Here is a 57,671-nt window from a genome sequence, read left to right on the forward strand (position 1 = left end):
TCGGAATCGTTCAACTGGTCTGCAGCCATGGAGGCATTTGTATCTTGGCCGGTAGCCACGTTGTCTTCAGCAAATGCGGGAACGAGACAAATTCCCAACAGAAGCACGATAAACACCGAAGCAAACATAGCTTTTCGATTGCCCATGTCTGTCCCCTTTCATACGGTTGCTTACACTCTATGCCAAGAAGCGCGCCCCCATCGTCGAGAGATTCGTGAGCAGCAGCAGCTTAACCCCGAAAGGCTAATCAGGTTAAAAGCATGTTGCTATGGCACAATCGCGAAATCTCTGCTGCAAAGTCACCATGGATCGGCGCCCAACCAAGCTCGCGACGAAGCTTGCTAGCGTCTATGGCGTACCGTCGATCATGGCCGGGACGGTCCTTAACCCAGTCAATAAAGTCCCCGTCTTTGCCCATTGCTTTAAGAATGAATTTGAGAACTTCGAGATTGTTGCGCTCGCAATTGGCTCCGACAAGATAGGTCTCCCCGATCTTCCCTTTAGTCAAAATGAGCCAAACAGCACGAGCGTGGTCATCGACATGAATCCAATCGCGTACGTTCAGACCGTCCCCGTACAATTTAGGACGCTCCCCGCGCCGGACGCATGTAATCGAATGCGGAATGAACTTCTCGGGGTTCTGATATGGACCATAGTTATTACAGCAATTAGAAATTGTTGCCTGCAGACCATAGGTGCGAATCCAAGCTCTCACAAGCATGTCAGATGCCGCCTTGGAGCTTGAATAGGGACTACTCGGTCGATAAGGAGACTCCTCGGTAAATCTACGCGGATCATCAAGCACCAGGTCTCCAAACACCTCATCGGTCGAAATGTGATGAAACCTGACATGGTGTCTACGAGCAGCTTCCAGGAGTTGGTATGTGCCCTCGACATTAGTTTTAATAAACGGGCTAGGATCGACAATCGAGTTGTCATTATGGGACTCCGCGGCATAGTGAATAATTGCATCGTGCCCGGGAACCAATCGATCAAGCAGATCCGAATCGCAAATGTCGCCTACAACGAGCTCAACCCTGTCCTCCGGAAGCCCAGCAATGCTGTCAGGATTAGCGGCATAGGTCAGCTTATCCAAGATGGTGACGCGCACATTCGGAACGTTGTTCACAACATAGCGGACAAACGCCGAACCGCAAAAACCACAACCGCCCGTAACCAAGATATTGGTGTACTTTTGCTCCACGTTCGTTACCCCTCCTCTAGCCACTGAGTGCCCCATTTCCCCTTTATCTAATATCAAAGATTGAAACAGTCCTTTTCAGGCTAAACCAATGTCCCCACGAGAAATTAACTTAGATACTTGTAACTACAAATATTTAGATAACTACAGCCAAACGGAGAACCAATGAAAAACCTGTCTACTGCAAAAGCACAACCCGGAAAAACCGACCGAAGCAGATACCGTCCTGTCCATGGGACTGAACTACACAAGGGGTTCTATTGCGATAACAATAATTATGCGAATCTCAAAGAGATTGACTACGATGGTCACCTGGCTCAAATTGACGACGATGAGGAACACCTAACATCAGCGGGCTGTCTTCTCGAAGGGTCATGCCAGGCATTTGCAATGCAAGTCGAAGAGATTCTCGGATACGAGGCATTCATAATCAAAGAATGCAACGGAAAGGGTCACCATGTATTTTGCCAAGCTACCTTGGAAGGCAAAATTGCGTTAATTGATGCCCGAGGAGTAACAACAAGTTTCGACGAATTCATGGAGGTGGCCGGGGAGTTTGTCAAAGGACCTTTTGTCATAAGGCGCATAAATGAAAATGACATTGCCGGATGGCAAAGTTCGAGCGACAATTCGCACGAAGAGCACCTCGCACTTGCCGAAGCGGTAATTAAAGCAAACATTGAGTGCTACAAAATCGATTGATTTGCACGCATAATAACCCATGCAATCAAAGCGAGCACATATAGGCACTCAAAACCGCTCCACAAGGAGACATGTCTAGGATTGTGGCGGGAATGCTCGGGTACCACCCGAGAGGGCAAGCCTTGCAGCAATTACTTGGAACGGTCATCCCCGCTTGCGCCCACCGCGATATGGGAAATCATGGTCATAATCCATCCTTTCGTTGGCTGCTCAAGTAGAAGTGCCAATACTGATAAGGTTGGTTCAACTATTCCAAGCAATGCGCTCGCAAGCTTGATTAATTATAATCAGAAATCGATTAACGGACTTCTCTCCAGGAACCAATTATTTACTTACTATTATTAATTCTGTTAGCGTCGGATTATTTTAGACAAATATAGTCGGCCGAGATTGACCAATCCCGGCCGACCCATTTTAGCCAACACGCCCGCATCTATGACTTTCCTATCGCATTCCTACATCCCCTCGGGCTGGATCCCCCTCACCTTCACCGCCTGGGGGACGGCCTCCACCGAGTAGGTGTCAAGCCCCCTGCCGCGGTAGCTCGGGCCCCGCATCACGAACACCGACGCCTTGTCGAACAGCCTGTCGAGGGCGCAGAGGAGCGTGTCGTCGCCCGTGAAGAACTCATCCCACCCGCTCGGGGCGATGTTGCTCGTGAGGACCATCGCGTTCGGCCCCTCCTTCTCGTAGCGCCTGTCGACGACATCGAAGAACAGGTCGGTGCACGGCCTGTCGTAGACGCATCTTCCCACCTCGTCAACGATGAGGCACGACGGCTTGACGAGCGAGGAGACGACCCGCGAGGTGTTTCCCCGCTGGACGGCCTTCTGGAACCTGTCCCTGAGCTCGGTCGCCTTTATGTAGTAGGTCTTGAGCCCCCGCATGCAGCACTCGCGCCCGTAGGCCTGCGCGAGGTGCGTCTTCCCTATGCCGCCGGGCCCGACGAAGGCGACGTTGCGGTGCGCGTAGAGGTCGGCCAGCGACGGGAGCTTGCCCAGCGCGGCCGCGTCCCGGCCCTGGATCCTGGAGAAGTCGAAGCCCTCGAAGGTCTTGGGCTCGCGCCTGGGCAGCCTGCTCAGCCTCAGCAGCGTCTCGATGGAGGCGAGCCTCCTCTTCTCCGCGAGGTAGGAGAAGGTGGCTGCCACGGCGGCCATCTCCCCGTCGCCGAGGTCGAGGTTCCTGAAGGGGGCGGTCGCCGATGGCCGCTAGCGAGGAGCTGGCCCGCAGGGTCGTGGAGGCCGGGCGGTCGTGCTCGCTCACCACCGCCGTCCTGGAGGAGTGGTCGAGGCTGGGCACCCCGAAACAGGTGGAGTACCTGGCGGGCTACCTCGAGGCGGAGAGGTCCAGCCGCGAGGCCTCGAAGCGCGCGACGCTGCTCAGGCGCTGCGCGCTGCCGGCGCCCAAGACCTTCGACGGCTACGACTGGTCGGCCGTGTCGTGGCCGGAGGGCATGGGGCGCGAGTCGCTGCTCGCGCTCGACTTCGTCGAGCGCAGGGAGGACCTCGTGCTCATGGGCGACGTCGGCACCGGCAAGACGCACATGGCGTCGGCCCTCTGCGCGCTGGCGTGCGAGAGGAGGCTCGAGGCGCGCTTCTTCACGGCGTCCTCGCTCGTGATGCGACTGAGGCGCGCCCGCGACGACGGGAGGCTCGACCGGGAGGCCGCGCTCATCGGCAAGGCCCGCCTGCTCGTCATCGACGAGCTCGGGTTTCTCCCGCTCGACGCGGACGGGGCGAGGCTGCTCTTCCAGATCTTCGCGGACGCATACGAGAGGCAGTCGGTGGTAATCACCACGAACCTGGAGTTCAGCAGGTGGGGGTCGGTGTTCGGGGACGACCAGATGGCCGCCGCCGTGATCGACCGCATCGTCCACCACGGGAGGCTCGTCCAGTTCCGCGGCGAGTCCTACCGCGTCCGCCATGCCCTCATGCAGGAGGGCTAGCCGCTCAAAAAGCGTGCGCGCTTCCGATGCTGCGACTGCTCAATTTCCGATGCTCTTTTTGCTCAAATCCTCTTGACGAAACACAGCGGCCATCTCCCGGAGCGCGGCGTCTATAATCTCCTGTAGGTCATCGTGTCTCTCGTTCACCTCAATGGTCCTCCTAACGCCGGCGTGTTGGCACCACCAGCGTAGTGGCGGCGGGGAGGCACGGTGGCCATTATTCGGTGACCGGGATTGGTCAAAATAGTTTGACTATTAGCGGCTAAAATCGCCCGGCGCTAACAATTCCAACATCGTCAAGAGATTTGTGAGCAGCAACGGCTAAACCCCGAAAGGCTAGTCTCAGTCAAATTTAGAGCCAAGCTTTCTAGCCACGAAAAGCTTGGCTCCCAAATACTCGTCCTTCATGTTCGTTTGGCTTTCAAATTGCTTAAGGATTTTCAGACAAACCGACTTCTTAGCGCTGCGATTGTTCTCAATCCCCCTACGCCTGAATGTGCTGGTCACAACCTTTTCAATTGCCCCCATGGACTCAAAGCGATTGGCACAAAGGTTGGTACGAGCATTATTGAGACCAAGTGTTGTTTGTATGTCGTGCTGAATGGACTCGTCCGTAGCATCGATGCGTCCGTCGCGGTGGTAATAAATAGTTTCAAGTGTATGGCTCTTGGTAGGGTCAACCGTCAAAGGTGCATTACCTCGGCTCTTGTCGCACGTCGCCCCACCCCTACCGTCGCAGACAGCAACCAGATTGCGGTACGCAAGGCTCAACTCTCCGTTCGCCGCAGAGTCGGTAGGGTGCTGAGGGATTAGATGCTCGATCGTAGCCGGATGCCCATCCGTACCGATCCTGCACATACAGTAGGCGCAAAGATGCCCCTGTTCGGCAAGCAACGCCTCAAGAAGCTTGCGCTTTGACTCCCCTCGAAGTGATTCGTAACAAAAAGTTGCATCCGGAGTATTGCGGATGATCCTCTTCGCCTCAGCAAGTGCCGCAGGCTCGCATCCCTTTACGATTGGAATCACGATAGCAGCTCCTCAAGTTCAAGGGTTGTCCTTGCTGCAACCACATCCGGGTCATCCGCCCCAATGAATGACTCAAGTTTCTCGAGCTCTACCCTAGCGTCGGCGTGGCGCCCTTCGTCTACGGCACGATTAAATGCATCGAACAACTGGACCGCTTCCTCGGGACGCGAGGACGCATCTAAAACAGTGTTGAGAATGTCTCCAGCATCACGTCCGCGCGTCTCCGTTACAGGAACTACGGCTTTCTCGCCGTCAAGGATGCGAATGTTGCCACGAGGCACGGATGCCACAACGACCGGCGAATGCGTGGTCACAATAAACTGCACGTTGGGAAAGATGCGAACGAGGTCCTCCAGAATTCGTGCCTGCCAACGAGGGTGCAAATGAAGATCGATCTCGTCAATCATTACCACGCCCGGCGTCTCGAGCACACGATCTCCTAGTGCGGGATTCAGCATCGCCATGCGATATGCGATGTCAGCAAAAAGGCTCAACGTTCCACGATATCCATCGCTCATTGAATGAATCCTATCGCGATGGTAACTACCATCGGCAGTGCTATATGTAAACACCAGTTGGCCGAGTTCGGCATCAAAATCGACCATCGCGTCCACGGTAGAAGCAGCGGCATCAAAACATGAGGCCAGTGCCTTTTTAACCGCTGAGAACAGTGCGCTGTCACGCCTATTCTGCCACTCCCAAATGGATTGAGATTTAAACCATGCATTCATACGCGCATCGTTCGAAGATGCCTGTAGGGCACCTTCGTACCCACGCGTCCTGTTGGGCAACGATTGGTCTTTAGGTTCAGTCCGCGTCCACAATCGATCGGTCCCATAACGAGCAAGAATGGGAAGGACAACCGTCTCGCCACTGCGGACAAGCTTTTGCAGCCGAGCGCCGGCATCCACTACAGTCGCAGCATCAGCAATAGTAGTGCGGCCCTTGGCAGTATTAAGCGAACGCGACCAGTGCGCGTTCTCGCCACGAACAATTCCGTCAGCACCTATCGTCACCGGGTACCGCGACTGAACGTCAAACATGTCTCCTTGCTTAATAACGGCACCGCGGGCATCGTCAGGCGTAATGCCAGGCGCTTTCGCATTCTCAATCTTTTGGAATAAAGTGCCAAGAGCAATGCTTGCGGCATCAATAAGAGTACTTTTTCCCACACCGTTATCGCCAATCAAAACCGTTAGCTGGCGCTCAAAACTAACTGAGATTGATTCAAACTTGCGAAAGTTGCAAACTTCGAGCTTGTTAATCAAGTAGCTATTATTAGCAAACCCCACAACAGTCTCCTCAAATTGCATATCAACAGGAAAATCGATACGTTTATTACCTTATAAAGAATTCTATTCCGATGCAATCAAATCAAGTTGGACGAATAACCCGCTAAGCCGTAACACAGCCGTTAGGACTCTTCCAAGAAATCATCATGCAATGATTAGCAACCCTTACCGTTGTCTTCACCCAAACGCAACTAAAACTGTTGCAAACGCAATTAGGTATAATTCTTCCAAATCGCCTAGAGAAAGTGTTTGAATGCTGACCGTAATCGTGCCTACTTACAATGCCGAGCCGTATCTTTCTCAGGCTATAGGCAGCCTATTAAACGAAAAGAATATCGAACTGGAAATCCTCGCCATCAACGATGGATCCACCGACAACTCGCTCGCCATTATGCAAGATTTCGCTGCGCGCGACTCACGCATCAGAGTGATCGATAAGGCAAACCAGGGTTACGGCGCAACCTGCAATCTGGGCATTCGCGAGGCAAAGGGCGACTGGATCGCCATCCTCGAACCCGATGACTGGATCGAGCCCGGAATGTACTCCGACATGCTTGCCTTTGCCAAGCGCGAATATGGCGATCCTAACAAGCTCGATATTATTGAGACCCCGTATTGGATCATTCGCAACCCCGATACCCCCCAAGAGGTCAAACTACATTGCGCATATCGCGGTCGCATTAAACCGCCTCGGCAACCGTTCACCATTCACGACGCTCCACACCTGCTGGCCCATCATCCGTCCATTTGGTCGGCAATCTATCGTCGCGACTTCCTGATGCAAAACAATATATGGTTTAAGGAAATCCCCGGTGCGGGCTGGGCCGACAATCCATTCCTTGTCGAAACGCTCTGCCAGGCAAAGGCCATCGTTTACTGGCCCAAGCCGTATTACTGCTACCGGGAGGAAACACCCGAAAAGGCGGCTGCTCTGGCCAAGCGTGACCCCTTGATGCCGTTTAATCGCTGGAACGACATGGTCGATATTCTTGAGCGGCTCAACGTCACCGACCCCGCCGTCTGGACACCGCAAATCACACGCGGCTTCACCTATATGGGCATCATGATTGAGCACACTGGAATCGACGCGCATCCCGAAATCGAGCAGGCCATCCACAGGATGTTCGAACGCATGCCGCAAGAGCTGGTATTTTCCAATCCGCGCGTTACCCCCGCGGCCAAAAAGCTCTATGCCGAGTATATGGGCATCGCAAACCCAAAGATCAGCTACTGTGCTTACGCTAAGGACCTCGTGGGCGAGGGCCTGTATAACGTATGGAACAAGGGGCCCAAGCAAACTCTAAAAATGATTACATCGCACTTTGGTTCATACAATGCGCGCGCTGGAAAATAGTCGGATGAGCAGCAAAGCAAGCAGAAATACCTCCATCGAAGCGCTGCGCTTAGTCGCGGTCGCCGGGATTGCCATATTTCACACGTTTCAGTGGACCTTCCAGGCCGTCTGCACCGGTCTACCGGAATACGCGCCGCTCGCCGTCTTCCCTTACTCCGGCGCGCTCGGCTTCATCAACCTGCTGGGCTGTTGGGCCAACGAGGTCTTCTTTATGATCTCGGGCTACTTCCTTATTCCCTCGGCGGTACGCGCCCTCCAAAACGGTTCATCCGCGCAGGGCCTCACTCGTAAATCGTTTGCGCGGTTAAAGAAGATCGTCTTACCCACGCTCTTTTATTGCGCCGTGTGCCTGTTTGTTTCGATGTATGTCTATCCCCTACCCGAAATCTCACTACAAGAGATCGGCTGGCTCACGTTGGGCATCGAGTTTATCTGGGTCTACGCCACCACGGTCTGCATGGCGCCGTTGTTTGGGCTGACTAAAAACCAGCTCAGCAAGAAAAGTTACACAATAGCAGTCGTCGCCGTCGGTGTCCTCGTTTTTATTATCAATGGTTATCTAGCGGCGCAGAGCTCGGTAAACAGCGGTGAGTTTTCTTGGCTCCAAAAGATCATGAGCGCCGTCACCTACGTTATAGCGTTTTTGATGGGCGGGCTGCTCCGTGACTACACCGGGACGACAAAGCCGCGCAAAGCGCGCATCGTAGCCAAACGATCGCTTGCAGCAGTTTTAATTATCGCAATCGACCTGGAAGCAGCACTCTCCGCAACCGGAAATCTGTCGACAATGACAACGCTTTCCTATAAGTCGACCTCGATTGTCTCGTTTGCCCTCGCCGCCGCGTCCCTGCTCTTTGCGGCAACCCGCGACAATAAAACGAACCATCCTCGCGTCGAAAACGCAATCGTCACCCTATCTGCCGCCACGCTTGGCTTCTACGTGATGCAATCGCTCACCAGCAGCCTTTGGCGTCCGGTATTCAACACGACGCTTGCAAACATACTGGCCAGCGCAAACAATCCGGCAGCCATATACATCGTCACCGGTACGGCCATCAGCATCGCCTTTGCGCCGACGCTACTCATCATCGATGCAGCTAGAAGCCTTATCGCTCGTAGCCTCAAGCAGCAATCAACGCATCAACGTTAAGTAACACAGCCACCACGCCCGTGGCAGGTTCCTGCGTTTTATCCAAACCCTGCCAACATGGCGCAGCGACCCTTTACAATAGGTGCCGTCCAATGGACGTATTCGATAGCTTCCGTGCGGCGCATGTCTGCCGCGCGTGAAAGGATATATTGCCCCATGACTTCCACCCTCCCCGCTCCCATCGACAAGCTCGCCATCGTTGTCGTTACGTACAAGCGCCAGGAGCTCTTGGCCAACCTGTTCGACTCTATAACCGAGCTCACGGCCACGCCTTGGCGCATCGTGGTTGTCGATAACGAGAATTCGCGTGAGACCAAGACCATGTGCGCGGCGTTTAACGAGCGCTTGGCCAACCTGTGGGGCATCGACACCGAGCATCCCGACGCGCAGGGCGGCACCGACCGTGTCATCTACGCCCCGCAGCTCGAAAACGGTGGCGGTGCGGGTGGCTTCTCCGCTGGAACCAAGTGCGCCTACGATCTGGGCGCCCAGTGGTTCTGGGTCATGGACGACGACGTGCTCGTCATCCCGGAGGGCATTGAGCGCTTGGCCAAGTGGACCGACCGATACGACGTCATCCAGGGTTCGCGCCTGGACTTCGACGGCGGCGCCTTCTTTTGGCAGTATCAGCTCATCCTTTCGCTCGGCATCCCTAACCCCATCGCCAAGTGGGACTTGGGCCCCGAGGGCTACCGCCCCATGAACCAGCTGTGCTTTGAAGGCGGCCTGTTCTCGCGCCGCGTAGTCGACAAGATCGGCCTGCCCGACGCGCGCTTTTTCATCTATGGCGACGACGCCTGTTACGGCTACGTTGCGAGCCAGCACTTTCCCGCCGCCGTGGTCGCCGACGTGGTGCTCAAGCGCGCCCGAGCCGTCTCCAACTGGGACATCGCCGGCAAGCGCCAGCTCAACTCCACGAGCGACACCAACCGCTACTACATCATGCGCAACCGCGGTTATCTGGCCCGGTACATGCAGATTTACGGCGACTATCACCCCGTTCTGTTCCGTCTGGGCAACGCCGCGACCTTCTGCAAAGAGTTCATCCGCTTGGCTGCGGTCGACAAATGCTTTAAGACCGGTATCCCAGCGCTGCGCCGCGGCATGAAAGACGCCCGCAAGATCATCAAGGATCCCGACTGGAAGCCCGTGCCGCCCATGAAGGACGCGGAGTAGCGGGCACACTTAAGTATCGCACGCCCCTACAGCCGCTGGCACACCGCTGCCACACGCTGCCCGTCAAAGCCAAATCCCCAGCGCATGCGGCCCACACCGGGTCGCGGCACGCGAATCTTGTCGATGCCGTCGCGCTCTATGTCGAGCAGCGCCTGGACGGCTAGCAGCTCCAGACCAAGCGCGTCCACACCGGGGTCATACATCATGTTCATAGTGACAAGTGGACGTTCGTCGAGCATGCCGAGGGTATCGGCCACATCGAGCATCCTTCCCGTAGGGAACACCTGGATATCCCAGCGATCCGCCCCGCGCTTTCGATTGGATGACGGATTGGCATACCCCGGCATACCAAAGCAGAGCCCTTGCAACAGCAGGTGGTATGGCAACGGCGAATCCATCTCGACTGCGCCGATTCCCGCATCTACCAGGATGCGGTCTAGTGCCTGTCTCACCGCATCCTCGTTCCCGCGACACAACCCGTCACGAAACGCATCGACGTCCCGCACATCCTCGGCGGCGCACTCAAACCATTCAATAATCACGAGACGCAACGCCTGACGAAGTTCACCATTGGGCAGACGCAGAGCACGGGAGCGAGCGCTGTTTCCCGGCTCCTCAACCATATCCGTCGTGAGGAAGCCGGACAGGTATAACGCGGTCCAAACATCATCGACGCAAGCATCATTCGACTCGACGGCGCCCAGACAAAGCGGAGCCTCAACGCATCCATGCGGTTCAAGTAAATCGAACAGAGTCGAAAGCCTCTCGAGATTCCAATCGCCAACCGCCCTGCTCAGGCTATCAGCGTATCCATACAAATCGGCCCGCACCGGCGGTGTGCAACCGCGGTTCAAGAAATCGATCACGCGCGCCGGACTCGAGCAATGGGTCCTGCCAAACCGATACCCCTCGAGCCATTCACGCGCATCATCCAGGTATTCTTCGCATCCAGCATGGCCTAGTAGAGTCTGAACCTCGTCATCTGAAAAGCCATACCATCGGTCGCACCGTCCCGAAAGCGGCGTCGACATGCAGTACGAACACCCGCGCAAAGAAAGTGCCGCTTCGGCAGGACCGGGACGCTCCCCCATCAGACACGTCAACCGTAGCGAATGGCCCGCAGCGGCGATGGCATCAAACAGTACGCGCTCGAGCAACTCTGCCGGACAGGAGCCAGAAGCGTCCCTCATAGCAAAACGACTCAACCACGCCGCGTCGTATCCATCAACGAGCAGCACAACCTGTTCATCGCAAGCCATCTCCAGCATCTCAATGAGCGTGCCGAGCACCGAGTTGACCTCGTCCGCGTTCGCTACGCCACGCGCAACGCGCTCGATGTGGCGCATCTTATCTCGCGGTAAATCCGGAGCCTCCAAAAGCGCCAACAAGCGAGCGCACTCACCCGAAAGAACGTCGCGCACGATGCCGACAACGTTGGCACCGCACCTCGCGGCGCCAGAAAAGTCCAGCGATATCACAGGGTAGCAGGCGGACTCATTCCGATAGCGCTCGCGACCCGCATCCCAAATCTGGGAACCAGCAAACAGGCCCCGATCGACCTGCTCGACGGTGGATCGCTCGAGAAAAGCCTTAAGCATCGACAGGTTCATGCTCTTGCCAAAGCCTTCGGGCCGGCAACACGCCACAACGGAGGCTTCAGCATCCAAGACATCGGCAATAAACATGGTCTTGTCGACCAGCACGCATCGATCCATGGCCTCGGCAAAGTCATGTTCGCCGACCGGTAGCGCCCCGTTACCCGAGCGGTTGATCAGCCTTACGCCATAGCAGGCAGCATCGCCATAAATCGCCTGTTCAGACACCGTAACTTCTCCCTAAAACGCAGCACGATATCAATTGTAAAGACCGGTGTATACGAAATGTTTTCGTTATGCAAGCGTTTCGGGCAACGGCAGCAATAAGAACCCCCAATGGGGCATAACGAATCGTTGCACAACAAAACAGGGCCCGATACAGCCGCACCGGACCCCGTCCTAGTTCTTAGATTATCAGGCGACCAGGAACTTACTCCTCGAATCCGTCCTCGCCAGCGGACTTCTTCTGCTGATCAAGCTTGCGGTTGCCACTCACAATGGACGTGGCACCCAGCGTCGCCAAGCTTGCGCTGGCGAGGCTCGCCATCACGATGAGGTCACCCGTCTTGGGCATATTGCCACCCGAGACCTTGGTCGTGGTTGTGGTGGTAGTCGTCGTGGCGGTTGTAGTGCTGCCCTTGTCACCGGGCTTCTGCGCATCGGTGTCGGACTGTTTCGCACCCGGACCGGCAGAAGCATCGGCAGCACCGTCAGCATGGGAGCCGGAGCCCTGCCCAGACGTTCCCTCATCAGAAGAAGAGGCGCCGTTAATGCCCGCCATCAAAGACGACCCCAGCATGGAGCCAAGCTGCTCGCCGGCAGAAGGCTTGCTTTCCGTCGAGGAATTGCCAGCATCGGAGCCCTCGTTCGAACCGTCCTCGGAAGCATCGGAGCCAGAACTATTAGAGGAATCAGAACCGTTAGAGGTCCCAGTATCAGCAGAGGAATCGCCAGCGCCGTTGGAAGCGCCCGCATCGGTAGAGCCAGATGTCGTGCCATCCGTAGAGCCGTCGGAACCAGAAGTCGACGAATCGCCAGAAGCAGCGCCGCCAGACGCGGCCCCGCCGTTACCGGCATCATCGCTGCCCGCACCAGTCGAAGGCGCACCCGTCTCGCCGCCATTGTCCGCATCGCCATCGGTACCAGGCGTCGGCGCAGCGGGAGCAGCGGGCGCCATGCTCGGACCGGGCGCCGGCGCAGGCGCGGGCTCCACAGGCGTTACCGCGGCAGCCTCGTCCTCGGCAATATAGACCAGACAATCCTTGAGCTCGTTCTTATAGCGGTTCTTCCAGCCCTCGTGGTACTGGGGCTGGCTTGCATACTTGGTCGCCACGTTATTGACAACGCTGCTGGAAAGCGCCGTCACAAACTCGCGGTCGGTCATGTTGTTGGAAAGATTTGCCCAGCGGAAAAAGTCCTGGCAGCCACCGGTGCCGCACATATTGGTAATGCTCCAAACCATGCCCTTGACGCAATCGGCGCGGCCGGAGATGTCAATGCCAAGAGCGCTCTTGAGCCATGCCTCGGTCACCGCATAGTAGGAGTTATACGCATAGGCATCCTGCAGCGCCGAGAACTCCGCCGGATCGGTGTTGTAAGCACCCAAGAAGGCATCCTGCGCGATGCGGCCCAGCTCGGTGAGCTGGCCGTTCGCATACATGGGGTTGTTTGCGTTGGAAATCTCGCTGCCGCGATCGATTGCAGCCTTAAGCATGCCGTACTTAGCAGAATCGTAGTTATAGACCTGCTTCATAAACGGAATAAGCGACCAACGGCGGTCGAACTGGTAATAACCCAGCGCATTGTATCCGTCGCCATACGAAAAACCCTGGTTGTAATTGCCGTGGCTCTCGTACTTGGTAAAGTACTTCATCTCGTCAGTCACGTTGACAAACGAAACGCCCTGAACCGACCTCAGCACGCCCGAGAAGGACTGCTGGATGTACAGGCCCTTATCGATATCGGTGGCATCCGAGGCAACGCCCGGAGTGGGCTCCTCGGCTATAGCGGTTGCGGGTGCGGCAACGGCGCCAAACGAAAGCGCCAGCGTCAGGCCCGCAACAATCGCGGAATGCTTGGGTTGCATACATCCTCCCTGCATTGGTATGGTTAAAGTGCAGTTTGCAAAGATAGTTTCAGTATTACAGCTCCCCGTTTATTGCACAATCACCCATCGGTAAACGGCAACAACCCTCCGCGAAATCTTAAGGAATTAAACAAACTGGTCGTCGGGCGCCAGCAAAAGCTCGCCGTAACGCTCCATCAGCCCGTCTCTCAACTGAGAGAAAGCGGGGATATAGACGTTCAAGATGCGCTGAATCAAATCTTGAGCGAGCTTGTTGTCATAAATATGAACGTTCGTGTTACGGTCTCTGAGCATATCTAGCCAGGCCGCCTCATCAATAAAGTCGTAGAATCGGTAGGACTCCTTCAAGATGGCACGAGGAGACCCCGACGCGGCAAGCGTGGCGCCCTCATACTCGAGTAGACGCTTAAGGAGCGTAATTGAGATACCGAAAACCTGCTCATAGATATACGCACATCCGGAGACAACATAGTCGTTGTCGAGATCTTGGAATCGAGCTGTCTCTAGCAGTGCCAGACGCGAATCAAAGGCTTCGTACGACTTCACGAAAGCCAGTCCCTACAGCTTAATGTCAAAGCTGATCTCGGGGACGGCGGCTAGGTCGGCCAGCGTCACGCCGTCGACGTACTTTTCGATCACGTCGTCCAGGCCGCGCCAAAACTTAACGGTGGAGCACAGATCACTGCGGGTGCAGCTGTTGTCAATGCCATCGCACGCCACCGGAGCCGTGCTGCCCTCGACGGCACGCAGGATGTCGCCGGCACGCACTTCGGCCGGGTCCTTGGCCATCATGTAGCCGCCGCCCTTGCCGCGCACGCTCTTGAGCAGGCCAGCCTTCATAAGCGGACGCACCAGCTGCTCCAAATACTTTTGTGAGATATGCTCGCGGGCGGCGACCTCGCGCAGGGCAATCTTGCCCTCGGCGTCACCGAGCGCTGCAATATAAATCATCAAACGGAGGGCATAGCGGCCCTTAGAAGAGATGAGCATTCCTACCCTTCCATCGCACCTGGGACAAAATAACCTGGAGTGCTTGTCCCAAATCTAAAGTAAGTGGGACAAACAAACCTGGTTATTTTGTCCCACAATCTGAAAAGTCGAGTGGATTAGTCGGGTTTTCCCTTGACTAACGCCGAACCCATAGTAACTTTATTCCGAGAAGATTCCTAGGGTTTAACACACCTATGAGTACACCATATACAGAGAGGGACAGCATGAGTGCAAGTTCGCTGCTTTCCATCGAAGGTCTGACCGCCTCCGTGGACGAGAAGACCATTCTCCACAACGTCAACCTCAACGTCGCCGCCGGCGAGACCCACGTGCTGATGGGGCCCAACGGCGCCGGCAAGTCCACCCTTGGACACCTGGTCATGGGCGACCCCGTCTACACCGTGCAGGACGGCCGCATTGTCTTTGACGGCCAGGACATCACCGAGCTCACCACCGACAAGCGCTCACGCGCCGGCCTGTACCTGAGCTTCCAGGCCCCGGTCGAGATCCCCGGCGTGCCGCTGTCGAGCTTTTTACGCGCCAGCATCGCCGGCCGCCCCGGCCTGGAGATGAAGGGCAAGGAGTTCCGCCGTCGCGTAAAGGAGCTCGCGGCCGAGCTCAACATGGATACCGCCTACCTCAACCGCGAGCTGGGCGTGGGCTTCTCGGGCGGCGAGAAAAAGAAGGTCGAGATGCTCCAGCTTCTGCTGCTGCAGCCCAAGCTCGCCATCCTGGACGAAACCGACTCCGGCCTGGACGTCGACGCGCTTTCCACCGTCAGCCACGGCATGGACGCCTACCGCAAGAGCTGCGACGGCTCCATGCTCATCATCACGCACAACACGCGCATCCTGGAGCACCTGGATGTCGACCGCGTCCACGTTATGGTCAAGGGCCATATCGTGCGCGAGGACGACTCCTCGCTGATTCCTTGGATCGACAAGAATGGCTTTGAGAGCTTCGAGCGCGAGGCCGCTGGGCAGCGCGCCCAGGCCGAGGCCGCCGCTGCCGAGCAACAGGCGTAAAGGGGCGACGCAATGACCAAGAACCGCACCGAGGTCGCGGACATCGACCGCAGCCTCTACGACTTCACCTATGGCGAGGAGGGTTTCGAGCGCCTCGACGCCGGCATCACGCCCGACATCGTGCGCGAGATCAGCGCCAAGAAGGACGAGCCGCAGTGGATGCTCGACCTGCGCCTCAAGTCCCTCGAGATCTTCAACCGTTTCCCGGATCCGACGTGGGGTCCCTCCATCGAGGGCCTGGACATGGACAACATCGTCACCTACGTCAAGCCCAACACCGACCAAAGACATGACTGGGAGTCGGTGCCCGACGACATCAAGAACACCTTTGAGCGCCTGGGCATCCCCGAGGCCGAGCGCAGCTACCTGGCAGGCGTCGGCGCGCAGTACGACTCCGAGCTCGTCTACCACAACATGCAGGACACCGCGTCCAAGATGGGTATCGTCTACTCCGGCATCGAGGAGGCCCTGCACGATCCGCAGTGGGAGCCGCTCATCCACGAGAAGTTTATGACGCTCATCCCGCCCACCGATCACAAGTTTGCGGCCCTGCACGGCGCCGTGTGGTCGGGCGGCTCGTTTGTCTACGTGCCCAAGGGCACCAAGCTCGACTTCCCGCTGCAGAGCTACTTCCGCCTTAACGCCAAGGGCGCCGGCCAGTTTGAGCACACGCTCATCATCGTCGAGGACGATGCCGACCTGCACTTTATCGAGGGCTGCTCCGCGCCCAAGTACAACGTGGCCAACCTCCATGCCGGCGCCGTCGAGCTCTTTGTGGGCAAGCGTGCGCACCTGCGCTACTCGACTATCGAGAACTGGTCCAAAAACATGTACAACCTCAACACCAAGCGTGCGCGCGTGGACGAGGATGGCGACATCGAATGGATCAGCGGCTCCTTCGGCAGTCACGTGGGCTATCTCTACCCTATGAGCGTGCTCAACGGCCGCCGCGCTCGCTCGAGCTTTACCGGCATCACCTTTGCCGGCGCAGGCCAGAACCTCGACACCGGCTGCAAAGTCGTGCTCAACGCGCCCGAGACCTCGGCGACCGTCGAAACCAAGGGCATCTCCAAGAGCGGCGGCATCCAGACCTTCCGCAGCTCTATCGTGGCCACGCCCAAGGCCGAGGGCTCCAAGGCGACCGTGAGCTGCCAGTCGCTGATGCTCGACGACCAAAGCCGCTCCGATACCATCCCCGCCATGGACATCCGCGCCAAGAATGTCGACATCGGCCACGAGGCCACCATCGGCCGCATCGGCGACGACAAGGTGTTCTACCTGATGAGCCGCGGCATATCGGAGGAAGAGGCCCGCACCATGATCGTCAACGGCTTTGCCAACCCGGTCTCCAAAGAACTGCCGCTTGAGTACGCCGTCGAGATGAACAACCTGATCAAGCTCGAGATGGAAGGAGCGATCGGATAATGAACCGAGAAACCGCTATGCCGAACGCATTGACGTCATCCGAGCTTCTGAAGTGTGGCGTATCGGGAGCAACGAGCCCGACGACGCGCGCTAAAGGTACGCGAGGAGGGTCGGAGCCCCGAGACGGCGTGCTGCAGGAGATCGGGGGCGTGAATGCGATGCCCGCGGCAACCTGGGGCTGGCTGAAAATGAACCAGACCAAGCTCGAGCTTTCGGACGAACTTGCCGCCGCTCCCGCCGAGGCCGTTGAGGTTGAGGGCTTGGACGAGCAGTTTGCCGGCTCGGCCGACGCCTTCGACGCCGCCATGGACGCCATGGCCGAGCGCTTCCCCGAGCGCCGAGCCGCCGCCCCCGGCGACGACGCCGATCGTGCCCGCATCACACCCGAGACCGAGCTCGACGTGCCCGCCACCTCCGTCTACCAGGCCGGCGCCATCAAGCTCGAGGAGGAACTCTCCCCCGCCGAAGCCTTCGAGACCGGCATGGGTGAGGCCGCCTACACCTATCTGGCAGATCACGCCACTAAGCGCATCGTCATCGACGTACCCGCATACCAGCACGTCACAGCTACCGTGCGCGTGAGTGGCGTCGACACAGCGGCTGCGATTGCCGCCATCGACGTCGTCGCCCGTCCCCAGTCGACGCTCGATCTGCATATTGCCCTGGACTCCCCCGTTGCCGGCGAGGGCGTCGTGGGCTCCGTGCTGCGCGTGTGCGCCCACGAGTACGCCACCGTCAACGTGACCTGCACGCAGACGCTCGACGACAGCTGGATCGCGCTCGACGACACCGGCCTGTTCCTGGACGAGGGTGCACGCGTCAACGTACAGCACACCGTCCTGGGTGCTGGCGCCAGCGCCACCGGCCTTGCCGGCGACCTGCTGGGCGATACCGCCAAGGTCACCATCGATACTGACTACCTGGGTGCCCGCGAGCAGATGCGCGACTTTAACTACGAGCTTCGCCACCGCGGCCGCAAGACCGAGTGCGAGATCGACGCCAACGGCGTGCTGACCGGCACGTCCAAGAAGGTCTACCGCGGCACCATCGACCTCGTGCACGGCTGCAAGGGCGCAACCGGCACCGAGCGCGAAACCGTACTGCTCGCCAACAAGGGCGTCGACAACAAGACCGTCCCCGTCATCCTGTGCGACGAGGACGACGTCGCCGGCAACCACGGCGCCACCATCGGCCATGTCCGCGACGAGCAGCTGTTCTACCTCGCCTGCCGCGGCCTTGACCAAAACGCCGCCGAGGATCTGTTCATCCGCGCCAAGCTTGAGGACGCCGCGCTTTCCGCCAACGATGAGCGCACCCGCGCCGCCGTCGTCCGCCTGGGCAACAACCTGATCGATAACTTTGAAGAGGAGCTCGCATGATCGATACCGAGCACGTTAAATGCGATACCTGCACCGCCCCCGAGCCCATGGAACTCGACGCCAGCGACGAGGCTTCGCGCGGCTGGCCCACCGTGGACATCGAGACCAACCCCTACAAGTGCCAGTTCCCGCTGTTCCAGCAGCATCCCGAGATCGCCTTCCTCGATAGCGCCGCCACCGCGCAGCGCCCCGCTTGCGTGCTCGACGCCGAGCGCGATTTCTACCAGCGCATGAACGCCAACCCGCTTCGCGGCCTATACTCGCTATCCGTCGAGGCCACCGATGCCATTGCCAAGGTCCGCCAGCAGATTGCCGACCTCATCGGCACCGCCCAGGCTAACGAAGTCGTCTTCACCCGCAACACGAGCGAGTCGCTCAACCTGGTCGCCAAGAGTTTTGCGCCCACGGTGCTGGAGCCCGGCGACGAGGTCGTCATCACCATCATGGAGCACCACTCCAACCTGATCCCGTGGCAACAGGTCTGCCGCGAGACCGGTGCCAAGCTCGTCTACCTCTACCCCACCAAGACCGGCCAGCTCACCACCGAGGAGGTTCTGTCCAAGGTGGGTCCCAAGACCAAGATTCTGGCCGTGGGTCAGGTCTCCAACGTGCTAGGCGTCGAGAACCCGGTCAAGAACCTCGGCAAGCTCGTGCACAAGTACGGCGGCTATCTGGTCGTCGACGGCGCACAGTCGCTGCCGCACATGCCGGTCGATGTGGCCGACCTGGGCGCCGACTTCTTTGCCTTTAGCGCGCACAAGGCCATGGGCCCCATGGGCATCGGCGTGCTGTGGGGCAAGATGGACCTGCTCAACGCCATGCCGCCCATGCTCACCGGCGGCGAGATGATCGATTCGGTCACCGAGCAGGACGCCGTCTGGGCGCCCGTCCCCGAGAAGTTCGAGGCCGGCACGCAGGACGCCGCCGGCATCTTCGCCACAGGCGCCGCCCTCGACTATCTCGTCAACACGGTGGGCTACGAAAACATCCAGGCCCGCGAACGGGCACTCGTCCACTACCTGATGGGCGAGCTCACTCAGCTCGACTTTGTCCAGATCATCGGCTCCATCTACTGGGATAACCACCACGGGGTCGTGAGCTTTAACGTCAAGGGTATCCACCCGCACGACGTCGCGAGCATCATGGACATGGACGGCGTCTGTATCCGCGCCGGCCACCACTGTGCGCAGCCGCTACTTACCTGGCTGGGCGTCGAGAACCTTGCCTGCTGCCGCGCCAGCGTGGCCTTCTACAACGACAAGGCCGACATCGACAAGTTCATCGCCGGCCTGCATCACGTTTGGAGCACGTTCAATGGGTAATCTGTACACCTCCACCACGTTTATGGAGCACAACTCGCACCCCGACTATAAGTACGAGATGGACGCTCCCACGCTTGAGCACGAAGGCATCAACCCCAGCTGCGGCGACGAGCTCACCTTGCAGCTACGCGTCGAGAACGGCGTTGTCGAGGAGGCCTCGTTTACCGGTCACGGCTGCGCCATCAGCCAGGCCAGCGCCGACATCATGGCCGATCTCATCACCGGCGAGACGGTCGAGGAAGCGCGTCGCTTGGCAGGACTCTTCCTCGCCATGATCCGCGGCGAGCAGCTCTCCGAGGAAGACCTGGAAGACTTGGACGAGGCCGCCCAGCTCCAGGACATCTCGCACATGCCCGCCCGCGTCAAGTGCGCCGAGCTCGCCTGGCGCACCCTCGACGGCATGCTCGAGGGACGAAATAATCAGTAGTATTTGTCCCAAATCTTAAGAACTTTGTTGGCCGAATCGCTTGACAAGAGCGGTTCGGCCATTTTCTATTCCGAACCCTCAGCCTGAGCCTTCATCCGCGCATAAGCGCGCACAATACGAGAGACGGTGCTCTTGCTGATTCCCGTATACCGCTCTATCTCGCGCACCGTGTAGCCGCCATCATGCAGAGCGAAAATGATCCCGTCTCGCCGCGAGGATGCAACGGTCTTGAGCTCATTGAGCGGAACCCCGAGCCCCTTCGCCAACTTTTCGGCAAAGGCGTGTCGCTCCCACTCCGTTTCTTTCAGATCGGGCATCCCTGGCTCGCCGCCGTCGGGCGTCGAAAGCGAATAGGCAATAAAGCCCTCGGCAGAACCAAAAAGCTCAAGCACGCAAGAAGGATCGGAAAATCCCCTCGTCATATCGTTGTCATAGGCCCGTAGATACTCGGCAAAGCTGCTCCAGGGATAACGCTCGATGAGGCTCATGCCCGCCTCCTGCGGATCGGCGTGTACGGAGCGAATAGCCTCCATCACCTGCCAGTCGGTATCGAGCGAGCGCCGGTCAAAACGGTTCTGGAACAGATGGCCCGTGCGCCCCGTGCGTTTATTGAACCGACGAGCATACGTCAACAGCAGCCGCTGCATCGCCGCGCTCATTTCGTCCTCATAATCCAAAAGCACCAGATCCACGTGGCCGCCCATGAGACACCACGCCACGACCGTCACACCAGCATCGCGGCAGCAGTCGCGCATCAGTTCCAAAAACTCCCAGCGGTCGTCATCGGTCTCAAAGATCAGCTGCTTGTCCGTACCGCGGGCACAGACATGGTAAAAGCCGGTAACCGTTCTCCAAACGCGCTGCACGGCGCTCCCTTCGCCGGGATCTGCTTGCCATCCAATACAGCACGATTGAAGCGTGCCATCAAAACATTCACGCAAAACAATACACTCGCGCGGCCAAAGGCAGTAAACAGGCGGCGAACGGCACCGCTGCAACAGGTCAACCCCTGCAACGCATGCAAGGGCTGACCAAAAGCTTGCCCAAGACAGACCTCTTCTTTGGAAGTTCGCGACCACAGAACATAGAGTTAAACCGTTTCAATTATAACTTCCGGACTTCTCGCTACGAAAACTGAGCCGTTCGCCGAATATTCCGTGCATTTCGCGGTATTATAGGGGCTGCATGTCATGTCCCTTTCGAAGGGCCGCCCGGCAATCGCCAGCCACGACCCCCAGACGGGACGCCAACACGATAGAGAGGAGAGGCATGCAGTACTCACAGGAAGTGGAGAACATGTGCCCCGTTGCCAAGGGTGCATACCACGGCCCCGCACCCATCCCCGAGGAGGGCAAGTGGGTCCAGGCTAAGGAGATTTCCGACATCTCCGGTCTTACGCACGGTGTGGGTTGGTGCGCACCTCAGCAGGGCGCCTGCAAGCTCACGCTGAACGTCAAGGACGGCATCATCGAGGAGGCCCTCGTTGAGACCATCGGCTGCTCGGGTATGACCCACTCTGCCGCCATGGCTTCCGAGATCCTTCCCGGTAAGACCATCCTCGAGGCCCTCAACACCGACCTCGTCTGCGACGCCATCAACGTTGCTATGCGCGAGATCTTCCTGCAGATCGTTTACGGCCGCAGCCAGACCGCGTTCTCCACGGGCGGCCTGCCCGTGGGCGCCTCCCTCGACGACCTCGGCAAGGGCCTTCGCTCTCAGGTCGGTACCATGTTCGGCACCAAGGCCAAGGGCGCTCGTTACCTCGAGCTCGCCCAGGGCTACGTCACCCGCATGGCTCTCAACGACAAGAACGAGATCATCGCGTTCGAGTTCCTGAACCTCGGTAAGTTCACCGACGCCGTCAAGGCCGGCAAGACCCCCGAGGAGGCCATCGCTGGCGCTATGGGCCACTATGGTCAGTGGGACAACGCCGCCAAGTACATCGACCCGCGCACCGACGAGGAGACTCACTCCGTCGCCAGCGTGTTCCCGGTTCACGAGTAGAAAGGGAGGGAAATAACTATGACTGTTACGTTCGAAGGTTACGAGCGCCGCGCTGACAAGATCAACAAGTGCCTCGCCGACAACGGCATCGCCTCCCTCGAGGAAGCTCTGCAGATCTGCACCGAAAAGGGCTTCAACCCGCGTGAGATCGTCAACAACACCCAGTCCATCGCCTTCCAGAACGCCGAGTGGGCCTACACCCTCGGCTGCGCTCTCGCTGTCAAGCGTGGCGCCAAGACCGCTTCTGAGGCTGCCGCCATCATCGGCGAGGGCATCCAGGCCTTCACCGTTCCGGGCTCCGTCGCCGAGGACCGCAAGGTCGGTCTGGGCCACGGCAACCTGGGCGCTATGCTGCTCTCCGACGACACCGAGTGCTTCGCCTTCCTGGCCGGTCACGAGTCCTTCGCTGCCGCTGAGGGCGCTATCGGCCTGGCTCTGAACGCCAACAAGGCTCGTAAGAAGCCGCTGCGCGTTATCCTCAACGGTCTGGGCAAGGACGCTGCTCAGATCATCGCCCGCATCAACGGCTTCACCTACGTGAAGACCCAGTTCGACTACTTCACGAGCGAGCTCAAGGTCGTCGAGACCATCCCCTACTCCGATGGTCCCCGCGCCGCCGTCAACTGCTACGGCGCCGACGACGTCCGCGAGGGCGTTGCCATCATGTGGCACGAGAACGTCGACATCTCGATCACCGGTAACTCCACCAACCCCACGCGCTTCCAGCACCCCGTCGCTGGCACCTACAAGAAGGAGCGCCTCGAGGCTGGCAAGAAGTACTTCTCCGTCGCTTCTGGTGGCGGCACTGGCCGTACCCTGCACCCGGACAACATGGGCGCCGGCCCTGCCTCTTACGGTATGACCGACACCATGGGCCGTATGCACTCCGACGCCCAGTTCGCCGGTTCTTCCTCCGTGCCTGCGCACGTCGACATGATGGGTCTCATCGGCATGGGTAACAACCCCATGGTCGGTGCCACCGTCGCCTGCGCTGTCGCCGTCGAGGAGGCCCTCAAGGCCTAATCGCGTCCGCGCGATGCTCATAAAGTTGAGCTTAGGAGCCGCTATCCACCCGGGTAGCGGCTCTTTTTTATCCCTCCCTCAGTTGCGGTGAAATAGTTCCTAAACAGCCGCCCCATCCTTCCAAACAGGAACTATTCCACCGCAACTTCTTAGCGGCATGAAAGTATCGGTAACGCCCACCTGCCATATTTGCCCTTTACCGATTTGCCGAGTCTTTGCGGCCCCATTGCCGATCACCCGTGCGACAATGCGCCGGACGAGAAAGGAATCAGATGGAATCGACTGATGTACTGGTAATTGGATCTGGCATTGCGGGCCTTTGCGCCGCCATAGAAGCAGCACGCGCGGGCGCAACCGTCACTGTGGCAAGCGCCGGCAAGACTATGAGTGGATCGAGCTTCTTCCCGGGCACCTGGGGCCTCGGCCTCATCGGTCCCACCGACACGGCCGACGAGCAGGACCTCATCGACACCATACAGGCCGTCGGCGGCGGTGTCGCCGACCTCGAGCTTGTCCAGACGTTTGTGCACGGCATTCCCCAGGCGATTGACTGGCTCGAGCAAGACTTAGGCGTTGAGCTCCAGCGTCCGCAAAGCGCTGAAAGTGCTCAGCAAAAGCAGTTTATCCCCTGCTTTGACCACAAGACGCGCATGTGGCGCGGCCTCACCCGCAAGCCCCTTGAGGACGCTCTGACAACCCGGATCGAGTCGCTCGGCATTCGCCTGCTCCCCCGCCATGAGCTTATCGACCTTGTTGAGGACGCGAACGGCAGAATCACAGGAACCGTGCTATACGACCTCACCGAAGATCGAATCGTGCCCTTTGCTGCCAAGGCCACGATCATCGCAGCCGGCGGCACAGGCGGCCTGTTCGAGCGCAGCCTCACGTCGGCTGATGTGCTCAGCTCCTCGCAGGCCATCGCACTGGCGCACGGCGCATCGCTTACTAATATAGAGTTCATGCAGATGATGCCCGGCTTCATCGAGCCCAAACGAAACCTTGTCTTTAACGAAAAGACCTGGCGTTATGTCACGTTTGATCAACCGGTCGATATTGCTGACGAAAAGTTGGACGATCTGCTCGAGCAACGCTCTGGATATGGTCCCTTCACGTCACGCTTGGCCTCCCGCGCCATCGATCTTGCCATCGATCAAGCAGGTGCAGAGTGCCTGGCGCTCCACTACGACTTCCCCCGCGAGGACGTCCCCGAGTTTGTGCAGACCTTTGCCACCTGGCTGCAAGACGAGCACGGCATCGCGCCGACCGATGAGATGCGCGTGGCGATGTATGCCCATGCTGCCAACGGCGGCATCAGGATCGACAAGACCGCGTACACGGGCGTTGAGGGCCTCTATGCTTGCGGCGAAGCGACAGGCGGCATGCACGGCGCCGACCGCATCGGCGGTCTATCGAGCGCCAACGGCATCGTGTTTGGACGCATCGCAGGCGCATCGGCAGCCCAAGCAGCACAGAAAGAGCCTGCGGCAGCCCTAAAGGCGGACATCCCCCTCCCCCAGTACGGCATTGCCAAAACAGATGCCGAACGCCTGACTCACAGCCTTAAGCACACGATGAGCACCTATTGCATGATCAGCCGCACCAAGACGGGCCTATCCAAGGCGCTGCAGGGGCTTGAAAGCCTGCAAGACAATGCCATGGCACTGAGCAAGCCGCATGCCAATGACAGCGAGATCGCAGCCCTCGCCCGCCTACAGTCACAGATTCAGCTGGCAACGGAGATGGCCAAAGCTATGCGCAAGCGGACTAAAAGCTTAGGTTCGCACTATCGAGCAGACTAAGCTGAGCACCCCTCTAGAGCAGAACACAACTAATCGATATCTATGGGCCCCGTGAGCTCGAAGTGGCACGGAGCCCATTCGTGTCCGCGCGGGCAAATATACTCATTCTGAATACGGAGTCGGCATAGTCTACGTAGACAAACGAACAGAAAGGAAGAGATATGGACAGCAGGGATATCGAGAAATGGCGTGTCAAACTTGACAGCTACGCCCATGTAGAAGACGGCGTTGAGTATTGGCTCGCACGCGATTTAATGGAGCCCCTCGGATACACCCAATGGCGTAATTTTGAGACTGCGGTTAAGAGATCCATGGCATCGTGTGACACCAATAAAATGCCTGTTGCCGCCCATTTTGCTGAAGCCAGCAAAATGGTAGATGCCGGCATCGCCAAACGAGCCGTAAAAGACTACAAGTTGACACGCTACGCATGCTATTTAATCGCCCAAAACGGAGACCCAAACAAGCCGGAGATCGCGCTCGCACAGGCGTACTTTGCCGTGCAGACGCGCCGCCAAGAGCTCATAGAGCAGCGCTTCGCAGAGATTCAGCGCTTGCAGGCGCGCCACTCGCTATCCGATTCAGAGAAACAGCTCTCGGGCATTGCGTTCAAACGCGGCGTGGACTCCAAAGGATTCGCGATCATCAAGTCGAAGGGCGATGAAGCGTTATTCGGCGGCAGAAGCACGGCGGAAATGAAGCAGCAGCTCGGCGTACCCAAGAGCGCGGCATTGGCGGACAGGTTAGCCGATGTCCTCATCAAAGCAAAGGACCTTACGAACTCGATGACGGCCTTCAACGCCGAGGAACACGACCTGTACGGTCTGGACCAGATCAAACAAGAGCACGTCGAGAACAACACAAGCGTGCGTGGCAGCCTCATCGACCGCGGAATTGTCCCCGAGAACCTACCACCTGCCGAAGATACAAAAAAGCTCGAGCGTCGCGTGAAGGCAGACGAGAAGAAACTCAAGGAGGGTACTGACGGTTTTACCGATCCCCAAGGTAGACTTGATTTGTGAAAGCGGCCGCGCCCTTGCGGGTTCGACCCCATGCGAGGTCAACAAAAAAGCGACCAGCCGAAGCCAGTCGCTTTAACATGCTTTGGGTGGGCCGTCAGGGGGTCAGCCTGCTGCGCAGGCGGCCGCTGCGGCGCTCAGCGCCTTGCGCGCTGCACTGGTAAATGCTTACGCATTTCCTCAGCTCCGCGCCCTTGCGGGTTCGACCCCATGCGAGGTCAACAAAAAAGCGACCAGTCGAAACCAGTCGCTTTAACATGCTTTGGTGGGCCGTCAGGGGGTCGAACCCTGGACCTTGGGATTAAGAGTCCCCTGCTCTACCAACTGAGCTAACGACCCAAAGCTAAAGTCCGTAATAGCGGACTTTAGAGGAGATATCGTGTGGTGGGCCGTCAGGGGGTCGAACCCTGGACCTTGGGATTAAGAGTCCCCTGCTCTACCAACTGAGCTAACGACCCGATATCAACACAAAGCAAGAACTGGGGTGGGTAAAGGGACTCGAACCCTCGACCTACGGGACCACAACCCGTCGCTCTAGCCAACTGAGCTACACCCACCGTGTCCTGTGCGCTTCGCGCTCGACTATTATTGCAAGGAACGCCATGCGATGCAAGCCCCAATTTTCAAGAATTTTGAAAAGAGTTTTTCGAGCGTGTTTCGAGCAATTCCCACCGGTTTCATAGGAGTAAACTTGCCCCACTGCAAATGCTCGAAAGGACAAGCATGAAAGAACTCTCCAACCGTACGGCGACATTTACCGATTCGGTCATCCGCCGCATGACGCGCATTTCCAATAAGTACGGCGCCGTCAATCTCTCACAGGGCTTCCCCGACTTCGATCCTCCGGCGCGGCTGCTCGAGAGCCTCAGCACCATCGCGACCGACCCCAAGCCGCTCTATCACCAGTACTCCATCACTTGGGGCTCCCAGGCCATGCGCGAGGCGCTCGCGGCCAAGCAGGAGCACTTTATGGGCATGCCGATCAACCCCAACGAGAACATCGTAGTCACATGCGGCTCCACCGAGGCCATGATGGCCGCCATGATGACGGTTACGAACCCCGGAGACAAGGTCGTTATCTTCTCGCCGTTCTACGAGAACTACGGTGCCGACACGATTCTCTCGGGCGCCGAGCCCATCTATGTGCCGCTCAACCCGCCCACGTTCGACTTCGATCGCGAGGTGCTCGAGGCTGCCTTCCGCGATAACGAGCCCAAGGCAATTGTCCTATGCAACCCGTCCAACCCCTGCGGCAAGGTCTTTACGCGCGAGGAGCTCACTTTTATCGCCGACCTGTGCAAAAAGTACGACGCCTACTGCATCACTGACGAGGTCTACGAGCACATCGTCTATGCGCCCCACGAGCATGTCTATATGGCCACGCTACCCGGCATGTTCGAGCGCACCATCAGCTGCAGCTCGCTGTCCAAGACCTACTCCATCACCGGGTGGCGTCTGGGCTACACCATCGCCCCGGCCGAGATTACCGAGCGCATCAAGAAGGTCCACGACTTCCTCACCGTGGGTGCCGCCGCTCCCCTGCAGGAAGCCGTCGTGACCGCCCTCAACTTCGACGACAGCTATTACGATGAGGTCCTCGACCTCTACACCGCCAAGCGCGACCTGTTCTGTCAGGGACTCGACAGCATCGGTCTTGAGCATAATGTGCCACAGGGCGCCTACTACGTCATGATGGACATCTCGGAGTTTGGCTACGACAGCGACCTCGACTTCTGCGAGGATCTCGCTTCCAAGGTTGGCGTGGGCGCCGTGCCGGGCTCAAGCTTCTTCCGCGAGCCCGTCAACCACCTGATCCGTTTCCACTTTGCCAAGCGAGACGAAACGCTCAACGCCGCACTTGAGAACCTCAAGTCCCTGCGTGATAAAATCAAGCCGCGGGGGTAAGGACAGCCCAACAACTAAAAGCACCAAAGAAACCTCGCATCCTCCGTTGGACTGCGAGGTTTCTTTTTATAGCGCTTTCTTAATTATTTTAGAGCGCTATACTTTAGACGTAAAGCAACTCGCCCAAGAGAGGGACGCTATGGCAGAGCAGCAGCTTATCGGGGCGCTCGAGGCCGGCGGCACCAAGATGGTATGCGCCACGGGCTATGCGGACGGCACGGTCCTGGAACGCGAGCAGATCGTGACCACAACCCCGCAGGAGACCGTCGAGGCCGTCAACGCACGGTTTGCCGACAAGGGCATCGCCGCCTTGGGCATCGGCGCCTTTGGCAGTAGGCGCGCCAAAGGGGCGCCGCACCGTCCAGCGATCCCATCCTACGGGATAACGCCGCCACGCCCCGTAAAAGCCCCCAAACAAAGAAAGGCCGCCTAGGACCAAACAATGTGTCCTAGGCGGCCTTATTGGCACATATGAGCGATCGTAGAAGATATCGAAGCACAGCGCCCGTCACCGCTCCGCAGCAGTCGATCATCACGTCGGTGATCATACCGGCGCGACCGGGCACAAAGAGCTGAATCGTCTCATCAATCGAGGGAACCAGCAGTAGGAAAACCGCCGTGGGAAGCAGCACATCAAAGGTGCGACGGCCCTCGATATCGAAAGCGTGCGTCGCCAGAATGCCGAGCACCATGTACTCGGTAAAATGCGCGCACTTGCGAACGACGAAGTTGGTCACCCACTCATACGGAAGCCCCACGCCGTGCAGAAGGCCGCGAACGGCCTCCATAATCGACAGGCTCAATGAACCGGACCCCGTGCCGGGAACCATCGAATTGCCCCAGATAAGCAGCACCATCAGGCAGGTCGCGACCGCCCATTTTCGATCGAGTTTAAGCATAAAGAAGTTATGCCTCCGCACGGAGCGGCTCAAAGCTGGCAGTGCCACCCTCGATAACACTCAGATAGGCACGGCCCGTGCGCCTTACCGCTGCAGACTGCAGGCGGTCGATCTCCTCCTCGAGAATCTGATTGACGCGCTCGTGACGACGGTTCTCCATGATGCCAGCAGCGATGGCCTCGGCACGCTCGATACCTTCGCGCGAGATGCGGGCGGTATCCTCGGGGAACACGGCGCTGTGGCGACCAACGTAAGCGGGGGCAGCGGGCTGAGGAGCAGGCATAGACACCGGAGCGGCAACGGGAGCAGGCTCGACGACCTCGTCCAAAATTGCGGCAGCGGCTGCCCACATGCCCTCGTGGCCCGAATAATCGGCCATGGGGACGTCTTCTTCGGGAGTCGCATCGACAGGCTCGTCGACTGCGATGGACCGGGACGCGGAGGCCGGGGCATCGACCACATACGGCACGTCGTTCGAGATGACCGGCTCGTCAAGGTCATCGAGATCGATAGCCGCCGCAGAGGCGTCGTTGATGATCGGCATGTTGGCAAGGTTCACGTTGTACGGCACCGCCTCCGCCGCCTGCCGCTGTGCAGGAGCGCCCCACAGTGAGCTTTCGGCAGCACGGCGGGCGGCAATAGTCTCCTCGTCGACGGCCAGCGGCTCGTCGGCGTAGGAGTCAACGGCGGTGGCGGCAGCCGGAGTCACGGGCACGGCGGTGTCATACGTAACAGATTGAGCGGCGGCGTTGTTGGCGGCGTTAGCCACGAGCGCCACAAAGGCGGCCGTGCTGCCCGCAGGGGCGGCATGAGAGCCCGAGACGGCGCGCGCGGCGGCAGCGATGTCATCGCGGTTATAGGAGCCGGTCTTACCGCCGTAGGTAAGCTCGTCGATGGCGACCTGGTACACATCGCGCGAGCGCGCGGGATCGCAGCTGACCGGCGAATCATCGTCGAGCATGCCGTCGATCATGGACCAGGCATCGGCCTCGCTCATGGCATCCGCGGCGCGAGCGATGGTGGGGACACCGTCGTCCGTATGAAGCCGCTGGAAAGCACCAGTCAAGCCGGAGAAAACCGAAGAGGGCTGCGCGGCGTCTGCCGGAACGGCAGGAGCCGCAGTAGCAACACCCTGAGGGGCAGCCCACTGCTGTTGGGCGGGCATCGAGGCGGTCTGGGACTCATTTTGATGCTCGTTGACGTTCGCAGCGCCACCCATGGCATCGGGCTGGAATAGGTGCTCAGCATGCTGCGTGCGATATTCAGAAATGCCGAGCGAGGCGGCATAGATACCAACGCCCGCCACCGCACCCACGGCAAAAGGAACAGCGCCCGCGACGACCGTCTCGTTCACCGACGAAAACGGCAGCGTGGCAGCATACATCACCACGGGAGCGGCAAGGCCGATTCCGCAGGAAAGTCCAGCAAGGACTACTCGTTGTGTTGCATCAGAAGAAGCCATGAGCTCTCCCCATCTTCCAGCACCCAAATCGCATCATTCAGTTGGCTGCGCGAGAGAAGATGAAGCGGGGCTATGCCCCAAAGCAACGGTATATGGTTCGTTTCATCTGCGTTTTCCGTCGCGAAGCTTAACAGCTATTATGCGAAACCCCCTTGGGGATTGCAAGCGACGAAGCGGGATTGAAACGGGAAAATAGCTGCTTGCCGGTCATGAGGTCAATAATCGTAGGCGAGCGGCTATACGAAAAGGGCCAGGATCTAAACCCCGGCCCTTCTGGCATGTCTATGGTTGTTGGCGCGTGCAGCGGACGGCCTAGAACGTCTGCTCGTAATCGCTGTGCTTTTTTGCCGAACGCACCAGGAACTCCTGGTTTGTATTGGTGCCCTTGAGGCCCTTGATAAACGACGCGGCCGCGCGCTCGGTATTGTTCATGCCGGCGAGGATACGGCGCAGGCCGAAGACAAACGGGCGCATCTGCTCGTCGACCAGCAGGTCCTCGTTGCGCGTGCCCGAGGCAACGGGATCGATGGCCGGGAAGATACGGCGGTCGGCCAGATCGCGGTCGAGCTTGAGCTCCATGTTGCCGGTACCCTTGAACTCCTCAAAGATGACCTCGTCCATCTTGGAGCCGGTATCGATGAGGGCGGAAGCCAGGATGGTGAGCGATCCGCCGTTCTCGATGTTGCGGGCAGCGCCCAAGAAACGCTTGGGTGGATACAGGGCCGCCGAATCGACGCCGCCCGACAGGATACGGCCCGAGGCGGGAGCGGCCAGGTTGTAGGCGCGGGCAAGGCGCGTGATGGAGTCGAGCACCACCACGACGTCGCCACCCAACTCCACGATGCGCTTGGCACGCTCGATCACGAGCTCGGCCACGCGGGTATGGTTTTCGGCGGGCATATCGAAGGTCGAGGCCACGACCTCGCCCTTGATGGAGCGCTGCATGTCAGTGACCTCTTCGGGGCGCTCGTCGACAAGCAGGCAGATGAGGTGCACCTCGGGATTGTTGATCGAGATAGACTGGCAGATCTTCTTGAGGATCGTGGTCTTGCCGGCTTTTGGCGGTGACACGATCAGGCCGCGCTGGCCCTTGCCGATCGGCGATACGATGTCGATGGCGCGACCGGTGATGGAATCCTTGCCGTGCTCCATACGCAGAGGCTCATTGGGATAGACCGGGGTAAGGTCGCCAAACTTGGGGCGGTTACGTGCCTGCTCGGGATCAACGCCGTTGACGGCCGTGATCTTGGCGAGGCCGGCGCGCTTGTCGCCGCCGCGCGAAGGACGCAGCGAGCCCTCGATCACATCACCCGTACGCAGGCGTGCGGAGCGGATGAGATATGCGGGCACGAAGGCGTCATCGCTGGACTTCATGTAGCCATGAGCGTGGATGATGCCGGAGCTGTCCGGGCGAATCTGCAGAATGCCCTTGATATCGCGGAAGCCCTCGGCCTTCGCAGCGGTGATGTAGATTTCCTCGACGAGCTCGGCCTTCTTCTTGCCGGTCGTCTCGATCTCGAACTCCTTGGCCTTTTCGCGCAGCTCGGCGACCTTCATGGCCGCGAGTTCCTCGCGCGAAAGCGTGGGCTCGGTCGGAGCGGCATTGCGCTCCTTGTTGCGCTGCTTGCGATCGCGCTGACGGTTGCGGCGATCGTTGTTGCGGTCGTCCTTGCGCTCATTGCGCTCGTCGTTGCGCTTGTGCTGACGGCGGTTGGGGCGGGCGCTCTCGTCGGTCTCGGCGGGAGCGGCACCATCGGTTGCGGCGGTGTCAACATTGGCCGCAGCGGCATCATTGGCCTCGGCACCGAAATCGACCTGCGCTTCGACATCAGCCTGCTGCTCGGACGCCTTGGCCTTAACGGACTTCTTGCGACCGCGCTTGGGCTTCTCGGACGCAGGCTGTTCGGCGTCCTGAGGCTCGGCGGCATCAGTCGATGTATCGGCGGTCGTCTCGGCGGAATCCTCGGACGCACCCTTCTTGGCAGCCTTAGCCTTGGACGTGCGCTTAACAGCGGTGCGACGGCTGCGACCGGGACGGACGTCGGCGGGCTCGCCCTCGACGGGTGCTCCGGCCTCGGTGGCAACGACTCCCTGGGCAGGAGCATCGGCGACGGGCGCGGGCACGGCGGTCAACGCGGCGTCCTGAGCTGCGGCTGCTGCAGCGGCGGCAGCCCTCTCGGCCTCGACGAAGGCCTTGGGCTTGCGGCCGCGACGGTGCGGGCGAAGAGCGGGATCGACGACGGGAACCTCATGGGCCTCGGCAGGTGTTGCAGACTCAGAGGGCTGCGCACCCTCCCCTACCGCAGAACGAACCGGAGCTTCACCGGACTCTTGAGCCGCCTGCTCAGCATCCTGCTGAGACTTGGCCGCACGACGACGCGTGCGCGGAGCCGGCTTCTCGGTCGGCTGCCCCGCGACAGGGGCCTCGGTGGCCGCAGGCGCCTCGGAAACGGCCGGCGCTGCAAACTCGGCCAGTGCCGCGACCTCGCGCTCAGCAGCACGGCGACGGGCGCGCACAACCTGAGCCTCGCTGATTTGTGCCAGCGCACGGGCCTGTGCAACCTCATCGGAAATCGGTGCGGAGGAATCGGCAACGGTGTGTTTGGTTCGCGTCGCGCGCGTGACGCGACGCTTGGGCTTGGCAGTCTCCTCGCCGGCAGCGGCGGGCTTAGGCGCACGGCGCGTGCGCTTGGGCTTTACGGGCGCGGCATCCTCTTCGGCGGCAGGGGCAACTCCCTCGCCAGCGACAGGCGCGACCTTCTCAGCCGATGCGGGCGCAGGCGTCGGAGCGGCCTTGGGGGCCTCAGGAACCGAGGCCTGCACCGGCGCAGGCATCACGACCTGGTCCGACGCAACCGGTGCAGCGGGAGCGGTTTGCGCCGTCGTTATTTCGTTTTCTTGCTGTTGATCAGACACAGTGTTTGCTCAACTTTCTTTTCAAGCCCTGTGATCACATGCTCCCTGCATATACCTTCAGGGCGGCTAAACAGTCTAGTTCCGTACAAAACGACGGACATCATTGATCTGTATCGAGATGATTGCGTTATATACGCAGAGTTAGTGTAGCACAACCGCAACCACCTGCAACTTAGTCATTGGGGACGTTCTTAAACGACTAGCCATCAGGGACACTCTTTGGTTTACCACCCACAAATCAGACCGCCTCCGCCAAAACTCTGGCGGTTTACTACGTTGAATCGCTCAACCGCGACCACTCCGAAACCTGTTGAACTAAAACCGCAGGTAGATGCCTTGCACTTTTTAGCGAAAAGCCGGCGTGGTTGGAAATTCTCAATTCATCGTAGTAAACCGACATAGTTTCGTAGTTCAAGCAGTTCCAAATTCGTCAATACGTCGGCGTTTGTGAAAAAAAGCCCGACCTCCGTGGGAGATCGGGCTTTCGAGGCTAAGTTAGACCAAGCCTGAACGGTCAAATGACCCGCAGATTACATCTGCTCGGGCGCGGAAACGCCAACGAGGGTCAGCACCAGGGCGAGCGTCACGCGGACAGCGTCGCAAGCGGCCAGACGGGCGCGCGAAAGCTCGGGGTCGACGGGACGGCCCTCGCTCGGCAGCACCTGGCAGGCAGCATAGAAGCTGTGGAAGTCGCCGGCGAGCTCCTCGGCAAAGTGCGTCAGACGGAACGGGGCGCGGTCGCGAGCGCAGCTACCGATAAGGTCGGTGAGCTCGTTGAGCTTGCGCGACAGGGCGAGCTCGGTCGGGTCGGCCAGCAGCGAGTAATCGACGTTCTCGCCAAGGGCTTTCTCGGCGACGGCCTCCATGCCCATCTCGGCGGCCTGCTCGGCGGTGACGTCGGCGGCGCGACGCAGGATGGAGCACACGCGGGCGTGAGCGTACTGCACGTAGTACACCGGGTTGGAGTTGTCGCGTTTCTTGACGGCCTCGATATCGAAGTCGACCATCTGGTTGGAGCTCTTGGAGATGAGCGTGTAGCGGGCGGCGTCAGAGCCGACCTCGTCGACGAGTTCCTGCAGGGTCACCATGGTGCCCTTGCGCTTGGACATACGGACGGGCTTGCCGTTGCGCAACAGATTGACGAGCTGGCCCAGCAGAACCTCGAACTTGCCGGGGTAACCGAGAGCGTCGCAGACGCAGCGGACGCGCTCGATGTAGCCGTGGTGGTCGGCGCCCCAGATGTCGATGACGTGGTCGACGCGCTGGAACTTGTCCCAGTGATAGGCGACGTCGGAGGCGAAGTAGGTGTACTCGCCGTCGGACTTGATCAGCACGCGGTCCTTGTCGTCGCCCAGATCGGTGGAGCGGAACCACAGGGCGCCGTCCTTGGTGTAGAGGTAGCCCATCTTGTCGAGCTTCTCAAAAGCACGGTCGACGGCAGAGGTGCCGGCGGTCTCGCCCTCGGTGTCCTTCACGTACAGGGAGCGCTCGGAGAACCAGCGGTCAAAGTCGCAGTTGACGGCGTGGCAAAGGTCGCGCATGTTGTCGACCATCTTTACGTAGCCGCGCTCGCGGAAGCTCTCCATGCGATCCTGCGGATCGGCCTCGACCCACTTGTCGCCGTCGGTGCGCCAGAACTCGGCAGCCTCGTCGATGATGTAATCGCCGCCGTAGGAGTCCTTGCCCAGAGTCTCGGCAAAGTTGTCCTGGTAGGGATGGGTCTCGGGGTGCTCGTCGCCCTCATCGGCGACAAAGGCATCGCGGTCGGCGATCAGAATCTTGTGAGCTTCATCAATGTCCACGCCCTGCTTGGCGATGATGTCGGCAAGCTGCATATAACGCGTGCTGATGGAGTTGCCGAAGGTGTTCATCTGAGAGCCATGGTCATTGATGTAGAACTCACGCTGGATGTCGTAACCAGCGTGGTCCATGACGCGGCAAAGAGAATCGCCCAGCGCGGCCCAGCGGCCATGACCGATGTGCATGGGGCCGACGGGATTGGCGGAAACGAACTCGACCTGAGTCTTCAGGCCACCACCGACGTTAGACTTGGCGAAGTCCATGCCTTTCTCGCGGGCCTCGCCAAAAATGGCATTCTTGACGGCAACGGAGAGGTAGAAGTTGATGAAACCGGGGCCGGCGATCTCGACCTTCTCGATCGCGGGGTCCTCGGGCATATGGGCAACGACGGCCTCGGCGATCTTGCGCGGGGCGCAGTGAGCCAGCTTGGCGGACTTTAGGGCCATGGTGGAGGTCCACTCGCCATGAGAAGTGTCAGCCGGTCGCTCGATGGCGCAATCGTCAAGTTCAAATGCGGAAAGGTCGCCGGCCTCCTGGGCCGCAGCGAGCGCAGCGCGTACCAGTTCTTCAATCTTCTCGGGCATAGATCCTCCTTGTGTTAAAGCCCCCGAGCTCTTGGTCACTCGTAGGGCAAAAGCCAGAGTTTGTAGCACTCTATCACAAGCGACGCACACTGTCGCAGGGTAAAGCCAATCGATATTGCATATGCACAAAAATGACTACTGCCTACGATGAGTCACTCAAAGATGGCGGTCTGCCTGCAGATTATGCACGCGTTGGAACTGCATTAACATGTGAATGAGCGGTGCATTTTATCGAATACTCTTACCTATCGGAGTTGTGTGCTTTTCCTGCATAAAGTGAATGTTTGCGCACGTCAGCGTGGTATTCTAGTCATACGCAAATTCGTATAAGTTGGAGGTAGCATGTTCTCAATCGGTCAACACGTCATTCATCCGGGTCAGGGAGTCTGCACCGTCGTCGGTTTTAGGGACGACACGCCGCAGCCCATGCTGTTGCTCGAGACCAAGCAGGGGCATGCTCAGACGGTCCTTATGTATCCCGTGGCGCAGGCCGACCGTTTGCATTCCGCTATCTCCCAGCAAGATGCCGAGCATCTGCTGAGCCACTTTAACGAGCTCGAGTGCGACACCTTTACCGAGCGCAACAGCTCGCTCGAGGAGGCGCACTTTAAGCAGCAGCTTAAGCTGGGCGCACCCGAGACGGTCCGCGTGGCAAAGACCATAATGCACCGCATTCGCCAGGCCGAGAAAGCCGGTAAAAAGCCCAGCTCATACTACATGCGCGTGCTCAAGGAGGCAAAGCGCCGCTCGGTTGAGGAGTTCGCCGTCGCTCTGGGCGTCACCGAAGAAGACGCCGAGGCCTGCCTAGCGCAAGCCGCCCTCAACTAACCCGCCAAAAAGGGACAGGTTTATTTTGGCAGGTTTTATCTGGCCAAACGTCAACAAACAATTAGTAAATGGCCGGGCGCTCCGTTTTGTTTTGAACGCCCGGCCATTTTTCTATCGCCGCAGAAATGCTTGAAGCCCATTTGCGCTGACATCACGCGAGGGCCATCCAGATCAACGTAACCAAAGCACGCATTCACAACAAGCGCGCGTCTTGCTCAATTACCATTAAAAAGCATCAATTTGAAAATGCAATAACATTTCGGCAGGTAGCAGCTATAGTCGGTGAACTGAATCTCGACAACCGAAGCCTCCAAATGAGGTATCTTCAGCCCATCCAAGCTAAAGGAGGGACCATGCCGAGAAAGCCTCGTTCAAAGTCACCAACCGGTTATTTCCACGTCACATTGCGCGGAAACGGAGGACAATTGCTGTTTGACGGTGACGAGGACCGAATCGCTTTGCTTCACGTCCTCGACGCAATCCTCCCTAAACACAATATTGAGCTTATCGCTTGGTGCCTTATGGGAAACCACATCCATCTCCTCATCGACGATCCGGACGACCGCAAGAGCGACGCGATGCACGCGATAGCCGTGTCGTTTGCGGGAAGATATAACGCGCGAATGGGGCATATCGGACACGTTTTTCAGGAGCGCTTTTGGGATTCGCCGATTAAATCGGAAGAGTATTTGCTCGAGGCAATTCGATACATTCATTTGAATCCACAAAAAGCAGGACTGGCGGCATACGACGAATATCCGTGGAGCAGCCATCGCGAGTATCTGATGAGCACCAGGTCACGGCCGCATATCACCGGCAGCGTTATCGACGCATTATTCCCGACACCTCGTTCATACCTTCAACTCATGGAAAGCACGCCGTCGCTTCCCTATCGCCCCAGCGCAACAGCCAAGGTACGCGAGGAAGATTTATGCGAATTTGGCGCGGCAATCGTGCGGAGTGTCGCAGGATGCGCCCCTACGGAACTTAAATCCGTCTCCAAGGCACTTCGCAATGAGGCGATACTCACGCTACGGAAAGAAGGGCTAACGATTAAGCAGGTTCAGCTGCTGACCGGACTGGGAATATGGATTATCAAGAATGCGGCCTAGCGTCGCGTTTGCCGAATTACGGAAACGGCAAAGCATGGCTGCCCGCCGCGAGGCGCCGCCATTCGCCGATGTCGTCATGTCAAAAAGAAAACGCTTCCGCTGAATAACGTCCAACGGAGGCGTTTCCGCAGATAAAACCTGCCAAAATAAACCTGTCCCTTTTTGGCAGGTTAGGCCTGGAAGGTGTCGCGGTCGGGGGCGAAAGACTGCATGGCTGCGATGGTGCGGTCGAAGAGCTCGGGAAGCTCCCAGCCCAGCATCTCGGCACCCTGTGAAATTACATCGCGCGAGCAGCCGGCGGCAAAGCGCTTGTCCTTGAATTTCTTTTTGAGCGACTTGGTCGTAAAGTCCATGACGCTCTTGCTCGGGCGCATGATGACGGCGGCGCCGATCAGGCCGGTGAGCTCGTCGCAGGCAAACAGAATCTTTTCCATCTGCAGCTCGGGCTTGGGCAGCGAAGAGTTGAAATCGGACGTGTGCGTCTGGATGGCACGGATAAGCTCGGGAGTCGCACCCTCACCCTCGAGAATCTCGGCAGCATAGATGGTGTGGTTTATGGGGTCGTCCTCATGCTCCTCCCAATCCAGGTCGTGCAGCAGACCGACGATGCCCCAAAAATCTTCGTTTTCGGGGTCGAACTCGCGCGCAAAGTAGCGCATGGTGCCCTCGACGGTCTCGCCGTGCGTGATGTGGAACGGGTCTTTGTTGTGCTCGTTGAGCAGTTCAAACGCGCGGTCTCGGGTGATTCCGGCAGTAAGCGTCTGGGACATGGTCGATACCTCCAGTTACGTCAGTGCAAAGTCACAGCATCGATATCGTATATCGCCGTGGCGAAAGTCGAAAGGCCGAAAAGGCGCGCGGAAAACATGCCGGGCGAACGTGTCGCCCGGCAAAACCGCAGATAAAACCTGCCAAAATAAACCTGTCCCTTTTTGGTAGGTTTAGGGACGAATCTGGCCGGTGCCGCGGAGCTTGTATTTGTAGGTGGTGAGGGCCTCGGCGGCAAAGGGGCCGCGGGCGTGGAGCTTTTGGGTCGAGATGCCGATCTCGGCACCCAGCCCAAACTCACCGCCGTCAGTGAAGCGCGTGCTGGCGTTGGCGTACACGGCCGAGGCATCGACTGCATCCAGGAAGCGCTCGCAGGCATCCTCGTCCTCGGCAACGATGGCCTCGGAGTGCATGGTACCGTAGCGGTTGATGTGGGCGATGGCCTCGTCCTCGTTGGTCACGACCTTCACGCTCATCTCGAGCGCCAGATACTCGCGGCCCCAGTCCTCCTCGGTCGCAGCCACGTAGTCATCGCCTTCGGCAAGCCCAGCGTCGGCGCATGCGGCGCGCGTGGCCTCGTCGCCGTGAATCAGCACGCCGTGGTCGTGCAGCACGGCAACGACTGCGGGCAGGAAGCGATCAGCAACGGCACGGTCGACCAGCAGCGACTCGGCGGCATTGCACACGCCCACGCGCTGGGTCTTGGCATTGACGATAATGTTGAGCGCCTTGTCAAAGTCGGCGGATTCATGCACGTAGATATGGCAGTTGCCCGTGCCTGTCTCGATCACCGGCACAAGCGACTCGCGCACGCAGCGCTGGATCAGGCCCGCACCGCCACGCGGAATGAGCACGTCGACGATGCCGCGGAGCTTCATGAGCTCGCCGGTGGCCTCGCGGTCGGTGGACTCGATCATCGAGATAGCCTCGCGCGGGAAACCCTTGGCCTCGAGTGCATCGGCCAGCAGTTCGGCAATCATGGCACACGAGTGATAGGCCAGCGAACCGCCGCGCAAAATGCAGGCGTTGCCGGTGCGGATGCAGATGCCCGCGGCATCGGCCGTCACGTTGGGGCGCGCCTCGTACACCATGGCGACCAGGCCCAGCGGCACACTCACGCGGGTGAGGTCCACACCGCTTGCAAGCACGCGATGGTCGAGCACGCGCCCCACGGGATCGGGTAGCTCAGCGAGCTTCTCCAGGCCGGTAGCCATGCCCTCGACGCGCTCGGACGTCAGCAGCAGGCGGTCGAGGAGCCCCGCCGAGGTCCCCGCATCGCGCGCGGCGGACATATCGAGCCCGTTGGCGGCAATGATGGAATCAGCGCCATCGCGCAGCGCCGCGGCCATGGCGCGCACGGCCTCCTGGCGCTGAGCATCGCTCGCCGTGGCAAGCGCGCCCGAAGCGGCCTTGGCCTCGACGGCAAGATCGTGAACGTAGGTGGTTATATCGACCGACATGGACGGCCCTTTCTCTTGGATGTTTGCCAACCATGGTAGCCGATTTATGCGCATCCTCGCTGACGGCGGTAGAATTGGTCAACCCGAAACACCGCAATGAACGGAAGTACCGCATGGCCCTCATCACTTCGTACCACGTCCCCGGCCTCTATGTCGAGGACCACAGCATCGATGTCCCTCTCGACTGGCGCGGCCTTGAGCCAATGCTTTTGGCCGTCGGCAGCACCATGCGCCGCGGCGCCATGCCGGCGCCCATCGCCGGTGCGCCCGAGAGCATCAAGCTTTTCTACCGCGTGGTCTGCGCGCCCGACCGTATCAACGACGACCTGCCGCTCCTCCTCTTTTTGCAGGGCGGCCCCGGCGGCGAGAGCCCGCGTCCGCTCTCGCCCACGAGCGATGGCTGGATCGAGGAAGCCGTCAAACACTTCCGCGTCATCCTGCCCGACCAGCGCGGAACGGGGCGCAGCAACTGTGTAGACGGGCGCATGATCGCAGCTCTGGGCGAGCGCGCGACGGCGGCCGGCTCCGATGCCGCACGCTCGCAGGCGGACTTCCTCAAGCGCCACCTCGCCGGCTCCATCGTGCGCGATTTTGAGTACCTGCGCCTCGTGGGCTTTGGCGGCAAGCCGTGGGTCACGCTCGGCCAAAGCTACGGCGGCTTTTTGACGCTGAGCTACCTGTCGCTCTTCCCCGAGGGCGTAGCGGCAAGCTTTACCTGCGGTGGCATCCCCCACGTCCCGGCGAGCGCCAGCGAGGTCTACGCGCACACCTTCCCGCGTATGGCCGCCAAGACGCAGCAGTATTACGACCGCTATCCCGCCGACCTCGAGCGCGTGGCGGCTCTTGCCGATGCGCTTGAGGAACAGAAGCCCGTGCTGCCCGACGGCTCGCCAATGACAGTCGAGCGCCTACAGCTCATGGGCAGCGACTTTGGCATGAAGCCGAGCTTTGAGCGCATGCATTGGATGATCGATCACGCGTTTGTTGACGGTGACGGCACGCTGAGCTGCGGCGCCTCAGTATCCGATAGCTTTTTGATGCGCGCCTTCGAGCGCACCAACACGCATACAAACCCGCTGTACTGGACGCTGCAGGAGTTCATCTACGCCGACGGCGACACCATGCCCATTCGCTGGGCCGCGGCAGAAGAGAAGGCCCATCGTTCCGAGTTCGACACCCTCGCGCGCCCGCTCATGTTTACCGGCGAGGCCATGTTCCCGTGGATGTTTGAGCAGATGCCCGAACTTAAGCCCTTCAAGCCCGCGATGGATCTGCTGATGGAAGACACCAGCTGGGACAAGATCTACGACCCGCAGCGCCTAGCCTGCAACGAGGTGCCACTCCAGGCCGCCGTGTACTTCGATGACATGTACGTGGATTCGGGCCTGCAGCTCGACACGCTCAGCCGCGTGGGCAACTCGCACGCCTGGGTGACCAACGAGTTCGAGCACGACGGCCTGCACGGCAGCGTGGTATTCAAACACCTCTTCGACGAAGCCCTCAACCGCGGAGACCTGCGCCGAATCTTCTAGCGAAGGAGTGTCCCCAACTGCCGACACAATAGGAACGTCCCCAAGTGCCGGATAAGTACCGGCAATGACGATGCCGCATGTAGAGGACAGAAAGCGAAAACGCCCCTAAACGAGTGGCTGTAAATCGTAGGTCGAACAAAAGAAGCGAGCGCCGTTAGGCAAATACAATCAAGTTGTCCCTATGGATCGCGGGCTTCTCGGCCAGGTCTGCCAGCAGGCGGTTGCTGGCAATCTGGTCCTGACGGCGTCCGGCTGCAAGCTCCAGCACATCCGAATCGGCCTCGGCGATACCGCGGGCGACGACCATACCGCTCGGATCGCACACATCGAGCACATCGCCCTCGGCAAACGCGCCATCGACCTGGCGAATACCCACCGCGAGCAAGGACGAGCCACGGCTGACCAGCGCCTTCGCGGCACCGTCGTCAACCGTTACCGAGCCATGTGCCTTGTCACCCAGCGCGATCCACAGCTTGCGCGGCGCAATGTCCAGGCGCTCCGCCGGCGGATCGAACAGAGTCCCCACGCTCTCGCCACGGGCCAGGCGCACGAGCGCATCGGGCTCCTCGCCCGAGCAGATCACGCTCTGAATGCCAGCCGTCATCAAAATGCGACTCGCGCGGATCTTGGTGATCATGCCGCCCGTGCCCACCGAAGTCGAAGAATCGCCCGCCGAGGCGATGATCTTGGCGTCGATCTTATGCACGACCGGGACGAACTCGGCCGTGGGGTCCTCATGCGGATTGGCGGTATAAAGGCCATCGATGTCCGAGAGCGTCACGCACAGATCGGCAGAAACCAGGCAGCTTACAAGCGCCGCCAGCGTGTCGTTGTCGCCGAACTTGATCTCATCGACGGTAACGGTGTCGTTCTCGTTGACGACCGGCACCACGCCGAGCTCCACGAGGCGCAGCAGGGCGTCGCGCGCGTGCAGGTAGGACGTGCGACGGGCCGTATCGTGGCGCGTGAGCAGCACGAGCGAGGTGAGCAGGTCGCGCACATGGAACTCCTCGTCGTAAGCCGACGAGATGATGCACTGACCGGCCGAGGCGCAGGCCTGCAGGCTCGGCAGGTCACCGACCGGCTTGCGGTCGAAGCCCAGCACGGGATAGCCACAGGCGATAGCGCCCGAGCTCACCACGACCAGACGCCAGCCGAGCTTGCGCAGGGCTGCGGCCTGATCGGCAAGCCCGCCGATAAACGCGCGGTTAACCTTACCGTCGGCGCCCACCACCGTGGACGAACCGATCTTTACCACCATCGTTTTATAAGAAGTCGTCATACGTCAAACCAATCAACTGTTCAGCGAACGAGCGAACGGGCGAGCAAGAAAATGATCCGTTTTCCTCCGTCCCCCTCGGATCATTTTGCCCAGGGGAAGGCGGATGCCGCGGCCATGTTCTTGCGCACGAGCTCGTCGCGTACCCGAGCCAGGCCCTGCTCCATGCCCACCACGTAGGTCTGCGGGTACAGGAAGCGCTTGTAAGCGGCGTCCAGATGATCGAGCGCCCAGGCACAACGCTCGCGCGCGTCCTCGATGCTCTCGCGCGGAGCCACCGCACTGCCATTGCGCACGATCGGCACCAGCAGCTCACGATACTCGAGCTCGGACACATCGGTCACCAGCGCCGCATCGTTTACAGCCACGAGGGTGTTGCCGCGCGCGGCGCCCTCCCCCGCCAGATGGTCCTCGTCATAGATCATGTCGCAGATCGGGCCGCCAAAGCCGTCGTAATAGCGGCGCACGCGCTGCACGCCGGGGATCGTGCGCTTGTAGGGCTGCTCGGAGAGCTTGACCACCGGCGTCCACGGATCTGCCTCACTCGCACGGCGGGCGGAAAGCTTGTACACGCCGCCCAGCGCCGGCTGGTCATAGCAGGTCGCGAGCTTGGTGCCCACGCCAAAGCTATCGATGGGCGCGCCCTGGTCGAGCAGCGACTGAATCGTGTACTCGTCCAGGTCGTTGGAAACCGAGATCCCCACATAGGGCAGGCCCTCGGCGTCAAAACGGCCGCGGACATACTTGGACAGCTTGGCGAGGTCACCCGAGTCAATGCGAATAGCCGACAGACGCTCGCCCACCGCCTCCATCTCCTTGGCAACCATAATGGCATGCTCGCAACCCTCGCGCACGTCGTAGGTGTCGATGAGCAGCGTACAGTTCTTGGGACTCGACTTGGCAAAAGCCCGGAATGCCTCGAGCTCGGAATCGAAGCTCATCACCCAACTGTGCGCATGCGTGCCAAAGACGGGAATACCGTAGCGGCGCCCGGCAAGCACGTTGGACGTAGAGGAGCAGCCGGCAACGTAGCTCGCGCGCGCGACGGCCAGGCCGCCATCGGGACCCTGGGCGCGGCGCAGGCCAAACTCGGCCACGGGGCGGCCGTCCGCCGCCAGCACCACGCGCGCCGTCTTGGTGGCGACAAGCGTCTGGAAGCCGACGATGTTGAGCAGCGCGGTCTCGAGCAGCTGGCACTCCAGCGCGGGGCCGGTGGCGCGCACCATGGGCTCGCGCGGATAGACAAGCTCGCCCTCGGGGACGGCGTCGATATTCACGTGTGCACGAAAATCGCGCAGGTAGTCGAGGAATCCGGGCTTGAACATCGCGCCGCCGGCCGGGGCCTGGAGCGAGGCGAGGTAGTCGATATCCTCGGCCGCAAAGCGAAGATTCTCGACCAGCTCGGGCAGCTCGGCGGTGCCGCACATGACGGCGTACGCGCTGCCAAACGGATGGTCGCGGTAAAACGCCGTAAAACAACCCTGCTCGTTGGCCTTACCGCTCTCCCACAGGCCCTGGGCCATAGTGAGTTCGTACAGGTCGGTGAGCATTGCGATGTCGGCAGGATGCGAGATGTCGGTCAAAGCCATGGGGCGACCTTTCGGATGCGTTGTGCAGAGGCTGAGGTTGGGCGAGACAGACGTGCGGGCGTGAAGCCCAGCGCGAACAGGTTAGTGCAGGCCCATGCTACCCGTGATCGTGTAGACCATAAAGATGACAAATGCGAGGAGGGCGAGCACGATGATGATTTTTTGAGCCGGCGCCATACCGGGAATCTCGTTCTCACCCGTAGGCTCCTTGGAGGTAACCATGCGCTGGGCAAAGGTCATCTCGTCACGGCTCGACTTCGGCTCGACGGACTTGGGGCGAGCGGCCTTTTTAGGCTGAGGTTTGGGTGCGGTGGGCGCGGGCTTCGCGGCGGCGGGCTTGGGTGCGGGCGCAGGTGCCGGTACGGCTGCGCCCTTCGCAGCAGCCTCCTCGGCCTTCTCGCGCTCGGCACGCAGGGCGGCCAGCTCCTCACGCTCGCGGCGTGCCTCTTCCTGGGCCTCGCGACGAGCCTTCTCGGCGCGGAGCTCTTCCAACTCGGCGCGCTCCTCGGCAGACAGTGGTTGGGACTCAAGCTCGGCCATGGTATAGCCCTTTCTTTTAAAAAAGCCGCCGACACAATGTCAGCGGCTTATCAAATCCAAGGGTGGAGACGAAGGGAGTCGAACCCTCGGCCTCTGCCATGCGACGGCAGCGCTCTCCCAACTGAGCTACGTCCCCAAGACAAGTTGTTATTTTACCTACGGCTCGCCAACTGTCAACGCCCAATACCCAGTCTTTTTGGGACGGAGCTGTTTTGACTACCATTCGCCCGATGATTTTTCTGGGACGGGGATTAAAAAATCATTTGGTACATGATGATTTTTTAATCCCCGTCCCAGAAAAATCATCGGCGAACGCGCTACTTTGCGCTGGTGAGGACGCCGGTGGTATCGAAGGCCGGGGTAAAGCTCTCGTCTACCGCGCCGCCCTCTTGCCAGAACATCGTCGTAAAGCCCAGGTCATCGGCATGATCGAGCACCTGCTCGTACTCCTCGCGCGTCACGGCGCGTGCCAACTCGCCGCCTTGCTCGCGCATGAGCGCATTGGGCGTGTACTGGTTCATGACCGAGATCGGCACATCGCCCACCGTCTGCCACACCAGGTCCAGAACGCGGCACGAATCGTCCGCATGTCCCGGCAGCACCAGATGACGCACGATCATGCCGCGCCTCATGAGCCCGTCCTCGTCCACCAGCTCTCCCCCGCGGCGCTCGATCTCGCGCGCCATTTGCGCCAGGCCCGACACGGCCACACGTGGGTAGTCCTTTATATGAGAGAGCGACTGCGCAAGCGCCGCATCAGCATACTTAAAGTCGGTAAGCCACACATCGACCAGATCGCCGAGCGCCGCCACGGCACTCGCACGCTCATAACCGCTCGTGTTGTAGACGATCGGGATGTCCAACCCGCGCTCCCGTGCCGCGGTAATCGCGGCCGGCAGCAGGTGAGCATAATGCGTCGCAGTCACGAGGTTGATATTGTTGGCGCCCTGGTCCTGCAGCTCCAGCATAATCTCGACCAGGCGCTCGGGCGAAATCTCAAGCCCAAAATTGCCCGTCGAGATCTCGTGGTTTTGGCAGTAGACGCATTTGAGCGAACAGCCGCTAAAGAAAATCGTGCCCGAGCCGGCCTCGCCCGAGATGGGCGGCTCCTCCCACATATGGAGCGCCGCGCGGGCGACCTTAAGCGTGTCGTCGGCGCCGCACACGCCGTGCGCGCCCTCGTCGCGTGCCGCGCCGCAACGGCGTGGACACAAATGGCAGGCGGGCGAAAAAAGTTCGGTCAACGACGTCGGCATAAAACCATGCTCCAAAACAACGATTCAGCAGCTCAAACGTAAAGGCCCGGACCGCACAGACGACTCGAGCCCCAAGGCGCCGTAATCGTCCGACACGATTTTTGTAATGTCAAGACTGGAATCAACAAAGTGCCGCTTTATGATGTAGGTATTCCGCCCCCCGCGGAGCAACTGGGTGAACCGTCGCGTTTATTTAGGGAGCCCACACAGTCGTACTTAGTACAGGTATCCTTCGTTGTTAAGGACGCTGGAACAGTCGATGAGGGCACCCACCTGTTTTAGGTGGGTTCATTTTCGTAACGTGGGGGGTGGTTTTCTTTTGCCGATTTTGCCAAAATTGTCATCGCAGATCCCGTGCGACACCCAACGGCACTTGGCAGAACCCCCGCTAACATCCAATATCTGGTAAGCACGTGATTATCGCCCCGTGCAATTCCTTACACACCCCTTGGTCGAGTATCATGGGTCAGCTATACCCTTTGCGGCATGGCATCTTTTGACCTTTTCCTTCGACGCTTGGCGGTTTTCGATTCATGGCTTCCTCCACGAGCTTCATACCGTACTTATGCGTGGCGGTCGCGGCTTTTGTCACGACCTTTCTCACGGTACCCCTGGTCAAGCGCCTGGCAATCAAGCTCGACGCCGTCGACTATCCCTCAAAGCGCCGCATTAACACCAAACCCATCCCGCGCATGGGCGGCACCGCGGTCTTTTTGGGCCTCGTCATCGCCTGTATTGTGCAGATCATGGGCACCTGGTATCTGGGCTGGCCACCCGTTTTGGTACCACACCCGCGCCTGCACATCAGCTACCCCGTGCTGGCGCTCTCCTTTACCGTGATCTTTGCGACCGGCGCGATCGATGATGTCTTCCAGCTCAAGCCCAAGCAGAAATTGGCCGGCCAGGTGCTTGCCGCGCTCATCGCCTGCATGGGCGGCCTGCGGATCGGCGTCATCGTCAACCCGTTTGCCCCTGGCGAGATTATGCTCGGCTGGCTTGCCTACCCCATCACCGTGATATACCTAGTGGCGTTCACCAATATCATCAACCTCATCGACGGCCTCGACGGTCTGGCCACGGGCATTTGTGGCATCGCATCGTTCACCATGTTCACGATGGCCATGCTTTCGGGCCGTATCGACGCCGCTGCGCTCTCCATCGCGCTCTTTGGCTCGTGCGTGGCTTTTCTGCATTACAACTTCAACCCCGCGAGCATCTTCTTGGGCGACTCAGGGTCGCTGCTGTTGGGCTTCGCTTTGGGTTCCATCTCGCTGCTCAACGTGAGCCGCACCGCCGCGCTCACCTCACTCATCATCCCGCTCATCGTGGCAGGCGTACCCATCATCGACACGTTCAGCGCCATCGTGCGCCGCAAGCGGGCCCACATTAGCATCGGACAGGCAGACAAGGGCCACATCCACCACCGCCTGATCCAAGAGGGCTACAACCAAAAGCAGGCCGTGCTGCTCATCTACGCCTGGTGCATCATGCTTTCGGCCGGCACCGCCACGATCAACCAGGTCGAGGTGCCCACGCGCGTGCTCATCTTTGTCGTGCTCGCCATTGGCTCGGCTGCCTTCGCCAAGCACCTGCACCTGTTTGAGCCCGTCCTGCGCCACCATTACAATAAGCGCACACACGAGGACGAGCTGGTAACCCCCGACGACCCCGCCTTTAAACAGGAGGAGCAGGCAGCCGAGGAGCGCAAGGATGAGCGCCACCACAGGCGCTAGGTTTTATTGCCGAGGAAGTGACTCATTGCTGCTGGCTGCTCGCGACTGCGTCGCGAGCGCCGCATAGCCCTCGCCCTACCGGTACCCCGCCCACTTACGCCCCACCCCTTTCAATAACGCGTTATCATTTTGACCAATTCGCATACGTTAGGAGCAATCATGCCAAACGAGAACAGCTACGAAGTCGCGCTACAAAAGAGCAACGCCATTCGTGAGGGCCTGGCAAAGACGCCCGAGAAGTTCACTATGCTCACCGGCGACCGCCCGACCGGACGCCTGCACCTGGGCCACTACTTTGGCACCCTCAAGGGCCGTGTGGAGCTGCAGAACATGGGCGCCAAGACCAACGTGCTCATCGCCGACTACCAGGTCATCACCGACCGCGACACCACCGAGCATATCCAGGACAACGTGTACAACATGGTCATGGACTACCTTGCCTGCGGCATCGACCCCGACAAGACCATGATCTACGCGCACTCCGCCGTGCCCGCCGCAAACCAGCTCATGCTGCCGTTTCTGTCGCTGGTGTCCGAGGCCGAGCTGGCGCGCAACCCCACGGTCAAGGCAGAGATGGAGGCCTCGGGCCACGAGCTCACCGGCCTTTTGCTCACCTACCCGGTGCATCAGGCCTGCGACATCCTGTTCTGCAAGGGCAACGTGGTGCCCGTCGGTCGCGACCAGCTGCCGCATATCGAGCTCACCCGCACCATCGCACGCCGCTTTAACAACCGCTACGGCAAGGTGTTCCCTGAGGTCGACGCGCTGCTGTCCGAGACCCCGCTGCTGCCGGGCCTGGACGGCCGCAAGATGAGCAAGAGCTACGGCAACGCCATCAATATCTCGATGACCGCCGAGGAGACGGCCAAGCGCATCAAGAAGAGCCAGACCGACTCCGAGAGCATGATCACGTTTGATCCCGAGAACCGCCCCGGCGTGTCCGGCCTGCTTTCGACGGCCGCCATCTGCACCGGTCGTTCCGAGGTCGAGATTGCCGAGGAGATTGGCATGGGCGGCTCCGGCCAGCTCAAGAAGTACGTGACCGAAGCCGTCAACGAGTACTTCGCCCCGATTCGTGAGCGTCGCCAGCGCTACGAGAACGACCTGAATTACGTCAAAGACGTACTGCACGAGGGCAATCGCCGCGCCAACGAGATCGCCGAGCAGACCCTGGCCGAGGTTCAGGACGCCATGGGTATGGTGTACTAGGCAAAGCGCTTTCGCACAACATAGACGGTAAGATTAGATTTCTCCCCGAAACAGGAACAGGCCCGCTGGCAGTTAGTTGCCAGCGGGCCTGTTCCCGAAGTACACCGTTGAATCGCACAGAGGGGAGGAATGCGAATCAAACTCAACAGGGCAGGCTTTTTCATCGCCTATTGCCTGCTCCGTTGCTGAATACAATATAGTTCACCGTGGTTTACTTTCTGGCGAGAATATACGCCACCACATCGTCTCCATAAGTTAACCCCGGTAAACCTACCAAAAAGGGACAGGTTTATTTTGGCAGGTTTTATCTGGGGAAATGGCACCAGTGCCGGCGTCCGCCACAGGTGACGGGCACTTATTTGGTGGTTTTGGCGCGAGCAAACCGCTAAAGCCCGGCAGGCCAATGACAGGCGGCCAGGTCGACGTGCATGGGGTCGGCAAACGTCACGCCCTCCCCCAGCAGAAGCTCACGTTGAGCATCGGGGCCGCCAAACGCAAAGCCCTCGCAAATGCGGCCATCGGCAAACACCACACGATGGCAGGGAATCTGACCAGGGCGCGGATTGCCGTGCAGCGCATAGCCCACATAGCGCGCGCTGCGTGGACGACCGGCGAGCAGCGCCACTTGGCCGTACGTGGCGACCATCCCCTCGGGAATCTGCTCGACCACCTCGTACACCCGCTCAAAAAAGCCCTCAGACGCCATCGCCTACCCCTTTCCGCCCGCAACAGCATAAAGCAAATGATCTCTTGGGGACGGCGGGGGTTCAGATCATTTATGGCCTCCGCGTGGCCGATGGTCCGCAACCCCGCCGTCCCCGGGGGATCACATGGCATGGCAGGCAGCATTTGCCCAGATAAAACCTGCCAAAATAAACCTGTCCCTTTTTGGCAGGTACGTTAGTTGGCGGACTGGAAGAAGGCTACGGCTACGGCGCCGGGACCTACGTGGGTGCCGATGGTGGCGCCGATAGTGTGGACGGGCAGCTCGCCCTCGGTGTGGCCGGCCCACAGCGCCGCACTGTCCTCGATATATTTCTTGAGCACCGCGTCCGAAAGACCCGTATAGCCGAGCGCCAGCGGCATGGAAAAGTCGACGCCGCCCGCCTGCTCGACCTTCTGGTTCAACAGGTTTCGACCGTTTTTGGAACCGCGCGCCTTGCCCAACTGCACGATCAGACCGTCCTCGACAGCCACCACGGGCTTCACGTTGAGCAGCGTACCCACGGCGCCGGCCGCAGCAGACAGACGACCGCCGCGCACCAGGTACTCCAGCGTCTCGAGCAGGCCGATAACCACCACGCGGTCGCGCACGGCCTCGACCGCAGCCGCGATCTGGGCTGCACTACGGCCCTCGTCCACCAGGCGCAGCGCATACTCGACCAGCACGCGCTCGCCCAGGGTGACATTGTTGCTATCCACCACATACACGTCGCCGCCCGGCGCCTCGGCAAGTGCCGTACGAGCACTCTGGTTGGTGCCCGAAAGCTTGGCGCCCACGGTAATAATCACGGCCTCATCGCCGGCCTCACATGCTTCGGCAATCGCCTGTGAAAAGGCGTACGGGTTGACCTGACCGGTCTTGGGCAGCTCGTCGCGCTCCACGAGCATCTCGTAAAAGCGCCGGTCATCGATGTCGACACCATCCATGTACACATCGGTGCCAAAGGTAACGGACAGCGGCAGAACACACAGAGCTGGGTGCTCCGCCGGAGACATATCGCTGGCGGAATCGGTAATAATGCGGACGGACATAGCGAATCCTTTCTTGCGCAGGTCTCGCGCGGGGAATTTTGACAACAAGATCCCGGCACGGCGTGCGCGCTCAAACGGGACGATGCAATTGTTGGCTGAAAGCTAGCGCCTATGCGGCCCTACATCTCGCGCAGGGTGTTGAGAATCGTGCGAAGCGACGCATACATCTGCTCGCGTTGCTCCACGCCCATGGCCTTGCCGGTGGCATCGAGTACATCGCGAATGATGCGATCGGCCTCGCTCATGCTCTCGCCGCCCAGGGCGGTCAGGCGCACCGGGGCACGGTACTTGACGGCCGCATCGCCCGAGTCGTCGACCTCGACGTAGCCGCCCTCCTCCAGATGTGCCAGTGTGCGCGAAACGGCGGCACGGGTAACGCCGGCCATGCGAGCGAGGTCGGCGCCAGTCAGGCCGTCCTTGCTGCGCTCAAGATAGTACAGGCACATGACATCGGAGCCCTTAAGGCCAAGCCTTGCACCTTCGGACGTCTTGATGCGCTGAATCTCCTTGTAGAGGCCGCTGATCAGTCCGACAAAGTCCTCAAAACGTGTCTCGTCGTTCTGCTGCATGGTGACGACTGCCTTTCGCTCACATGATGCTAACGGGTGAACATCTTAGCCGCACTTGGAAACACGTATACCCAAATATCCCATTTGTTAACCCATCAACATAAAAACCACCACAAAGGAGACAGTACACCTTTGTGGTGGTTTTGGGCCGAGTTACAGCTCCACGCGCGGGTTATCGCGAGTCACAAGCGTCTTAACCAGAACGGTGGCACCCAGATACCGCTCGAGCAGCTCGGCTAAGCGATCGATCGCAGCCTGGCAATCCCCCATCCGCTCGGGCTCTACACACTCAATCGCCAGGAACGCATCGGCCGAATCGTCGGACAGCGCCGTGCGAACGCCATCGCGCCAGTTCCAGCAACGGCACACGGCGCCCGCATCGTCGATATAGGCAAGCTCACCGGGCAGTGTCGGATCATCCGCCTCCTCGCCAAGCGGCAAGAACGCGTCGCCGCCGTCGGTCACCGCCAGGCGCAGATTGCCCTCAATCGCACGCAAATCCTCACCGCCAACGGGCAGCGCATAAGTCAACGAAATCGTGTTGTAGATATCCACCGCCGGCGTGATGTGGCCGACCGGCTTGCCTTTGAGCACGCGCTTGAGCAGGTTCTCAACTGAGCAACGCGCGCCCTTCTTGGTCTTGAACAGGCGATACGCCTCGCGCCACGCCTTAACCGGCGCATTCTCGCTGATGGTATCACTCGTCAGGTGATGCTCCGCATCGATATTGGCGCGGTCGAGCAACGCGGCAATCGCATCCACGTCCTCCTGGGAAATCTGCGCCGCGGGCTTCATGCCCTTTACGACCACAACGCCGATAGCCGCCTGCGGAAACAGCTCCCAAAACGAATCCTCGGCAACGAAACTCTTCATATGCTCTCCCTTCCTAGCATGCGCCCGAGCCCGGGCACCCAAACAAAAAGCGCCCTTACGACGGCCACCTTCAAAGTCCTACGGTGCCGCCACAAGAGCGCTTACGCTGCCCCCATCCGGAGAAGGGGGCGATATGTCACGTGTATTGTAACCCGAGTCATCCGCGCAAGCAAAACCACCGCAAAGATGCCCGCCCCCTTTATGGTGGTTTTGGGTCCAAGGCGAAGCTAGTGGCGGAGCCCCAGCAGGCCGCGACCGCGATGACGGGCCTCAGCGGGCACCTGGGCGTGCGGACCGGCGGCCTTGACGGACTCGGGCAAGTGCGAGTACTTCTTCTCGAAGTTCTCCTCGAACATCACCGCCAGGTTGTGCGCTGCCTCGTCGTAGCGCGCGGTGCTCTGCCAGTACTGGCGCGGCACCAGGATGCCGTCGGGCACGCCATGGCACGTGGTGGGAATGTCGACGTTAAAGATGTCGTCGTGCACAAACTCGCTCTCTTCGATGGTGCCGTCGAGGGCGCGAGCGACCAGTGAGCGCGTATAGGCCAGCTCGATGCGATGACCCACGCCGTAGCCGCCACCAATCCAGCCGGTGTTGACCAGGTAGACGTGCGTGCGGCCGTCGGCGATGCGCTCGCCGAGCATCTTAGCGTAGACCATGGGATCGAGCGGCATAAACGGCTCGCCAAACAGCGAGGAAAACGTGGGCGTGGGCTCGGTGACACCGACCTCGGTGCCGGGGATCTTGGCCGTAAAGCCCGTCACAAAGTGGTACATGGCGGCATCGGACGTCAGGCGTGAGATGGGCGGCAACACGCCAAAGGCGTCGCAGGTCAGGAACAGCACGACGCTCGGAGTAGTGCCCATGCCCTTGGTCCACGCGTTGGGAATGTGCTCCACAGGGTAGGCCACGCGCGTATTGTGCGTGATCGAGACGTCGTCGTAGTTGGGCTTGCGGCTCTCGTCGAGCACCACGTTTTCGCAGATGGCGCCAAAGCGGACGGCGTTGAAGATCTCGGGCTCGTGGAACGCGTCCAGGACCTCGCATTTGGCGTAGCAGCCGCCCTCGATGTTGAAGATCCCCATGTCGGACCAACCGTGCTCGTCGTCGCCGATCAGCAGGCGCGTGGGGTTGGCCGAAAGCGTGGTCTTGCCGGTGCCGGACAGGCCAAAGAACACGGCGGTCTCATGCGTGACGGGGTCCATACTGGCCGAGCAATGCATGGGCAGCACGTCGTCCTCGACGGGCAGCAAGTAATTCATAACGCTGAAGATGGACTTTTTAATCTCACCGGAGTAGCCGGTGCCAGCGACCAGAATCACGCGCTCCTGGAAATTGATAACCACCGCGGCGCTGGAGTTGAGGCCCTTGATGCCAGGGTCGCACTGATAGCCGGGTGCGGCAAGGACGCAAAAGTCCGGCTCGCCGGTGCGTGCGATTTCGCGGGCAAGCGGGCGGGCGAGCATCTGCTTAATAAAGAGCGCCTGGCTGGCACGCTCACAGGCGACAAGCAGGCGACGCGTATGGTTGCGGTCGGCACCGGCCATACCGCGCGTGACGAACACGTCGCGCTCATTGAGATAGTCGACGATGCCGGCCTTGATGGCCTCGTAGCTCTCGGCAGAAAGCGGGCGGTTGACGGCACCCCAGGCAATCTTGTCGTGCACGTCGGGCGTATCGACGATAAAGCGATCGTTAGGCGATCGGCCAGTGCGCTCTCCCGTCTCGATCACCAGTGCGCCGTTGGAGGCCATGCGGCCTTCATTGCGGCGGATGGCATGCTCGACGAGCTCCGCGGCGGGTAGATCGACCAGCAGACGAGGCTGATTCTCGGCGGGATCTTCAACGAGCGTAATACCAAAGTTGGACAGAACTTCTGCAGGGGTAACACCAGGCATGGGGCCTCCTTTAAAAGTGCGTCACGTGGAAGCGACGCGCACTTTACTCACGTAAAGCCCGTTGTACCCGATATGCAAAAACGTTTTTGCGGCAACGGCGAGGCGCCCGCTCAACGGTCAAAAATCGCACGCAAGCGGCCTTGTCATTGGGGACGTTCTTAAACGATTAGTCGTTGGGGGCACTCTTGAGCTGGCATCAACCAAGGAGTGTCCCCGGAAGCCGGCACCTAGGGACGTTCCTAAAATGCCGGCACATAAGAAACGTCCCTAAGTGCCGACTACTGAATGGCGCCGCCGAAATTATTGAACAACCTGTTCAAAAATACGAATGGACACCACCGCGACTATACTAGAGCGCAGTAAGAGAAAGGAACCGCCTTGAGTATCACGCCCCTCGATAGCATCCGCCGCGCCATCGCTCGGCGCAATGGCGTCGCCGACCCCACCGTATCGGGCGGGGCGCACGGGCAAGGCGGACGCATCGAGAACGGCCTGTTCCCCGCCTCCCACACGGCCGAAGAGCTCGCGCGCATCCAGGAGCTGAGCCAGCGCAACGCCGGCGGCCCCGACAGCAGCCAGGCCACGCGCCGTCGCCGCGAGCGCGATCGCCAACCCGGCCCCATCCACCACATGGTCAATGCCTGGTGGAACCGCCTACTCGGTGCTGTCTACGGCGGCGGCTTCTCCACGCAAGAAGCCGAGTACGAAGATCACGCCACCCGTCGCGACTACCTTTGGAATACCCTGGGCACCGCCGTATGGGGCATGGCGTTTCCGCTGCTCACCATTGTGTCGACGCAGCTCGTAGGCGCCGAGGAAGCCGGTAAATTCTCCATCGCCTTTGTCACCGGCACGCTCATCATGATCGCGTGCAACTACGGCGTGCGCAATTTCCAGGTCTCGGACATCGACGAAAAAACCTCCTTCGCCTCCTACCAGCTCAACCGCTGGCTCTGCGGAGCACTCGCGCTGGCATGCGGCCTGGTATACAGCAGCGCCCGCGGCTACGATGCGCAGATGGCCACGATCGGCCTGGGCGTCTACCTCTATAAGGTGATCGACGGCATCGCCGACGTATACGAGGGCCGCCTGCAGCAGGCCGATAAACTCTACCTGGCCGGCATGAGCCAAACGCTACGCTCCGTCGGCGTCATCGCAATCTTTAGCTTGGCACTGTTCCTCACGCGCAACATGCCCATCGCAGCCATGGCCATGGGTGTCACCGCCATCGCCTCGCTCGTGCTGGTCACCGCGCCGCTCGCCCTGCTCGAGACCGAAAAATCGCGCCGCGTGAGCCTGCGCGAGGTCGGTCACCTGTTTGTCCAGTGCGCCCCTCTTTTTGGTGCGCTGTTCCTGTTCAACCTTATCGAGAGCATGCCCAAGTTTGTGATGGAAGGCACACTGGCCTATAAGTATCAGCTGTACTTTAATGCCCTGTTCTTTCCGGCGCAGGCTATTTTGCTGAGCATCGGATTTATCTATAAACCGCAGCTCCTGCGTCTGTCGAGCATTTGGGCGAATCCGCGTAAGCGTCGCCGCTTTGACTTGATTATTATTGCCGTTATGGCGCTGATCGTGGCCATCACCGGCGTGTGCGCCGCATTTATGGCAGGCCCAGGCATTCCCCTCATGAGCTTTATGTACGGCCTCAACTTTGAGCGCTACCGCACATTGGCACTGCTAATGGTTGTCGCCGGCGGCGTCACCGCAGCCATCGACTTTATCTACGCCATCATCACGGTGTTGCGCCACGCCGGCGACGTCACCAAGATCTACCTGATCTGCTTTGCCGTGAGCGTGGCGCTCCCGGTGATCATGATCAACCTGCTGGGCCTGATGGGCGCCGTGGTGAGCTACCTGGCGGTCATGGCCCTACTCCTGATGCTACTGATTATCGAGTACGCCCACATCCGCCAACGCATCGAACGCGACCGCAACCCATACGGCGCCTAATTAGCTGCCCCCGGTCGCCGGAATTTGCGATGGAATCGCCCCGGCTGGGGTCTCGTTGCAGACAATATGCATCCCGCAAAACTAAGTGAGTAGACTTTTACCGAATCCCCGACCACACCGACATAGCACAAGTCTATGACCTGCAGTTTTATTGAGGCAAATTTGCCGGCTGCTCGGCATTTCCAGAAAAGTCTACTCACTTAGCCAGCGGGCAGCCAAATGATTATTTAATCCCCGTCCTAGAAAAATCATTTGATGGGCAGAAGGGCAGAAGTAGTCAAAAAAGCCCCGTCCCAAATTAGCTACCCCTTGCACCGGTTATTCTCCAGGGTTGATGTTCGCGTAGAACTCCGCACCATCATCCAGGCGCAGGATGCCCACGCGGCCGAACTCGGAGCCGGTGGCGGCGGCGCAGTCGATATCGATGCGATCGGGCACGCCGGCGGTATCCTCGCCGCCCAGGCGCACAATCTGCCCACGGCCCGACTCCTCATCAAGCCCCGCCAGACCGCCTACCTCGCAATAACGCCCGAGCGACACCGTGGGCGTGTGACCGCTCACCACGACCGGACCCTTGCCCTCGGCAGAAAGCAGCCCTGTCGGCGCGTCCCAATAGCCGTGACGAATCCACAGCAAGTCATCGGACGACTGCACGGCAAGCATCTGCTTCAGCAGTTCGCGATCGGCGCTAACCGCTCCGGCACCATCGGCACAATCAACCCCATGTTCAAGCAAAAACGCCCGCGCCGCCTCGGTCTGGATGCCGGCATGCACCAGCAGGTACGGACGCTCGTCAGTCTCGGCCACCGCGTAGAGCGGCAGCGTCGCCATCCAACGCACGAGTTCCTCGTACGCCTCAAATTCCATATCGTTGAGCTGCTGACGGGTAGTCCAACCGCCGTTGATATCCCAGGTCTCGGCATCGAGCGGATCCTGGCCAATGATGGCATCGAGCATGATCTGCTCGTGATTGCCCTTGAGCACGCGCGCGTTGGGCAGCGATCGCACCAGTTTAATAACGCCAACCGGATCGGGCCCGCGATCAATCATATCGCCCAGCACGTACAGCGTATCGTCGGAAGCCAGCGAAATCTTGGTCAGGGCCTCGTCAAGCGCACGCACGTGCCCGTGAGCATCGGATGTCACATAGATCGCCATGGAACGCCTTTCCCTGCATTACGACCGAAGCCCGGAGCCGCAACTAAAACTTCAAGTTGAACTTAAACGTTACCCATTGTACTCCGTTGCGATAAAGCTGGAAAGGGTTTCCGAGCAGAGGCAAAGACGGCAGCCGTCTATGACGATATCGCGCACGCCCGCAATCCAACCCCATAAACCCACCATCTTTGGGTACAAATAAACGCAGATAACTGACCGTGCCACGCCAACCACCCAGGAGCGGACACCATCCATGAACCAGATCCTTCTCTTTATCGGCCTCGTCATTATTCTGTGCCTGACTATCAAACCCGTCGGCAAAAAGCTCCCCTTCCCCACCCTGCTTATCTTTATCGCACTCGGCATGCTGCTGGGTGTCAACGGTCCGGCGCACATCGACTTTAGCGACTATGCGCTCACCGAAACCGTCTGCGGCACGGCGCTGCTGTTCATCATGTTCTACGGCGGCTTTAACACCAACATCGACCGTGCCAAACCCGTCGCTGTGCCCGCAGTGCTGCTAAGCACGCTCGGCGTCGTTATCACCGCTGGCATCACCGGCGTGTTCGCGCACTTTGTACTGGGCTTCGACTGGATCAGCGGCCTGCTACTGGGATCGGTCGTGGCATCCACCGACGCGGCCAGCGTCTTTA

Annotated in this window: 49 protein-coding genes and 4 tRNA genes (2 of these 53 cut by a window edge); 23 read left to right on the forward strand and 30 right to left on the reverse strand. The window is 59.7% G+C overall.

Features of this window, described 5'->3' with window-relative positions; all coding sequences use genetic code 11:
- Positions 1-146: the start of an RICIN domain-containing protein gene (locus tag GT495_RS05435; protein ID WP_161162056.1), read on the reverse strand. It extends 3,253 nt beyond the left edge of the window; the window shows 146 of its 3,399 coding nt (coding positions 1-146); it begins with the start codon at positions 144-146; its stop codon lies beyond the left edge, outside the window.
- A 101-nt stretch (positions 147-247) separates the two neighbouring features.
- Positions 248-1,204 (reverse strand): dTDP-glucose 4,6-dehydratase, encoded by a 957-nt coding sequence (gene rfbB, locus GT495_RS05440; RefSeq protein ID WP_370457598.1) that lies wholly within the window; start codon positions 1,202-1,204, stop codon positions 248-250.
- A gap of 162 nt (positions 1,205-1,366) precedes the next feature.
- Between rfbB and GT495_RS05445 the strand changes: the two genes are divergently transcribed.
- Positions 1,367-1,903, forward strand: a complete 537-nt coding sequence (locus GT495_RS05445; protein WP_161162057.1) for a hypothetical protein — start codon at positions 1,367-1,369, stop codon at positions 1,901-1,903.
- A gap of 455 nt (positions 1,904-2,358) precedes the next feature.
- Here GT495_RS05445 and GT495_RS05450 read toward each other — a convergent pair whose 3' ends face one another.
- Positions 2,359-3,051 carry an ATP-binding protein gene (locus GT495_RS05450; RefSeq protein WP_370457599.1) on the reverse strand — a complete coding sequence of 231 codons (693 nt, stop codon included), beginning with the start codon at positions 3,049-3,051 and terminating at the stop codon, positions 2,359-2,361.
- Between the two features lie 53 nt (positions 3,052-3,104).
- Here GT495_RS05450 and istB point away from each other — a divergent pair, with 53 nt between their 5' ends.
- Entirely contained in the window at positions 3,105-3,848 is a 744-nt protein-coding gene (istB, locus tag GT495_RS05455) for an IS21-like element helper ATPase IstB (RefSeq protein WP_117736450.1), read from the forward strand.
- A 342-nt stretch (positions 3,849-4,190) separates the two neighbouring features.
- On the opposite strand, the gene GT495_RS05460 is transcribed toward istB, so the two are convergent.
- Both GT495_RS05460 and GT495_RS05465 read right to left on the reverse strand, forming a co-directional pair.
- Positions 4,191-4,874 (reverse strand): hypothetical protein, encoded by a 684-nt coding sequence (locus GT495_RS05460; RefSeq protein ID WP_161161861.1) that lies wholly within the window; start codon positions 4,872-4,874, stop codon positions 4,191-4,193.
- Complete coding sequence (locus GT495_RS05465; RefSeq protein WP_161162684.1) at positions 4,871-6,166, reverse strand: AAA family ATPase; 1,296 nt, start codon at positions 6,164-6,166, stop codon at positions 4,871-4,873. Before GT495_RS05465 ends, GT495_RS05460 begins: the two co-directional genes overlap by 4 nt.
- A 253-nt stretch (positions 6,167-6,419) precedes the next feature.
- Between GT495_RS05465 and GT495_RS05470 the strand changes: the two genes are divergently transcribed.
- The 3 genes from GT495_RS05470 to GT495_RS05480 all read left to right on the forward strand — a co-directional run bounded on the left by GT495_RS05470 (position 6,420) and on the right by GT495_RS05480 (position 9,846).
- Positions 6,420-7,520 (forward strand): glycosyltransferase, encoded by a 1,101-nt coding sequence (locus GT495_RS05470; protein ID WP_161161863.1) that lies wholly within the window; start codon positions 6,420-6,422, stop codon positions 7,518-7,520.
- A 4-nt stretch (positions 7,521-7,524) separates the two neighbouring features.
- On the forward strand, positions 7,525-8,670 hold the full coding sequence (locus tag GT495_RS05475) for an acyltransferase (protein WP_161162685.1): 1,146 nt from the start codon (positions 7,525-7,527) through the stop codon (positions 8,668-8,670).
- Positions 8,671-8,826: 156 nt separating this feature from the next.
- Complete coding sequence (locus GT495_RS05480) at positions 8,827-9,846, forward strand: glycosyltransferase (RefSeq protein WP_161161865.1); 1,020 nt, start codon at positions 8,827-8,829, stop codon at positions 9,844-9,846.
- Between the two features lie 26 nt (positions 9,847-9,872).
- Here GT495_RS05480 and GT495_RS05485 read toward each other — a convergent pair whose 3' ends face one another.
- The 4 genes from GT495_RS05485 to GT495_RS05500 all read right to left on the reverse strand — a co-directional run bounded on the left by GT495_RS05485 (position 9,873) and on the right by GT495_RS05500 (position 14,517).
- Complete coding sequence (locus tag GT495_RS05485) at positions 9,873-11,669, reverse strand: AAA family ATPase (protein ID WP_161161866.1); 1,797 nt, start codon at positions 11,667-11,669, stop codon at positions 9,873-9,875.
- Between the two features lie 202 nt (positions 11,670-11,871).
- Complete coding sequence (locus GT495_RS05490; RefSeq protein WP_161161867.1) at positions 11,872-13,527, reverse strand: hypothetical protein; 1,656 nt, start codon at positions 13,525-13,527, stop codon at positions 11,872-11,874.
- Between the two features lie 126 nt (positions 13,528-13,653).
- Positions 13,654-14,073 carry an HI0074 family nucleotidyltransferase substrate-binding subunit gene (locus GT495_RS05495; RefSeq protein WP_161161868.1) on the reverse strand — a complete coding sequence of 140 codons (420 nt, stop codon included), beginning with the start codon at positions 14,071-14,073 and terminating at the stop codon, positions 13,654-13,656.
- Positions 14,074-14,085: 12 nt separating this feature from the next.
- Positions 14,086-14,517 (reverse strand): Rrf2 family transcriptional regulator, encoded by a 432-nt coding sequence (locus GT495_RS05500; protein ID WP_161161869.1) that lies wholly within the window; start codon positions 14,515-14,517, stop codon positions 14,086-14,088.
- A 224-nt stretch (positions 14,518-14,741) separates the two neighbouring features.
- On the opposite strand from GT495_RS05500, the gene sufC reads away from it, so the two are divergent.
- The 5 genes from sufC (at position 14,742) to sufU (ending at position 20,095) form a co-directional block, all read left to right on the forward strand.
- A complete protein-coding gene (sufC, locus tag GT495_RS05505; protein ID WP_161161870.1) occupies positions 14,742-15,542 on the forward strand; it encodes a Fe-S cluster assembly ATPase SufC in 801 nt (266 codons plus the stop codon).
- A gap of 12 nt (positions 15,543-15,554) precedes the next feature.
- Positions 15,555-16,967, forward strand: a complete 1,413-nt coding sequence (gene sufB, locus GT495_RS05510; RefSeq protein ID WP_152073727.1) for a Fe-S cluster assembly protein SufB — start codon at positions 15,555-15,557, stop codon at positions 16,965-16,967.
- Positions 16,968-17,125: 158 nt separating this feature from the next.
- Positions 17,126-18,346, forward strand: coding sequence for a SufD family Fe-S cluster assembly protein (locus GT495_RS05515; protein WP_161161914.1), 1,221 nt, complete (start codon positions 17,126-17,128; stop codon positions 18,344-18,346).
- Complete coding sequence (locus GT495_RS05520) at positions 18,343-19,668, forward strand: aminotransferase class V-fold PLP-dependent enzyme (protein ID WP_204986888.1); 1,326 nt, start codon at positions 18,343-18,345, stop codon at positions 19,666-19,668. Before GT495_RS05515 ends, GT495_RS05520 begins: the two co-directional genes overlap by 4 nt.
- Positions 19,661-20,095, forward strand: coding sequence for a Fe-S cluster assembly sulfur transfer protein SufU (gene sufU / locus GT495_RS05525; protein ID WP_161161871.1), 435 nt, complete (start codon positions 19,661-19,663; stop codon positions 20,093-20,095). Before GT495_RS05520 ends, sufU begins: the two co-directional genes overlap by 8 nt.
- Positions 20,096-20,160: 65 nt before the next feature.
- Here the strand turns inward: sufU and GT495_RS05530 are convergent, their stop codons facing one another.
- Positions 20,161-20,961 (reverse strand): transposase, encoded by an 801-nt coding sequence (locus GT495_RS05530; RefSeq protein ID WP_161161872.1) that lies wholly within the window; start codon positions 20,959-20,961, stop codon positions 20,161-20,163.
- A 403-nt stretch (positions 20,962-21,364) separates the two neighbouring features.
- Between GT495_RS05530 and GT495_RS05535 the strand changes: the two genes are divergently transcribed.
- The 4 genes from GT495_RS05535 to dinD all read left to right on the forward strand — a co-directional run bounded on the left by GT495_RS05535 (position 21,365) and on the right by dinD (position 25,943).
- Positions 21,365-22,099, forward strand: coding sequence for an iron-sulfur cluster assembly scaffold protein (locus tag GT495_RS05535; RefSeq protein WP_161161874.1), 735 nt, complete (start codon positions 21,365-21,367; stop codon positions 22,097-22,099).
- Between the two features lie 18 nt (positions 22,100-22,117).
- Positions 22,118-23,122 (forward strand): GGGtGRT protein, encoded by a 1,005-nt coding sequence (locus GT495_RS05540; RefSeq protein WP_161161875.1) that lies wholly within the window; start codon positions 22,118-22,120, stop codon positions 23,120-23,122.
- Positions 23,123-23,394: 272 nt separating this feature from the next.
- On the forward strand, positions 23,395-24,921 hold the full coding sequence (locus tag GT495_RS05545) for an FAD-dependent oxidoreductase (RefSeq protein WP_161161877.1): 1,527 nt from the start codon (positions 23,395-23,397) through the stop codon (positions 24,919-24,921).
- Between the two features lie 161 nt (positions 24,922-25,082).
- The gene (gene dinD, locus GT495_RS05550) at positions 25,083-25,943 is read left to right on the forward strand and encodes a DNA damage-inducible protein D (protein ID WP_117778426.1); all 861 of its coding nucleotides are present in this window, start codon (positions 25,083-25,085) and stop codon (positions 25,941-25,943) included.
- Between the two features lie 260 nt (positions 25,944-26,203).
- On the opposite strand, the gene GT495_RS05555 is transcribed toward dinD, so the two are convergent.
- The 3 genes from GT495_RS05555 to GT495_RS05565 form a co-directional block, all read right to left on the reverse strand.
- Positions 26,204-26,279: transfer RNA gene (locus tag GT495_RS05555), tRNA-Lys, on the reverse strand.
- A gap of 43 nt (positions 26,280-26,322) precedes the next feature.
- Positions 26,323-26,398: transfer RNA gene (locus tag GT495_RS05560), tRNA-Lys, on the reverse strand.
- 22 nt (positions 26,399-26,420) lie between these two features.
- A tRNA-His gene (locus GT495_RS05565) sits at positions 26,421-26,497 on the reverse strand.
- 166 nt (positions 26,498-26,663) lie between these two features.
- On the opposite strand from GT495_RS05565, the gene GT495_RS05570 reads away from it, so the two are divergent.
- Both GT495_RS05570 and GT495_RS05575 read left to right on the forward strand, forming a co-directional pair.
- Positions 26,664-27,845, forward strand: a complete 1,182-nt coding sequence (locus tag GT495_RS05570; protein WP_156063046.1) for a pyridoxal phosphate-dependent aminotransferase — start codon at positions 26,664-26,666, stop codon at positions 27,843-27,845.
- Between the two features lie 139 nt (positions 27,846-27,984).
- Complete coding sequence (locus tag GT495_RS05575) at positions 27,985-28,278, forward strand: ROK family protein (RefSeq protein ID WP_240128115.1); 294 nt, start codon at positions 27,985-27,987, stop codon at positions 28,276-28,278.
- A gap of 16 nt (positions 28,279-28,294) precedes the next feature.
- On the opposite strand, the gene GT495_RS05580 is transcribed toward GT495_RS05575, so the two are convergent.
- The 4 genes from GT495_RS05580 to argS form a co-directional block, all read right to left on the reverse strand.
- Positions 28,295-28,744: a VanZ family protein gene (locus GT495_RS05580; protein WP_161161879.1), complete on the reverse strand. Its 450-nt coding sequence runs from the start codon at positions 28,742-28,744 to the stop codon at positions 28,295-28,297.
- Positions 28,745-28,751: 7 nt separating this feature from the next.
- Positions 28,752-30,206: a hypothetical protein gene (locus GT495_RS05585; protein WP_161161882.1), complete on the reverse strand. Its 1,455-nt coding sequence runs from the start codon at positions 30,204-30,206 to the stop codon at positions 28,752-28,754.
- A 312-nt stretch (positions 30,207-30,518) separates the two neighbouring features.
- Positions 30,519-33,122: a transcription termination factor Rho gene (gene rho / locus GT495_RS05590; RefSeq protein ID WP_370457600.1), complete on the reverse strand. Its 2,604-nt coding sequence runs from the start codon at positions 33,120-33,122 to the stop codon at positions 30,519-30,521.
- A gap of 530 nt (positions 33,123-33,652) precedes the next feature.
- Positions 33,653-35,506: an arginine--tRNA ligase gene (gene argS, locus GT495_RS05595; RefSeq protein ID WP_161161883.1), complete on the reverse strand. Its 1,854-nt coding sequence runs from the start codon at positions 35,504-35,506 to the stop codon at positions 33,653-33,655.
- A 342-nt stretch (positions 35,507-35,848) separates the two neighbouring features.
- On the opposite strand from argS, the gene GT495_RS05600 reads away from it, so the two are divergent.
- Positions 35,849-36,334 carry a CarD family transcriptional regulator gene (locus GT495_RS05600; protein WP_161161885.1) on the forward strand — a complete coding sequence of 162 codons (486 nt, stop codon included), beginning with the start codon at positions 35,849-35,851 and terminating at the stop codon, positions 36,332-36,334.
- A 353-nt stretch (positions 36,335-36,687) separates the two neighbouring features.
- Complete coding sequence (locus tag GT495_RS05605; RefSeq protein WP_161161887.1) at positions 36,688-37,446, forward strand: transposase; 759 nt, start codon at positions 36,688-36,690, stop codon at positions 37,444-37,446.
- A 170-nt stretch (positions 37,447-37,616) separates the two neighbouring features.
- On the opposite strand, the gene GT495_RS05610 is transcribed toward GT495_RS05605, so the two are convergent.
- Both GT495_RS05610 and GT495_RS05615 read right to left on the reverse strand, forming a co-directional pair.
- Positions 37,617-38,216 (reverse strand): HD domain-containing protein, encoded by a 600-nt coding sequence (locus GT495_RS05610; protein WP_161161889.1) that lies wholly within the window; start codon positions 38,214-38,216, stop codon positions 37,617-37,619.
- A gap of 171 nt (positions 38,217-38,387) precedes the next feature.
- Positions 38,388-39,674 (reverse strand): glutamate-5-semialdehyde dehydrogenase, encoded by a 1,287-nt coding sequence (locus tag GT495_RS05615; protein ID WP_161161891.1) that lies wholly within the window; start codon positions 39,672-39,674, stop codon positions 38,388-38,390.
- 113 nt (positions 39,675-39,787) lie between these two features.
- On the opposite strand from GT495_RS05615, the gene GT495_RS05620 reads away from it, so the two are divergent.
- Positions 39,788-41,206 (forward strand): alpha/beta fold hydrolase, encoded by a 1,419-nt coding sequence (locus tag GT495_RS05620; RefSeq protein WP_161161892.1) that lies wholly within the window; start codon positions 39,788-39,790, stop codon positions 41,204-41,206.
- Between the two features lie 154 nt (positions 41,207-41,360).
- Here GT495_RS05620 and proB read toward each other — a convergent pair whose 3' ends face one another.
- The 5 genes from proB to GT495_RS05645 form a co-directional block, all read right to left on the reverse strand.
- Positions 41,361-42,488: a glutamate 5-kinase gene (gene proB / locus GT495_RS05625; RefSeq protein ID WP_161161894.1), complete on the reverse strand. Its 1,128-nt coding sequence runs from the start codon at positions 42,486-42,488 to the stop codon at positions 41,361-41,363.
- 80 nt (positions 42,489-42,568) lie between these two features.
- Positions 42,569-44,074 (reverse strand): nicotinate phosphoribosyltransferase, encoded by a 1,506-nt coding sequence (locus GT495_RS05630; protein WP_161161895.1) that lies wholly within the window; start codon positions 44,072-44,074, stop codon positions 42,569-42,571.
- Between the two features lie 81 nt (positions 44,075-44,155).
- The gene (locus tag GT495_RS05635; protein ID WP_161161897.1) at positions 44,156-44,614 is read right to left on the reverse strand and encodes a hypothetical protein; all 459 of its coding nucleotides are present in this window, start codon (positions 44,612-44,614) and stop codon (positions 44,156-44,158) included.
- Between the two features lie 63 nt (positions 44,615-44,677).
- Positions 44,678-44,750 (reverse strand) — tRNA-Ala (locus GT495_RS05640).
- Between the two features lie 181 nt (positions 44,751-44,931).
- Positions 44,932-45,870, reverse strand: a complete 939-nt coding sequence (locus GT495_RS05645; protein WP_161161898.1) for a radical SAM protein — start codon at positions 45,868-45,870, stop codon at positions 44,932-44,934.
- Positions 45,871-46,403: 533 nt separating this feature from the next.
- On the opposite strand from GT495_RS05645, the gene GT495_RS05650 reads away from it, so the two are divergent.
- Together GT495_RS05650 and trpS are read left to right on the forward strand one after the other, a co-directional pair.
- The gene (locus GT495_RS05650; RefSeq protein WP_161161900.1) at positions 46,404-47,603 is read left to right on the forward strand and encodes a glycosyltransferase family 4 protein; all 1,200 of its coding nucleotides are present in this window, start codon (positions 46,404-46,406) and stop codon (positions 47,601-47,603) included.
- Between the two features lie 159 nt (positions 47,604-47,762).
- Positions 47,763-48,812 carry a tryptophan--tRNA ligase gene (gene trpS / locus GT495_RS05655; RefSeq protein ID WP_161161901.1) on the forward strand — a complete coding sequence of 350 codons (1,050 nt, stop codon included), beginning with the start codon at positions 47,763-47,765 and terminating at the stop codon, positions 48,810-48,812.
- 385 nt (positions 48,813-49,197) lie between these two features.
- Here trpS and GT495_RS05660 read toward each other — a convergent pair whose 3' ends face one another.
- The 5 genes from GT495_RS05660 to pckA all read right to left on the reverse strand — a co-directional run bounded on the left by GT495_RS05660 (position 49,198) and on the right by pckA (position 53,907).
- A complete protein-coding gene (locus GT495_RS05660; RefSeq protein WP_161161902.1) occupies positions 49,198-49,518 on the reverse strand; it encodes an MGMT family protein in 321 nt (106 codons plus the stop codon).
- A 194-nt stretch (positions 49,519-49,712) separates the two neighbouring features.
- Positions 49,713-50,567 (reverse strand): DegV family protein, encoded by an 855-nt coding sequence (locus GT495_RS05665; RefSeq protein ID WP_161161903.1) that lies wholly within the window; start codon positions 50,565-50,567, stop codon positions 49,713-49,715.
- Positions 50,568-50,686: 119 nt separating this feature from the next.
- Positions 50,687-51,136 carry a MarR family winged helix-turn-helix transcriptional regulator gene (locus tag GT495_RS05670; RefSeq protein WP_152073705.1) on the reverse strand — a complete coding sequence of 150 codons (450 nt, stop codon included), beginning with the start codon at positions 51,134-51,136 and terminating at the stop codon, positions 50,687-50,689.
- A gap of 153 nt (positions 51,137-51,289) precedes the next feature.
- Positions 51,290-52,009, reverse strand: coding sequence for a B3/4 domain-containing protein (locus GT495_RS05675; RefSeq protein WP_161161904.1), 720 nt, complete (start codon positions 52,007-52,009; stop codon positions 51,290-51,292).
- A gap of 227 nt (positions 52,010-52,236) precedes the next feature.
- Positions 52,237-53,907, reverse strand: coding sequence for a phosphoenolpyruvate carboxykinase (ATP) (pckA, locus tag GT495_RS05680; RefSeq protein WP_192924144.1), 1,671 nt, complete (start codon positions 53,905-53,907; stop codon positions 52,237-52,239).
- A gap of 378 nt (positions 53,908-54,285) precedes the next feature.
- Between pckA and GT495_RS05685 the strand changes: the two genes are divergently transcribed.
- Positions 54,286-55,860, forward strand: a complete 1,575-nt coding sequence (locus GT495_RS05685; protein ID WP_370457602.1) for a lipopolysaccharide biosynthesis protein — start codon at positions 54,286-54,288, stop codon at positions 55,858-55,860.
- Between the two features lie 318 nt (positions 55,861-56,178).
- On the opposite strand, the gene GT495_RS05690 is transcribed toward GT495_RS05685, so the two are convergent.
- Positions 56,179-57,018, reverse strand: a complete 840-nt coding sequence (locus GT495_RS05690) for a metallophosphoesterase (RefSeq protein ID WP_161161905.1) — start codon at positions 57,016-57,018, stop codon at positions 56,179-56,181.
- A gap of 253 nt (positions 57,019-57,271) precedes the next feature.
- Here GT495_RS05690 and GT495_RS05695 point away from each other — a divergent pair, with 253 nt between their 5' ends.
- Positions 57,272-57,671 carry the 5' portion of a potassium/proton antiporter gene (locus tag GT495_RS05695; RefSeq protein ID WP_161161906.1) on the forward strand. 1,202 nt of this gene lie beyond the right edge of the window, so the window shows 400 of its 1,602 coding nt (coding positions 1-400); it begins with the start codon at positions 57,272-57,274; its stop codon lies beyond the right edge, outside the window.

It is taken from the genome of Collinsella sp. BIOML-A6, from assembly GCF_009875845.1.
GTDB classification, from domain to species: Bacteria; Actinomycetota; Coriobacteriia; order Coriobacteriales; family Coriobacteriaceae; genus Collinsella; species Collinsella aerofaciens_H.

Coding starts and splice junctions, on each gene's coding strand:
- GT495_RS05445 (WP_161162057.1), top strand. CDS start 1,367: ATGAAAAACCTGTCTACTGCAAAAGCACAACCCGGAAAAACCGACCGA.
- istB (WP_117736450.1), top strand. CDS start 3,105: ATGGCCGCTAGCGAGGAGCTGGCCCGCAGGGTCGTGGAGGCCGGGCGG.
- GT495_RS05470 (WP_161161863.1), top strand. CDS start 6,420: ATGCTGACCGTAATCGTGCCTACTTACAATGCCGAGCCGTATCTTTCT.
- GT495_RS05475 (WP_161162685.1), top strand. CDS start 7,525: ATGAGCAGCAAAGCAAGCAGAAATACCTCCATCGAAGCGCTGCGCTTA.
- GT495_RS05480 (WP_161161865.1), top strand. CDS start 8,827: ATGACTTCCACCCTCCCCGCTCCCATCGACAAGCTCGCCATCGTTGTC.
- GT495_RS05490 (WP_161161867.1), bottom strand. CDS start 13,527: ATGCAACCCAAGCATTCCGCGATTGTTGCGGGCCTGACGCTGGCGCTT.
- GT495_RS05500 (WP_161161869.1), bottom strand. CDS start 14,517: ATGCTCATCTCTTCTAAGGGCCGCTATGCCCTCCGTTTGATGATTTAT.
- sufC (WP_161161870.1), top strand. CDS start 14,742: ATGAGTGCAAGTTCGCTGCTTTCCATCGAAGGTCTGACCGCCTCCGTG.
- sufB (WP_152073727.1), top strand. CDS start 15,555: ATGACCAAGAACCGCACCGAGGTCGCGGACATCGACCGCAGCCTCTAC.
- GT495_RS05515 (WP_161161914.1), top strand. CDS start 17,126: ATGCCCGCGGCAACCTGGGGCTGGCTGAAAATGAACCAGACCAAGCTC.
- GT495_RS05520 (WP_204986888.1), top strand. CDS start 18,343: ATGATCGATACCGAGCACGTTAAATGCGATACCTGCACCGCCCCCGAG.
- sufU (WP_161161871.1), top strand. CDS start 19,661: ATGGGTAATCTGTACACCTCCACCACGTTTATGGAGCACAACTCGCAC.
- GT495_RS05535 (WP_161161874.1), top strand. CDS start 21,365: ATGCAGTACTCACAGGAAGTGGAGAACATGTGCCCCGTTGCCAAGGGT.
- GT495_RS05540 (WP_161161875.1), top strand. CDS start 22,118: ATGACTGTTACGTTCGAAGGTTACGAGCGCCGCGCTGACAAGATCAAC.
- GT495_RS05545 (WP_161161877.1), top strand. CDS start 23,395: ATGGAATCGACTGATGTACTGGTAATTGGATCTGGCATTGCGGGCCTT.
- dinD (WP_117778426.1), top strand. CDS start 25,083: ATGGACAGCAGGGATATCGAGAAATGGCGTGTCAAACTTGACAGCTAC.
- GT495_RS05570 (WP_156063046.1), top strand. CDS start 26,664: ATGAAAGAACTCTCCAACCGTACGGCGACATTTACCGATTCGGTCATC.
- GT495_RS05575 (WP_240128115.1), top strand. CDS start 27,985: ATGGCAGAGCAGCAGCTTATCGGGGCGCTCGAGGCCGGCGGCACCAAG.
- GT495_RS05580 (WP_161161879.1), bottom strand. CDS start 28,744: ATGCTTAAACTCGATCGAAAATGGGCGGTCGCGACCTGCCTGATGGTG.
- GT495_RS05585 (WP_161161882.1), bottom strand. CDS start 30,206: ATGGCTTCTTCTGATGCAACACAACGAGTAGTCCTTGCTGGACTTTCC.
- argS (WP_161161883.1), bottom strand. CDS start 35,506: ATGCCCGAGAAGATTGAAGAACTGGTACGCGCTGCGCTCGCTGCGGCC.
- GT495_RS05600 (WP_161161885.1), top strand. CDS start 35,849: ATGTTCTCAATCGGTCAACACGTCATTCATCCGGGTCAGGGAGTCTGC.
- GT495_RS05605 (WP_161161887.1), top strand. CDS start 36,688: ATGCCGAGAAAGCCTCGTTCAAAGTCACCAACCGGTTATTTCCACGTC.
- GT495_RS05610 (WP_161161889.1), bottom strand. CDS start 38,216: ATGTCCCAGACGCTTACTGCCGGAATCACCCGAGACCGCGCGTTTGAA.
- GT495_RS05615 (WP_161161891.1), bottom strand. CDS start 39,674: ATGTCGGTCGATATAACCACCTACGTTCACGATCTTGCCGTCGAGGCC.
- GT495_RS05620 (WP_161161892.1), top strand. CDS start 39,788: ATGGCCCTCATCACTTCGTACCACGTCCCCGGCCTCTATGTCGAGGAC.
- proB (WP_161161894.1), bottom strand. CDS start 42,488: ATGACGACTTCTTATAAAACGATGGTGGTAAAGATCGGTTCGTCCACG.
- GT495_RS05630 (WP_161161895.1), bottom strand. CDS start 44,074: ATGGCTTTGACCGACATCTCGCATCCTGCCGACATCGCAATGCTCACC.
- GT495_RS05635 (WP_161161897.1), bottom strand. CDS start 44,614: ATGGCCGAGCTTGAGTCCCAACCACTGTCTGCCGAGGAGCGCGCCGAG.
- GT495_RS05645 (WP_161161898.1), bottom strand. CDS start 45,870: ATGCCGACGTCGTTGACCGAACTTTTTTCGCCCGCCTGCCATTTGTGT.
- GT495_RS05650 (WP_161161900.1), top strand. CDS start 46,404: ATGGCTTCCTCCACGAGCTTCATACCGTACTTATGCGTGGCGGTCGCG.
- trpS (WP_161161901.1), top strand. CDS start 47,763: ATGCCAAACGAGAACAGCTACGAAGTCGCGCTACAAAAGAGCAACGCC.
- GT495_RS05660 (WP_161161902.1), bottom strand. CDS start 49,518: ATGGCGTCTGAGGGCTTTTTTGAGCGGGTGTACGAGGTGGTCGAGCAG.
- GT495_RS05665 (WP_161161903.1), bottom strand. CDS start 50,567: ATGTCCGTCCGCATTATTACCGATTCCGCCAGCGATATGTCTCCGGCG.
- GT495_RS05670 (WP_152073705.1), bottom strand. CDS start 51,136: ATGCAGCAGAACGACGAGACACGTTTTGAGGACTTTGTCGGACTGATC.
- GT495_RS05675 (WP_161161904.1), bottom strand. CDS start 52,009: ATGAAGAGTTTCGTTGCCGAGGATTCGTTTTGGGAGCTGTTTCCGCAG.
- pckA (WP_192924144.1), bottom strand. CDS start 53,907: ATGCCTGGTGTTACCCCTGCAGAAGTTCTGTCCAACTTTGGTATTACG.
- GT495_RS05690 (WP_161161905.1), bottom strand. CDS start 57,018: ATGGCGATCTATGTGACATCCGATGCTCACGGGCACGTGCGTGCGCTT.